The organism is Bradyrhizobium sp. LTSP885 (assembly GCF_000938305.1).
In the GTDB taxonomy this organism is placed as follows: Bacteria; Pseudomonadota; Alphaproteobacteria; order Rhizobiales; family Xanthobacteraceae; genus Bradyrhizobium.
In genome coordinates this window covers 134,263-191,096 of the sequence record NZ_JYMT01000021.1, presented here as the reverse complement: position 1 = coordinate 191,096, position 56,834 = coordinate 134,263, and the positions used below count along the sequence as shown (strand labels likewise).

Below are 56,834 nucleotides of genomic sequence, written 5' to 3'. Positions count from 1 at the left end.
CGCGCTGCGGCCGATCGCCGAAATCTTTACGCGGACCACGGTCCGCCCTGTCGCCGAAATCCTTGCGCGGACCACGATCTGGCGCACCGCGCGACGAGAATTTCCGCTCCCCGCCGAATTTCCGTTCCGGCCGGTCGCCATCGCGCGGCGGGCGCGGACTGTAAGGGCGATCACCCCGCGGCCGGTCGCCGTCCTTGCGAAAACCTTCGCCGCGCGGCGTATAGGGCCGCTTCTCGCCGTCACGATCACGCGGCGCGTAAGGCTTCTTGTCGCCGAACTTCCGATCAGAGGACCGTCCCGCCGGGCGAGCATCATCACGATCACGGCGCGGTGGGCGGTCGTCGCGGTTAAAATTCGGGCGGTCGCCACGCGGGGTGTAGGGGCGCTTTTCGCCGCCGCGATCTTCGCGCGGTCTGAACGAACGCTTCTCGCCATCGCCGTCGCGGGCCGGACGCGCGCTGAAGGGCCTATCGCCACGCGGCTTGAACGGGCGCTTCTCGCCATCGCCATCGCGCGGAGGACGAGCGCTGAATGGCCGATCGCCGCGCGGGCGATCCTCACGATTGAACTTCGGCTTGTCGCCGAACTCGCGGCGCGGCGGACGATCACCGCCGGACGCGCGCTTCTCGCCATCACCCTTGCTGGCCGAATCCTTGCCCCCAAAGCCGCGCTTGGCGAACTTCTTGTCCGGGCCGCGGACGGCGCCAGAGCGGCCTTTGCTGCCGCCGGGGCGGCCTTTTCCACCGCCAGGACGATCACGCCGGCCGCCGGAATCGTTGTTTTTATCGCTGTCGCGGGGCATGAATAATCTCGCTGGACGTTCAATTGAGGTGCAAGGGTGACCGGCCGTACGCGCCCTGTTGGCGGCGCGTTTGACGCAAAACCGGCATCCACTTTTGCTGAAGGCGAGCTAGTAGCAGGTTTCTTCCGATGATACGAGGCATGACAGCCCCCTCTTTTATGGATTTGGCGCTGAAAACGGCCAAAAATGCCGGAAAATCGGGCGAGGTTCCGATCGGATGCGTGATTGTGCGGGGTTATGAGGTGATCGCCACCGCCAGCAACCGCACGCTGACCGACCGCGACCCCACCGCCCATGCCGAGATTCTGGCGCTCCGGCAGGCCGCTGAAACCATCGGCACCGAGCGGCTGGTCGATTGCGACCTCTACGTCACCCTCGAGCCCTGCACGATGTGCGCCGGTGCAATCTCGCTGGCCCGCATCCGCCGGCTCTATTACGGCGCCGCCGACCCCAAGGGCGGCGCGGTTGAATCAGGCGTGCGGTTCTTCGCGCAGCCGACGTGCCACCACGTGCCCGAGGTCTACGGCGCGGTCGGCGAACGCGAGGCCGCAACGCTGCTGAAGGATTTTTTCAGGGTGCGAAGGTAGCTCTTCGCTGGGATGCAGCGAATCTCTCCCCTCGTCGTCCCGGCGAAAGCCGGGACCCATAACCACAGGGTTGAGTTGTTAAAGAGGGCTGTGGCCCCGGCGTCGCGCAACAATGACCTTCGGTGGTTATGGGTCCCGGCTCCCGTGCGCAATTGCGCACTAGGCCGGGACGACATCGAGTGTTGGTACACGAGCGACGTCACCCCGCCAGGAAAAACTCCCGCAGCAGCTTGGCCGTCACGTCCGGATTCTCCTCGGTGAGGAAATGTCCGGAATCCACCGGCGCGCCGCTCACATTGGTCGCCCATTTCTTCCAGGTATCGAGCGGCGTGGTCGCCGCACTCGCAACGCCGGCATCGCCCCACAAGGCCAGCATCGGGATCGTGATCTTGTTGCCGGCATCGACATCGGCCTTGTCGATTTCATAATCAGCATAGGCGCCGGCGCGGTAGTCCTCGCACATCGCGTGGATGCGCGCGGGATCGCGGAACGGCGCGAGATAATGCTGCAGCGCGCGCGGATCGATGGCAGCGAGCGTCTTGCTCTTGGTCTGGCTCGCCATCTTCTCCTTCAGGAAGAATTCCCCCTGCCCCGAAATCAGCGTTTCCGGCAGCGGATAAGGCTGCGCCAGGAACGCCCAATGGTAGATCTTCAGCGCGGACAGCCGGTTCAGCTTCTGCCAGTAATCATAGGTCGGCGCGATATCGAGCACCGCGAGCTTCGACAGCCGGCCGGGATGATCGAGCGCGAGCCGATACGACACGCGACCGCCGCGATCGTGGCCGGCGAGCGCGAAATGCACATGGCCGAGCTGCTCCATGGCCTCGATCATGGTCTTTGCCCACGCCCGCTTGGTGTAGGGCGTGTGGTTCTCGTCGCTATCGGGCATGTCGGACCAGCCATAGCCGGGCAGGTCGGGGATGATCAGCGTAAATCTGTCGTCGAGATCAGGCGCCACCTGATGCCACATCACATGGGTCGAGGAAAATCCGTGCAGCAGCAACAGCGGCGGCCCTTTGCCGCCGACGCGGGCGAAGATGCGGCCCTGCGAGGTATTGATCCATTCGGAGGCGTAGCCGGGAAAAAGATCTGCGAGATCAGGCATCGGTCGCTCCTTGGCTTCAGCGGCAGCTCTTGTTTCGAACAGGTCTTGCTTCAAACTTTGTTTGTCGTTGCCGCTGGCAGATCGCAGGTTTATGCCATTCCCAAGCCGCGCCAACAACAAACCGAAACGAGGAAGTGCCATGTCGATCGATTTCGAGATTCCGGCCGAAGCCAAGGCGATCCGCGAGAAGGTCCGCAAATTCGTGCACGACGAGTGCATCCCCGCCGAAAAGGAACTCGACACCAAGCCGCTCACCGAGGTGCTGGGCCCGCTGCGGAAGAAGGCCCGCGCGCAGGGCCTGTGGTGCCCGTTCGTGCCCAAGGAATACGGCGGCATGGGGCTCGGCCCGTTGGCCAACGCGCTGGTGCAGATGGAGCTCGGCGAAAGCATGCTCGGCGCGCTCTCGATGAACACGCAGGGGCCCGACGACGCCTCGATGATGACCATCCTGGCGCATGGCACGGAGTACCAAAAGGAGAAGTTCCTCAAGCCGCTTCTCAATGGCGAGAAGCGCATCTGCTTCTCGATGACCGAGAAGGCCGCCGGCGCCGACGCCACCGGCATGCAGACCACCGCCGTAAAGGACGGCAACGAGAATTACGTCCTCAACGGCGAAAAGTGGTTCTCCTCGTCTGCGAGCGTCGCCGACATGGCGCTGGTGATGGCCAAGACCGATCCGAATGCGCCGCGCCACAAGCAATACTCGACCTTTATCGTCGAGCTGCCGAATCCCGGATATCGCATCAAGCGCAACATCGCGAATATGGCGATCGAGGGCCCACATGACGACGTCATCCATGGCGGCCATTCCGAGATCGAAATCAAGGACCTGAAGGTATCAGCGGACAATCTGCTCGGCGGCGAGGGCAACGGCTTCAACATGGGCCAGCACCGCCTCGCCTACGGCCGGCTGCGCCATGGCATGCACAACGTCGCCAAGGCGCAGCGCGCGCTCGACATGGCCGTCGCCCACATCACCAAACGCTCGACCTTCGGCCAGTTGCTGGCCGACCGCCAGGGCGTCCAGTTCATGCTCGCCGATTGCGCGAGCGAACTCTATATCGGCCGGCTGATGCTGCTGCACATCGCCTACAAGGCGGAGAAGGGCCTCGACATCAGGCAGGAAAACTCGATCGCCAAGATCTTCCACGCCCACATGGTGCACAAGGTGATCGACACCGCGATCCAGCTCCACGGTGCGCTCGGCTTCAGCCAGGATACGCCGCTCGCGAAGTGGTACACCCAGGTGCGCTCGCAGCGGCTGGTCGACGGTCCCGACGAGGTGCACAAGTGGAAGATCGGCAAGAACGTCATCAAGGCGTTCCGCGAGCACGGGACGACGGCGAGCGCGGCGGGCGGGGATTTGCTCTGACCGACTGCGTAGGGTGGGCAAAGGCGCGTTTGCGCCGTGCCCACCTTCACGAGCAGTGCAAGCAGTGGTGGGCACGCTGCGCTTTGCCCACCCTACGGCACCGGGCTAGCCGTTCCGCTCCGCTTCCACCGCCTGCCACGCAATGTCGCGGCGGCAGAAGCCGTCGGGCCATTTGATTCGGTCGACCGCCTGATAGGCGCGTTCTTTCGCTTCAGTGACCGTCTTCCCCATCGCGGAGACATTCAACACGCGTCCGCCGTTGGCAAGGATCGCGCCGTCCTTGGCCACCGTGCCGGCATGGAAGATCTCGACGCCCTCGACTTTGGCAGCGTCATCCAACCCATCGATCCGCGTGCCCTTGGCGTAATCGCCGGGATAGCCCTTCGCCGCCATCACCACCGTCAGCGCTGGCTCCGGATACCAGCGCAGATCGAAATGCTTCAGTTGTCCGTCGCAGGCAGCGAGGAATGCCGGCACGATATCCGACATCATCCGCAGCATCAGCACCTGGCATTCGGGATCGCCGAAGCGGACGTTGTACTCGAACAGTTTTGGGCCCTGCTCCGTCAGCATCACGCCGGCATAAAGTACGCCCGCGAACGGCGTGCCGCGGCTCTTCATCCCGGCGACCGTCGGCAGGATGATCCGCGCCATGATCTGGTCGTGGATTTCTGGCGTCACGAACGGCGTCGGCGAATAGGCGCCCATGCCGCCGGTGTTCGGCCCCTCGTCGTGATCGAACACGCGCTTGTGGTCCTGGGCGGTCGCGAGTGGGATCGCGGTGTCGCCGTCGCAGAGCGCGAAGAAGGAGATCTCGCGGCCCGACAAGAACTCCTCGATCACCACCTCGGCGCCGGCCGAGCCGAACGCGCCGTCGAACATCATGGCGATCGCGGCCTCGGCTTCAGCCAGCGTCATCGCCACCACGACGCCCTTGCCGGCGGCAAGCCCGTCGGCCTTGACCACGATCGGCGCGCCCTGCGCACGGACATAGGCCAGCGCGCCGTCGGCATTGTCGAACCGGCGATAGGCGCCGGTCGGAATGTTGAATTCGTTGCAGAGGTCTTTTGTAAATCCCTTGGAGCCCTCGAGCTGGGCGGCCTGCTTGCGCGGCCCGAATGCCTTGATACCGACGGCCGTGAGATCGTCGACGATGCCGGCCGCCAGCGGCGTCTCAGGCCCGACCACGACCAGATCGACGGCGTTGCGCTTGCAGAATTCGATCACCGCCGGATGGTCGGCGACATCGAGCGCGACGCATTCGGCCTCGCGCGCGATCCCGGCGTTGCCCGGCGCGCACCACAGTTTCGTCAGCAGCGGAGACGCCGCGATCTTCCACGCGAGAGCGTGTTCGCGGCCGCCGGAACCGAGCAGGAGGATATTCATCGGATGCAGGCTCGAAAGGCTGTGGGACCCGTGTCGGTTCGCACGAATCCCCGCTGGGCCGCAAGGGCCGTTCCGCCCCATTCCCCGGCATTCCTAGGGCGATTTGCTTACGCCTGTGGCTTGCCCGCGATGATGATCTCCTGCAGCGTCGCGACATGGCGGGCGAACGCGCCGCGGCCGGCGGCGGTGGCCGTCACGGTGGTTTGCGGCTTCTTGCCGACAAAGGCTTTCTCAACCGAGACGTAGCCGGCCTTGGCCAGCGTCTCGATATGAGCGCCGAGATTGCCGTCGGTCGCGCCGGTCAGCTTCTTCAGCCGCGCGAATTCGAGCCCGGTCGTGGCCGGCAGGGCGTTGAGTGCTGCCATGATGCGCAGCCGCAGCGGCTGGTGGATGATCTCGTCGAGGTCGGCCATCGCGCTAGATCCGGCGCATCCAGAGACCGCCGGCGACGAGCCCGCCGCCGTGGGCGACCGCCATCCACAACAAGAATGCTGGCCCGATGCAGTAGTAGCCGATCAGCGTCAACGCCGTTGTGCACGCCGCGATCACGATGAACGCGTAGCCGAACCAAAGACCGGCAATCGCATAGAACATCATGCCATAGAGGGTCCAGAACACGATCATCTGGCGCGGGCCGAAATGGCCGAGGAGAATTGTGCAATAAAGACCGAACACGCCGATGATCACGAAGGAGATCGTGGAGCGGATTGGAAAATTGCCGGCCCCGGAGCGGCGGTTGACGAAGAAGCCGACTGAGCTCGATATCACGAGGCCGCCGAGATCGACGATCGTCCAGATCGTATAGCCCTGCTGCGGCCAGAGGTAATTGGCGATATAGCCGATGAAGACCAGCACGCCCCACAGCGTGATGATGAGGCTGGCAATCTCGTAAATCCGCGATTGGCGAACGCGCTGGACGACGTCGTTGATGTCGTCGAGCGCCGCGCTGGCCTGCTGGCTGTCGATCATGACGGCACTCCGCTCTGCTCGACCAGCCTCGTGGAAGCGGACTGCGCTTCCGGTGGCGGACGATATTTTCCGATCAGGACATAAGCGATCGCCATCGTCACGATCGACAGGACGAGTGCCGCGAGCCCGATCTGTCCGCGCGTCGTCAGCGGCACAAGGCGCACCACGATTTCGGTCGATGCCGCCGACATCAGCGACACATACGACCAGGCGATGAAGTAGTAGTGTTTTCTTCTCCAATTCGCGGGCCGCGGACTGCGCAGCAGCGGAACGATTGCCGCCACGATGCAGACGAAGTTCACGATCGCGCCGACGTGGAACAGGTTGAAGCTGCCGCTGAATTGATAGACCAGCATCGCCGTCCCGTCGGCGACCAGCATGGCGTAGACGAAGAGATAGCCGCGCGCCCGATGGCCGGCGCCTCGCTTCGGGCGCAGGAACTGGATCAGCCCGACGCCGATACACAGCACCGCCAGGATGGTGTGAATTGCGCCAGCCGCGGAATGGACGAGACCTGCCAGCGTCAGATGCGGCGTCATGGATATGCCCTCCAATCACTTCGCTCCGTTTATAGAGAACTCTGTATCATAGAGTATATGGACAAACAAGGCCTCGCATGGCGATGCGGCGCAAAAGCCCCTACGTTGCGCTGAAGCACACATCAGCCGAATCGCCTGGAAATGACTGCAGCGCCAAATCTCGTCAACGCGCCCGAATTCACCGTCTCGGAACTCTCCTCGGCCCTGAAGCGGACGGTGGAGGACCGCTTTGGCCATGTCCGCGTCCGCGGCGAGATCTCCGGCTTCCGCGGCCCGCATTCGTCCGGGCACTGCTACTTCGCGCTGAAGGACGAGAACGCCAAGATCGAGGCTGTGGTCTGGAAGTTCGCCCACGCCCGGATGCGCTTCAAGCCGCAGGAAGGGCTCGAGGTCATCGCGACCGGCAAGCTAACGACCTATCCGAACTCCTCGAAATACCAGATCGTCATCGACTCGCTGGAACCGGCCGGCGTCGGCGCGCTGATGGCGCTGATGGAGGAGCGCAAGAAGAAGCTCGCCGCCGAGGGCCTGTTCGACGAGGCCCGCAAGCAGCTTTTGCCGTGGCTGCCGGAGGTGATCGGGGTCGTCACCTCGCCGACTGGCGCCGTGATCCGCGACATCCTGCACCGGCTCGAGGACCGCTTCCCCCGCCACGTGCTGGTGTGGCCAGTCAAGGTTCAGGGCGAAGGCTCGGCCGAACAGGTCGCAGCCGCGATCCGCGGTTTCAACGCGCTCCCCGAGGGCGGCCGGATTCCGCGGCCAGATTTGCTGATCGTCGCGCGAGGCGGCGGCTCGCTGGAGGACCTCTGGTCGTTCAACGAGGAGATCGTGGTTCGCGCCGCCGCCGAGAGCCATATCCCGCTGATCTCGGCGGTCGGCCACGAGACCGATATCACGCTGATCGACTTCGTCGCCGACAAGCGTGCGCCGACGCCGACGGCCGCCGCCGAAATGGCCGTGCCGGTGCGCAGCGAGCTGATGGTCGAGGTCGCGGGGCTAGCCCGCCGCACCATGGTATGCTGGCAGCGCAGCCAGGAGGCGCGCCGCAACGAACTGCGCGCCGCGGCACGTGCGCTGCCTGCGGCGAGCGAGTTGCTCGCGATCCCGCGGCAACGGCTCGACCATCTCGGTGCGGCGCTGCCGCGCGGGCTGAAGGCCAACACGCACGCGCATTTCCGCCGCTTCGCCGCCAGCAGCGCGCGGCTGACCATTGGCGTGCTGCGCGGCCAGGTCGCGCATGCGCGGCAACGGCTGACCGTCTCCGGCGAACGCATCAATCTGTCGGCGCGCGCGCTGCTACACCGCCGGCGCGAACGCTTTGCCGGGCTCGAGATCCGGCTGAAGGCCTCGAAACTCGCCAATGCCAAGGCCCAGCGCAACGCGATCGCGCGCGATCTGGAGCGCACCCACCGCCTCGCCGAACGCGCACGCCGGGCACTGACGACCGCGATGCAGCGGCTCGAGGCCCGCGTCACGCATAGCGGACAGCTGCTGTCGGCGCTGTCCTATCGCGGCGTGCTGGCGCGCGGCTTTGCACTGGTGCGCGACGAGCGCGGCCATGCGGTCCACGCGGCTGTCGCCATTGGCCCCGGCGCCAGCCTCTCGATCGAATTCGCCGACGGCCGCGTGGCAGCTACCGCCGACGCCGATCGGCCGCCGCCTACGGCGACGCCCGCGAGCGAGCCCAGGTCGCAGCCGCCACGTGAGGCGAAGACTGCGGTCGCACCCAAGCGCATCGGAAAGCCGATCGATCAGGGCAGTCTCTTTTAGCGCGCCAGCCATTCGGAAACGCGCTTTTGCGCATCCTTGCGCGCGTCGGTGTCGGTGCCGACGTGACCGCGCTCATCGATCGCAACATCGGACGAGGCTGCGATCACATGGAGCGGCAGATTGGCGCGATCGAAGCCGTGATAGGCGTCGGGATAAACCACGATCCTGGCCAGCGCGCTGCGGCCACGGGCGCCGTCGACCATCTGGTGACAGGCCGAGGGTGACGCGACATCGTCGCGACCGCCGATCAGGACCAGCGTCGGCACCCGCGCACTCCAGCCGAGACCGGAGGACGAGCGGCAATCCGGATAGAACGCGATCGCCGAGCGGAAATCCGGCTCGTTATTACGCGACCACATTTGCGGCCGCACCGCCCACAGCAGGGCGGCGGCGCCGTTGCCCCAGCCGACCAGGCTGATGCGATCGTGCGCCACCCATTTCTGCTGCACCAGCCACTGCCGCGCGGCATTGATGTCGGCTACCCGCTCGCGCCGGATCTGGACCTGATGCTCCTTCGTGCGGCATTGCGGACCCAGCTCGCGCGAGCCGTAGCTGTCCGGCAGCAGCACCGCGTGACCCGTGGTCAGCAGCTGCTCGGCCCAGTCGCGATAACGCGGCAGCACCGGCTCGGAGCGGCTGGCGAGGCCGCCGCAGCCATGCAATGCGATAACAACCGGAAACGGTCCATCGCCGTCAGGCCGGAACAGCTGCGCGTGCAGGGTGACATTGCCGTCGGAGATCTCGACCTGTTGCGGGGCCGGCAGAGGTGCTGCGGCCGCAAGCGGCGCGGCGAGCATCGTCAGAAAAATCAACGCTGACTTGAGGCGCATCCGGTCCGGCCGTCTCGCTATGGTGCTGGATCCACCGCGAACCATTTCTGCAACGCTATCATGTGCTTCCGCCGCCAAATCATCACAAGTCGGTGGTTTAACGGGCGGACACGACATCCTATCTGTGATAGACGGTTTCATGAACATCCAGTAAGCCTCGCGCGAGGCAAGTGTCGTAAGAGGACAATCGGAGCTCAATCGTGCTGAACAAGTTCGGTCCCTCGGGCCATGGCGAAGCGCAGGTGCAATATCTCGACGGCGATTTCCGCGTGATCTCGCCCGGCACCTATGTGCGCTGTGCGATCACGGATGCGCGGATTCCGCTCGACGAACTGAAATACTGGAGCGTCGACCTGCAGGAGGCTTACGCCGTTCCAACCGCGGTGCTGCAGCGCCATTTTCCCGGCGCGCTCAAGCCGCAAGGTTAAACTCAGCTGCGCCATCTCCCGTCCCTCGCCTTGAACAGCTGATCGGTCACGAAACGCCGCAGTGCGGCGGTGTCTTCGAACTGCAATGTCACCGCGAACGGCACGATCGCCTGTGCCCAGGCCGGCACGCCGTCCGCGCCACGCAATCGTGCAAGATCCTTTTCCGTGGTCACCAGCGTCAACCCGTCACGCGCAGCCTCCGCGACGAGATCTTCGATCTCACCTTTCGTAAAGGCATGATGATCGGCGAAGGCCTTGCCGCGCACGACCTCGAGGCCGCTGGCCCGCAGCGTGTTGAAGAAGCGCGTGGGATCGCCGATGCCGGCAAACGCAAGTACGCGCTTGCCGTTCAGCGCGGCGAGCGAGGTCTCGTCGGGCTTCAGATGCGCCGACAGCACGGGCTTGCCGCGGGCCGCGATCTGGGCCGCGACCTTCTGAGCGGCCGGCCCCTCGCCGACGACGATCAGCGCGTCAGTGCGCTCGAGCTGCGGCCGCAACGGCGCGCGCAACGGCCCCGCCGGAATCACCCGGCCATTGCCGAGGCCGCCCGTGCCGTCGATCACGATCAGCGAGGCATCCTTGATGACAGCTGGATTCTGGAAGCCGTCATCCATCAGGATCACGCTTGCGCCTTGCGATCGCGCCAGCGCGACGCCCTCGGCGCGGTCGCGCGAAATCACGACCGGCAGCGTCGCCGCCATCATCAGGGGCTCGTCGCCGACATCTGATGCGGTGTGTCTGTCGGGATCGACCTTGACCGGCCCATGCAGTCTGCCGCCATAGCCGCGGCTGAGCACGACCGGCCGTTCCTCAAGCTCGCGCAACAGCTTTGTCAGCGCCAGCACCGTCGGCGTCTTGCCGGCGCCGCCGACGTGATAATTGCCGACGCAAAGCACGGGAATTCCGGCATCGACGCCGACGCGCTGCAGGCGCTGCGCGGCGACCGCGCCGTAAAGTGCGGCAAGTGGTCTCAACAGTTGCGATGTCCAAGACGACGGCCGGTGCCAGAAGGCCGGCTCACGCATTGGCGGCTCCCATCTCGAGCCGCAACTGCAACAGATAGGGCTCCAGTGCCGCAAGCGTGCGCTCCAGCGCACCGCCGAGCTGCTCGACGACACGTTCCGACGCCGCCAGCGATGCCGCACGCGCCGCAGGATCGGCGAGGAACTGGCCGAGCTGCTTGACCAGCGCTTCCTGGCCATCGGCGCGCCTGGCGCCGGCGGCCCGATCGAGCGCGTCATAGACGTCGGTGAAATTGAAGACATGCGGACCATGCACGATCGCGGCGCCGAGCTTCACCGCCTCGATCGGATTTTGTCCGCCATGCTCGACCAGCGAGCCGCCCATGAACACGATCGGGGCCAGCCGGTAAAACAGGCCGAGCTCACCCATGGTGTCGGCGACATAGATGTCTGTGGTCGCGACCGGCAGGTCCTCGTGCGAGCGCAGGCCGGGGCGCAACCCGGCGTCCGTCACCAGCCGCGCGACCGCTTCGCCGCGATCGGCATGGCGCGGCACGATCACGGTCAGCAATCCTGGGAAGAACCCCGAGAGCGTCTTGTGCGTCTCGATCAGGATCTCTTCCTCGCCCGGATGGGTGGACGCCGCAACCACGATCGGGCGGCCGCGCGTCACCGACATCAGCCGCCCCAGCTTGGCTGGATCCGCGGGCGGCGCCGCGACGTCAAGCTTGAGATTGCCCGTGGTGATAACGTTGCGGCCGCCGAGCGTGGCAAAGCGCTCGCCATCGGTATTCGACTGCGCGAGGCACAGCTCGAAGCGTCCGAGCAGCGCGGAGATCGTGTTGGAGACCCGGCGCCAGCGCGGGAACGAGCGCTGCGACATCCTCCCATTGATCAGCACCATCGGCAGCCGCCGCGCGGCACTCGACAGGATCAGGTTCGGCCACAAATCGGACTCGATGAACAGCGCCAGCGATGGCTGCCAGTGATCGAGGAACCGCGCGACATAGCGCGGCGAGTCGTACGGCACGTATTGATGGATGACGTCGGGCGGGAAACGTTTGGCAACGATCGCCGCCGAAGTCACCGTGCCGGAGGTGACGAGAATGCGCAAATTAAGCGCGCGCAAGCGTTCGATCAGCGCTGCGGCCGCCAGCACCTCGCCGACGCTCGCGCCGTGAATCCAGACCAGCGGACCATGCGGCCGGACATCGTCGCTCATGCCGCGCCGCTCGCCGACCCGTTCGGGATCTTCCTTGCCGAGCTTAAGCCGTCGCTTGATCAAGGCAGGCGCCAGCGGCACCATCGCGAACGACAGCTTGCGGTAGACGCGCAACGTCATCGGGAGCGAGCTAGTCAAGCGCTGCCTCCGGTCGCCCGACGGCTGCATAGGCACGCCGGGTCGCCTCGTTCAGAAGGAACTCAACGTGCTGCCGAAGCTTTTCCATGGTTTCGGCATCGGCATCGGCTGGCACGTGAACCGGCTCAATACCTACCACTGCGCCGCGTCCGAATGGCAAATTGATGGTCGTGGAGTCCCAGTTTTTCAACCGGACGAACCGGCTGGTGACCATCGCAAGCGCCAGGATCGGCCGGCCGGTCTCCCGCGCCAGCATGATGGCCCCAAGACCAGCCACCCGCGCTCGCTTCGGCACGTCGGCCGTGGTCGCGACGTTCCAGCCATCTTCCAGCGCCCGGCCCATCTCCATGAAGGCGCCGACGCCGCCCTTGCGATGGAACGCGCCGGAATGGTCGCCGGAACCGCGGATAGTGCCGATGCCGAGCCGCTCGGCCGCGATGGCGTTGAACTCACCGTCGCGGTGGCGGGAGATCAGCACCTTCGCGCGATAGCTCTCCTTGATCCTGATGAACGGCGTCATGAAGTGCTGGCCGTGCCAGAACACGAAGATCGCCGGCATCATCGGCTCGACCTGCGCGTAGACATCCGGCGGGTCGTAGACAAATCGGTTGGTGAGCCAGACCAGCCGCAAATACTCGGCCGCAAGCACACCCAGCGCGCGCTGCACGACGCGGCTGCGCAGCAAATCGCGAAACAGGCGTTTCAATGGGAGTGCTTTGCATCCTGCTCGGGGTCGAGCAACCGGTGGAGGTGGACGACGAAATAGCGCATCTGGGCGTTATCGACGGTCTGCTGCGCCTTCGCCTTCCAGGCCGCATAGGCGGTCGCATAATTCGGATACACACCGACGATCTCGACCTCGTCGAGATTCTTGAAGGTGTTGTGTTCCAGATCGGTCAACTCGCCGCCGATCACGAGGTGGAGCAATTGCGGCTGGGCATTGTCTGACATGATGGATCTTTCCTAACGAGATGCCCGGCAAGCAAATTGGGTCACGGTGTTCGCAGTTCTGGTCGCAAGAGTTCTGGTCGCAGCAGTCGGATGCGCGGCGCGGATCGGGGTGGCCTCATGGCAATGGACGGTTGCGAAAATGCTCGACAATGCGTGCATGACGATCGCGTCCCGCTGCCACCAGCACCCCATGCGTCACCTCCCGGCGATTGTACTCAATCGCATCCCCCGAGAGCGCAGTCATCTTACCATCCGCTTCCTGCACGATCAAATTCGCGGCGGCAAGGTCCCAGTCGCGGCTTTGCCCGCCGGCAAAGGCGGCGTCAAGGCTGCCTTGCGCGACCCGGCACAGCCGCAGCGCCAGCGATCCGATCCGCGGGAACAGCGTGATCTCGTCCGATGTGTCGCTTAGCCGCTGCACCAGCGGCTTCGGCCCCGCCATGCGCGGGAAATCGAAACCGGTCCCTGCGGTGGCGTGCACGGCGAGGTCGTTGCGGGTGGCGCCCTGCCCGCGCGCGGCGAAGAAGAACTCTTCGGTCGCGGGCGCATAAACCGCCGCGAGCACCGGCACTGCATTTTCAACCAGCGCCACACTAACGCACCAGTCCTCACGGCCCGCGAGATAGGCGCGGGTGCCATCGATCGGATCGACGATCCAGGTCAGCCGCTTGCGAAGCCGCGCCTCGTCATCCGCGCTCTCCTCCGACAACCAGCCGTAATCCGGCGTTGCGGAGCGCAGCCGCGCCTCGAGCAAATCGTTGACCGCGATATCGGCTTCGGAGACAGGCGACGACGCGCCCTTGATCCAGTTCTTCAGCTCGGTGCGGAACAGCGATAGCGCGAGGCGGCCCGCCTCCTGCACCGACCTGGTCAGCAAAGCGGCGTCGCGCGCCTTAGTCCAGTCGTCCGTATCAGCGTCCGCCAAGCGTCAGTCCCTCGATGCGCAACGTCGGCGCGTTGACGCCGTAGCGGAATTCCAGGTCATTGGCTGCGACCAGCGACTTGAACATCGGCAGCAAATGGCCCGCGATCGTCACCTCGCTGACCGGATAGGTGATCTCGCCGTTCTCGATCCAGAACCCCGACGCGCCGCGGCTGTAGTCGCCGGTCACACCGTTGACCCCGGATCCGATCAGATCGGTGACATAGAATCCCTGCTTGATGTCGGAGATCAATTCCTTCGGCGTCGCCGTGCCGGGCTCGAGATGCAGATTATAGGTTCCCGGCGACGGCGAAGAGGACACGCCGCGATGGGCATGCCCGGTCGTGACCAGGCCGAGCTCGCGTGCCGTCGCGGAGTCCAGAACCCACGTCGTCAGCACGCCCTCGTCGATCAGCGCAATCTTCTTCACCTTGACGCCCTCGGCGTCGAAGGTCTGCGAACGCAGGCCGCGCCGGCGCAACGGATCGTCGATGATGCGGATATCCTTCGAGAACAGCTGCTCGCCGAGCCGGTCCTTCAGGAAAGAGGTCTTGCGCGCGATCGAGGCGCCGTTGATGGCGCCGACCAGATGGCCGACGATCGATCCCGCAGCCCGCGGATCGAACACCACAGGCACCTTGCAGGTCTCGACCTTGCGCGGATTGGACCGCGCCACCGCGCGCTCGCCGGCACTGCGGCCGACGGACGAGGGTGAATCGAGATCGGAGGCATGCGGCGCGCTGGTGAAATCATAGTCGCGCTCCATGCCGGTCCCCTCACCGGAGATCGCGCTCGTCGAGATGCCGTGGCTAGACCGCAAATAAGAGCCGTGGAAGCCCGTCGATGTCACCAGCACCATGCCGCCTACCCCGGTCGAGGCCGATGCACCGCCGGATTTGCTGACGCCCTTGACCGCGAGCGCTGCGGCCTCCGCCTCCATGGCGCGCTGCTCCAGTTCGGCTGTGGTGGGAACCTTACGGTCGAGCAGATCGAGATCGGGAAAATCACGCGCATGGAGCGCCGGATCAGCGAGGCCGACATATTTGTCGTCGGGCGCCACGCGCGCCATCGCGACCGCCCGCTCGGCGAGCTTGGCGACCCCGTCGCCGCTGACGTCATTGGTCGAGACCACCGCCTGGCGCTGGCCGACGAACACGCGCAATCCGACATCGTCGCCTTCCGACCGCTCGGTCTCCTCGACGCGGCCGTCGCGCACCTCGACGCCCTGCGAGACACCGCGCACCGCGACCGCGTCAGCCGCATCGGCACCGGCGCGCCTGGCGGCTTCGACCAGGCGCTGCGCGAGCTCGCTTAAGGCGGATTGGTCGAACAGATCGGAGGGATCGCCGTGTCGCGACGACGATGCAGATGGTGAAGGGTTCACGAACAAATTCCTGCGGATTGGACGGGGGAGCGGAATGAGGCCGACAGACCCACCAGATGTGCCGGATTCACAAGGATTTCAAGCGCTTTACTCGGGCAATTGGCAAACATTCTCGGCATCACGTCAAGGCTTCGTCAATCATGCGGGCCAACGTCTTGTCAATCATGCCTGCAGACACAGCTCCGGTGAGATCGGGTTAACCAGGCTTTTTAAGCCGAAACGGAAATCGCTCGGCTAAGGTCTCACGCATCGACCGGGAACATAATCCCGGCGGGGAGATAAATCGGTGAGGCGTCAAACACCAACAAGCGGAATCAATTCCGCCGGGTCGAGCTGCGCATTGCGGCTCGACCCTCTTTCCCTTCCGCTCAGCTTCCATGCGCAGGATTTGCGCGCGGATGGCGGGACGCGGCAGATCGAGCTTCATCGCGAACGCGTCGTGCTGCGCCGTGCCATCAAGGGCATGCGGATGGCCGTCAATGTTCGCGTCAGCGATTTCCTCGGCATCGCAGTGCGCGGCATCGACGATGCGCAGATGCTGGTGCTGGTTCACCGCGATCCCTCGCTCGCCATTCCACTCGGCACCAGCTCCGACGCCGAGGAGCTCGCGCAGGCCTGGCAGATGTGGAGCGACATCTTCCGTCTTCCGCAACTGACCGAGCAAGCGCCACGCGAACCGGCCCCGCGCCGCCGCCGCCGCAACGCCATCCGTGCCCGCCGCCCGAAATTCCTGGTCCGCCGCCGCGCCGGCTTTCGCCTCAATGAGGCAAGCGTGCATCAGGGCGAGCGCGAGATCATCGCGCGGGATTGAGCTGCGCCGGTTCGTCGCGCATTGCGACCCAACAACCGCCGTCGTCCCTGCGAAAGCAGGGACCCATAACCACAGGGTTGTGTTGTTGAAGTGAGCTGTGGCCCCAGCGCTGCAAACCAATCCGCATTCGTGGCTATGGGTCCCTGCTTTCGCAGGGACGACATAGAATTTGTTGCACGGTTCGTGAGCCGGGTGCCGATCGCACCCACGAGCCCGGTACAACAAGGAGCCTGAGCTGCGTGCTCACCTGACGCACGATCTTCACGCGGCGCGCAGCAGCGCGTCGACCACAAGGCCTGCAAACAAGATCAACCCTGCCACGCGATTGGACCAGAAGATGCGCCCGCAGAGCGCGGGATCGCTGATGTCGAGCCGCCTGATCTGCCAGGCCAGTTGAACGGCGAACGCCGCGAGGCCGGTCCAGGCCGGCCAGCGCACGCCGGCGAGCGCGAACGCCACGCCGATCAGCAGCACCGCAAGGCCGTAGAACACCACGAGCGCGCGATGGGTGCGGGCACCGAACAGACGCGCGGTGGATTTGACGCCGATCAGCGCATCGTCCTCGGTGTCCTGATGGGCATAGATGGTGTCATAGCCGATCACCCAGGCGATCGATCCGGCATAGAGCGCAAGCGCGGTTACATCGATCCGTTCGAGCGTCACCGCAAATCCCATCAGGGCGCCATAGGAAAAGGCGAGGCCGAGCACGACCTGCGGCCACCAGGTGATGCGCTTCATGAACGGATAGATCGCGACGATCACCAGCGATGCGATGCCGGTCAGGACAGCAAAGCGGTTGAACTGCAGCAGCACCACGAGACCGAGCAATGCCTGCAGGACCATGAAGGCCAACGCCTGCATCACGGTCACCTGCCCGGCCGGGATCGGCCGCGACCGGGTGCGCTCGACCTTGGCATCGAGATCGCGATCGGTGATGTCGTTCCAGGTGCAGCCGGCACCGCGCATCACGAAGGCACCGATGAAGAACAACAGGACGACCAGCGGCAACGACCTGACGTCATGCGCGACACCGGCGGCGAGTGCCGCCGACCACCAGCATGGCATCAGCAACAGCCACGATCCGATCGAGCGATCGAACCGCGCGAGCCGCAGATAGGGCCGCGACCATGCCGGCGCGTGCGTATCGACCCAGTTGCCTGTGGAATCGGCAACGCGGGTGGAGACGTCGCTCACAGCAGACAGATCATCAGGTAACGGGTCATCGGGTGAGAACGTTGCCGTTCAGCGTATCGAAGGTGCTGCCGCCCTTCTTCGTCGCCGTCGCCTCGGGCAACGCGGCGGACGACCCCAGCACGTCGCTCAGCGACGGACCTGCCGGCCCGCGCGGCTGCGACGCCGCCTGCTGCGCGACGGTGCAAACCTTCTTCTGCAGAGCTTCCGTATTCTTGTGACCGGCCTTGAGCTGGTCGCCGATCTGCGGCGGGATCCCGCATTTGCTCGAGTTGGTCTCGACATACTTGATCATCTTGACTTCGGCCTGGCTGTAATTGCCGATCAGCTTGCAGGCCTCGTCCGGACCGGCATGCCGATCGCTGGCGGCCTTGATCGCCTTGCCGCGCTTTTCAGTCTCCTCGCGCAGCGGAACGAAGTTTTTCATGCAGGCCTCGTCGGGGCCACCTGCCGCAGGTCCTGGCGGAGGCGGCGGCGACGAGAGGGCGCCGCCGGCGATGGGCGCGGCACCGTTGGTCGGAAACGCCGAGGGCGTCGTGCCGACTCTGGACGCAGGTGCACCGTTGACCGGCGGAAACGCGGGGTCGGCGGCAGCGGCGGTCGAGGCCTTGGCGGCCGGTGCGCCTTTGACCGGTGGAAACGCAGGATCGGCGGCGGTGCCGGCCTGACCGGGCAACGGGGCCGGAAATGCGCTCTGGGCGGCGGCCTGGCCTGCGGACAGGGCGGTCGCGGCAATGGTCAGCACAAGCAGGCGGCGGATCATCGAGGGTGGTTCTCCGGCAAAGGTCCAGGCAACCCCGGCGGCTTCCGTACGAAGCAACGAAATGAGAGGGGCGTTTTACGATTCCTGAGACGCCTTAACAACCCGTGGATTTGGGCGACAGCGCGGCGTAGAGCCACGTCGCCACATTAAATTGTTCCCGGATTGTAAGCCTTTAGGCTACGAACAACGGCAAAACGGATCATTATATGCCTGAATTCGACTTTCGCGCGCCACGGCTGTTCGTCGACGCGCCCTTGGGCGCCGGCCAGACGGTCGAGCTGGACCGTAACCAGAGCAACTATCTCGGCAACGTGCTGCGGCTGGCCGCAGGCGACACCGTGCTGGTGTTCAACGGCCGTGACGGCGAGTGGCGCGCGGAGATCGGCGGCCGCAAGCGGGCCGATACGCTCGCAATCACTGCGCAGACCCGCGCGCAGGATCTGCTCCCCGACATCGCCTATCTGTTCGCGCCGCTGAAGCATGCCCGGCTTGATTACATGGTGCAGAAGGCGGTCGAGATGGGGTGCGCGCGGCTACAGCCGGTGCTGACGCGGTTTACCCAGGTGTCGCGGGTCAATGGCGAGCGGATGCGCGCAAATGTGATCGAGGCGGCCGAGCAATGCGGCATCATCTCGCTCGCCGAGGTGGCCGATCCTGTGCCGCTCGACCGCTTGCTGGCGAGCCGGGACCCGGCGCGGCTGCTGGTGTTCTGCGACGAGGCCGCCGAGGTCGCCGATCCCGTGCAGGCCTTGCGGGCGGCAACGGCTGCCAATGCCGGGATCGATGTCCTGATCGGCCCGGAAGGCGGCTTTGCCGAGGAGGAGCGCGCACTGCTGACGCGCCAGCCGAACATCCTCCGGCTCGCGCTCGGACCGCGGATCCTGCGGGCGGACACGGCCGCGGTGGCGGCGCTGGCATTGGTGCAGGCAGCGCTGGGGGATTGGCGGAAGAGTCAGTAGCCCGGATGCAGCCAACGGGTCGCGTGAACGCGCGCCCGATGACAGGCTCCGCGAGATCCGGGACACTTCGTGCCGTCGACCGACCCGGATTGCGCTGCGCTCCATCCGGGCTACGGGTCCGGGGCGACATCTTGCCCTAGCCAAGCCGTCGTAAAATCGTTAACGAACACAATCATTAAGCCACTTGGCCGTTCCCTGTCGAAACCCCGGTTCGGCCGTGGTATTGGCTGCGCCAATTCAACTTGGAACTGGTGCCGGAACCCGAATTTCCGGCCGTTTTGGACCTTGAGATGACCGAAGCTGCCGCAACACGCACGCCTCAATCCGCCGGAGGGTCAGCCAACGGATCGGCCTCCTGGGCGGATGCGCTGCTGCTGTCGTTTGCACAGGCCGGTTACCTCCGCGCCGAGCCCGGCATCCTGCAGCCGGCGGAGCCGTTCCTCGACCTCTCCGGCGAGGACATCCGCAAGAGCCTGTACCTGACGACGGACGCCACCGGCGAGGAGCTCTGCTTGCGCCCGGACCTCACGATCCCCGTGGCGCGCGACTACCTCGCCTCCATCAGGGCCGGCCAGCCGGCCGGCTTCAGCTATCTCGGTCCGGTGTTCCGCTATCGCGGCGGCGCCGCGAGCGAGTTCCTGCAGGCCGGCGTCGAATCGTTCGGCCGGCAGGATCGCGCCGCGGCCGATGCCGAGATGCTGGCGCTGGCGCTGGAGGCGACCACGGCGTTCGGGGTGACCGATGTCGAGATTCGCACCGGCGACGTCGCGCTGTTCAATGCGCTGATCGATGCGCTCGAGCTTTATCCGGTGTGGCGGCGGCGGCTGATCAAGGATTTCAACCGCAAGGTCTCGCTGACCGACGACATCGAGCGGCTGACGCTCAAAACCGCGCCGGGCCGCAACGAATATGAGGGCGTGCTTGCCGCGCTCGCCGGCTCCGACCGCAAGGCGGCGCTGGCGCTGGTCACCGACCTGATGTCGATCGCCGGCACCACCAACGTCGGCGGACGTTCGGTTGCCGAGATCGCCGATCGCTTCCTCGAACAATCCACCCTTAAGGCCGGCGCGCTGCCGCGTGACGCGGTCGAGATCATCAAGCGCTTCCTTGCGATCGCAGGTGACCCTGACGATGCGATCGCGCAGCTGCGCGCGCTCGCCGGGGACGCCAAGCTCAATCTCGGCGCCGCGATCGACCAGTTCGAAAGCCGCGTCGGCTTCATGGCCGCGCGCGGCATCGACACCCACCGGACGCGGTTCTCGACCTCGTTCGGCCGTGGCCTCGACTATTACACCGGCTTCGAGTTCGAGCTGCACGCCAAGGGCAACGGCGCCGAGCCGTTGGTCGCGGGCGGCCGCTATGATGGATTGATGACCCAGCTCGGCTCGGCAACCCCGATCCCCGCGGTCGGCTTCTCGGTCTGGATCGAAGCCTTGACGCAACATGGCAAGCCCGCGACCAAGGGAGGCGCGGCATGAGCGCGCCCTTCGTCGTCGCCGTTCCCTCCAAGGGGCGGCTGCAGGAAAATGCCGAAGCCTTCTTTGCCCGCGCCGGGCTGACGCTGGCAAAGCCGGGCGGCGCGCGAGACTATCGCGGCACCATCGCCGGGCTCGACAATGTCGAGATCGCCTATCTCTCGGCGAGCGAGATCGCGGCCAATCTGGCGCGCGGCGCCGTGCATCTCGGCGTCACCGGCGAGGATCTGGTGCGCGAGAGCATCGCGGATGCCGACAAGCGCGTGCTGCTGATCGAGAGCCTCGGCTTCGGCAGCGCCAATGTCGTGGTCGCGGTGCCGCAGGCCTGGATCGACGTCCGCACCATGGCCGATCTCGACGACGTCGCCTCCGGCTTCCGCGAGCAGCATAATCACCGCATGCGGGTCGCGACCAAATACATCAATCTGACGCGCGGCTTCTTCGCCAAGCACGGCGTCGGCGACTACCGCATTGTCGAGAGCACCGGCGCGACCGAAGGCGCGCCCGCGGCCGGCACCGCCGAATTGATCGTCGACATCACCACGACCGGCGCCACACTGGCGGCGAACGGGCTGAAGGTGCTCGACGACGGCGTGATCCTGCGCAGCCAGGCCAATCTCGTGGCATCGAAGGATGCCGACTGGTCGAACGGCGCGCGCGAGACCGCACGCGTCATCCTCGACCACATCGCCGCGCGCGCCCGCGCCAGCAAGCATCGCGAGGTCCGCACCCGCTTTGCCGGCTGCAACGATGCACTCCTGACCGAGGCGCATAATCGCTTCGGCGTGGTCGCGCCGTTCGGCGGGCCGACCTCGTCGGGCATGCTCACGCTGCACTGCCCACCCGGCAAGCTCTACGCGCTCGGCAGCTTCCTGCGCGACCACGGCGCCGACACGGTGTCGGTGGTGTCGCTCGACTACGTGTTCGACCGCGAGAACCCGCTGTTCGCCAGGCTCGAGACGTTCCTGCGACAATGAGTCGTCAGTGTCGTTCATCCTGGCGACAGATGGCGCCCGGTACCATATTCTGTCCCGAAGCGTTTTCGAGCGAAGTGGACACCGGTTCGCGTGAAGAAAACGCGTTAAAACAAGAATCGAGCACTTTTGGTTCTGATTCAATCAGAACCGAAAGTGCTCTAGAGTACTGATGAGACCTGACCGATGACGCTCGGCTCCGATGTTTCCGGCCTGACCACGACCGCGGCCAATGCTGCGGTGCGAGGGCTGTCGATTGTCGTGCCCGTCTACAATGAGGCCGCCGGGCTTGTCGCGCTGCACCAGCGGCTGGTCGAGCTCGCCAAAACTCTGCGTAACCGCTACGGCCTTGCCTGCGAAGTGGTCTATGTCGACGACGGCAGCCAGGACTCGACGCTTTCGATCGCGCGCAGCCTGCCTGCAGAAGCGCTCGACGTCCAGGTGGTGTCGCTGTCGCGCAATTTCGGCAAGGAGGCGGCGCTGATGGCCGGCCTCGACCACGCCCACCGCGGCGCGGTGCTGTTCATGGACGGCGACGGCCAGCATCCGCCTGATCTGGTGGAGCGGCTGGTCGCGCACTGGATCGATGACGGCTACGACGTGGTCTACACCGCGAAGGCCAACCGCGACAATGAATCGGCGACACGGCGGCTTGCGGTGCGCGGCTTCTATTCGCTGATCAATTGGGGCGCACGGCAGAAGATCCCCGCGGATGCCGGCGACTTCCGCCTGCTGTCGCCGCGCGCGGCCGCAGCCTTGCGGCAATTGCCGGAGCGCAACCGCTTCTTCAAGGGCCTGGCAAGTTGGATCGGCTTCAAGCAAATCCGCGTCGACTACGAGCCGGCGGCGCGCGCGCATGGCGTCACCACCTTCAATGCCGGCCGGCTGATCGGCCTCTCGATCGAGGGCCTGACCTCGTTCTCGGTGGCGCCGCTGCGCTTCGCCAGCCTGCTCGGCGCGCTGCTCGCGGGCGCGGCGTTCCTGTTCGGTCTCTCGATCCTCTGGGAGGTCTGGACCACCGGCAAGCAGGTCCCTGGTTATCCGTCGCTGATGATCGGCGTGATGACGATAGGCGGTGTGCAGCTGATCATGATCGGCATCGTCGGCGAATATATCGGCAAGATCCTCTCCGAATTGAAGGCGCGGCCGATCTACTTCGTCGCCGAACATAGCGAGAAGCGCGCCGGCGAGGAAACCGCCGCAACCGCGACCGAGCGGACCGCGGCCGAATGAACGGCGCAGCACCGCCATGCCGGATCTGGCTGTGTGCTGACGACTACGGCTTAAGTGACGGCGTCAACCGCGCGATCCGCGACCTGATCGAACGCGGCCGGCTCAATGCGACGTCGGTGATGATGGTGACGCCTGCGATCGGCCGCGATGCCGCGGCCGCGCTGCAGGCCTCAGTCGCAAAGAGCCCACATTGCGCGATCGGCCTGCATGTGACGCTGACCGCGCCGTTCCGGCCACTGACGCTGCATTTCCGCCCGCTCGACGGCGATATGTTCCTGCCCTTCCCGAAGCTTTTGCGCAGCGGGCTGTTGCGGCGGCTCGATGCCGAGCGTGTGCATGTCGAGGTGCTGGCGCAGCTCGACACCTTCAAGGAGCTGTTCGGGCGCGCGCCCGATTTCGTCGACGGCCATCAGCACGCACAACTCTTCCCGCAGGTGTGCGACGGATTTCTGCGCGCGGTGAAGCAGCGCGCACCGGAGGCGTGGGTGCGCCAGGGCGGGCTCAATTTGCCGCTCACGCAGCGGATCACCGGGCTCAAGACGCTGCTGCTGGATGTGCTCAGCACGCAATTCCGCAACAAGGCGAGAAGGCTCGGCTTGCGGTTCAATCCGACCTTTGCGGGCGCCTATGACTTCACCAGGGAGCCCGATTTCGGCCCGCTGATGCGCGGCTTTCTGAAGGGCCTGCCGGAGGACGGGCTGGTGATGTGTCACCCCGGATTCGTCGACGAGACGCTCCGAAGTCTCGATCCGCTGACGACGCAGCGCGAGAAGGAATATGCCTATCTCGCAAGCGACGATTTCGCCGCGCTGCTCGCCCTGAACAATGTTACACTGGCCTGAATTCGTTCATAAAAATCATCCGGTCGTTTTGTCGCATACATAAATTTAATTCGCCCGCCCACTCCTTGCGCCACAAAGCGGCCCTACATGTGCGGCGCGCCGATGAGATCGACGCGATGGAGAACGTCATGACACCGCAAGAACGCCAACTGATCGACGATCTGTTCGACCGGCTCGCCAAGCTGGAGAATGCCCCGCGCGACAACGAGGCCATGTCCGCGATCATGCAGGGCCTGCGCACCGCGCCGAATGCGGTCTACGCGCTGGTGCAGACGGCGCTGGTGCAGGACGAGGCGCTGAAGCGAGCTCACGATCACATCCAGGAGCTGGAAGCGGAGCTCGGCCCGCAGCAGGGCGGGCAACAGCAATCCGGCGGCTTCCTCGATTCGATGCGCGACGCGATCTTCGGGCAGGGCCAGCCGCAAGGACAGTCACACGGCTCGGTGCCGCCGGTGCGCGCCCCTGACGTCGGCGGCCGCCCGGTCTGGAACTCGGGCCAGACGCTGCAGCAGGGGCAAGGCGGCGGCTATGGCCAGCCTTACGGGCAGTCGCAGGGTTACGGTCAGTCCCAACCTTACGGCCAGTCCTATGGCGGGCCGCAGCAGCCGGCGTTCGGCGGCGGCGGTTCGTTCCTCGGCACGGCGGCAGCAGCGGCAGCAGGTGTCGTCGGCGGCTCAATGCTGTTGAGCAGCATCCGCGGCATGATGGGCGGCGGCAGCCATCAGTCGCTTGCCGATGCGGGCGGCCTTGGCGGCGGTTCGCGCCCATGGGGCGGCGACCAGTCGTCAAGCAACCTTGCCCGTGACGCCGGGATCAACGACGTCAGCTCGTCCGGCCGTGACAATGATTCCGGCTCGCGCGCCGGCGCGTTCGACCAGGCGCAGGCCGACCAGGACCAAGACGATGATCAGGACGCCGACGATCTCGATGATAACGGCGGCGGCGACAACAGCGACTACGCCTGATCGCAGATGAAAAGAAAACGGCCGCTCGATCGAGCGGCCGTTTTGATTCCGGCGTGAAGGATCTCACATCACCACGACCTTGGCGCCGACATTGACGCGGCCGTAGAGGTCGATCACGTCCTCGTTGCGCATCCGGATGCAGCCGGAGGAGACGTTGGTGCCGATCGTCCAGGGCTCGTTGGAGCCGTGGATGCGGTAGAGCGAGGAGCCGAGATACATCGCGCGCGCGCCGAGCGGATTTTCCGGCCCACCCACCATGTGCCGCGGCAAATCGGGACGGCGCACCAGCATTTCTGCCGGCGGGGTCCAGTCCGGCCATTCCTTCTTGGCCGAGACCGTCTTAACGCCCGCCCAGGTGAAGCCGGGCTTGCCGACGCCGATGCCGTAGCGCAGCGCGCGGCCGTCGCCCTGCACCAGATAGAGGAACTTGTTCGGGGTATCGACGACGATGGTGCCGACCCCTTCCCTGCCGTGATACTCGACCTGCTGCTTTTCATATTTCGGGTCGAACTGACGCTGCGTCGGATCGGCCGCCGACTCCTGCTGCTGATAGATCATCTGCTGCTGCGGATCCATCGGCGGCATCCCGTGGCGGTTGCCGTAATAGTCCGGCTGCTGATACATCGGCTGCTGGGTGCCCTGCGACGACGGGCCGTCGCCGAACAGGAATTCGATGAAGCCGCCGCCCATGTTGGAGCGCTGCGGCTGCACATAGGCGGTGCGCATCGGCGGTTGCGGCGCCGGCTGGCCGGCGTAGATCACGGTCGGCTCGGCTGATGCCGCGTCGATCGCCAGGGCGTGATGAGGGAACGCAATCAGGGACGCGCCGGCGAGCAGCGCAAGCGTGGTTTTCTGGAACATCGACGTACTCTGTACTGTTTCGTCGTGACGTGTTTCGCAGCCGGCACGGACTGCGCCGCTGCACGTGGTCAATAAGCAATGAAAACCGCATCGGTTTGGTAAACAGATCAGGCGTTTCGATTCACCACGTCGGAAACGCTGCGCGCTTTTGCCGGACAGCGTTTATTTTGGATGAACGCGCGACCGACATGGTTAACCGCGATTTGACGGCGCGTTGCATCATGTGCGCCAAAATGTTCCCGCGTGAACCTCACGTTAAATCGCCGCCGTCTAGATGTGGCTGATGTGAAGGGGTGGGAATGAAATCATGTCGGTTAGTCGCAAGCGTTTTCGTGTCGAGCAGGCCTTGATGGGCGATGTGCCGGTGCCGGAGTCCGTAGCTGCGGACGGCGTCGACATCGGTCCGATGCATCGCGAGATCATGGCGGAGCTTCGCGCCCTCCGCGCTCAGATGGCCGGCGGCTCCGCGCCGCGCGCCGCCGTCATCGAATCCGCCGAAGCCTCGGTCGCACGCGAAGTCGCCGATGCCAATGCGCTGCTCGAAACCTACCGCGCCCAGATCGAACAGTGCGAGAAGCTCAAGGTCGAGCTCGACCTGATCCACGATGCGATCAACCGCACCAAGCGCGAGATCGCCGTGCTGCACGGCACGAGCTTCAATGGCGACGAGATGGCCAAGGTCAATGGCGAGCTCGGTGCCGTGGTCGGCGGCACCGAACATGCCACCCAGCAGATCCTCGAGGCGGTGGAGGCGATCGACCAGGCCGCCAGTGCGCTGTCGAAGAATGTTTCGGCGGACCAGCAGAAGCTGCTCAGCGAAGAGATCCAGGAGCGCGTGATCGCGATCTTCGAGGCCTGCAACTTCCAGGACCTCACCGGCCAGCGCATCAGCAAGGTAATGCAGACGATGAAATTCATCGAGCAGCACATCAACGAGATGATGAACATCTGGGGCGGCGTCGACGCCATCAAGTCGCATGCGCCGCCGATCATCGACACCCGCGAGGGCGACGACCGCCTGCTCAATGGCCCGAAGCTCGACGGCGACGCCGGCCACGCCTCGCAGGACGACATCGACGCGCTGTTCGACTGAGAGCAGTCAGAGACAAACGGAAACGCCGGCCTCAAGGGCCGGCGTTTTTGTTTGAGGGACATTCTTCCCTTCTCCCCTTGTGGGAGAAGGTGGCGCGAAGCGCCGGATGAGGGGTATGTCTCCGCGGGCTCGAAATCCGAGAGAGGGTCGCTCGCGGAGAGATACCCCTCACCCGGATTGCATCTTCGATGCAATCCGACCTCTCCCACAAGGGGAGAGGTGACCGCCGATGTGGCCTTAGGAGAAGCTAAGCGTCTCCGCCGTCACGCCCTTGGCGCGCAGCGGACGTAGACCATGTTGCCGTAGCGGGTGGCGGCGTCCTTGTCGACGAAGCGGGTGATCATGACGCGGCCGTCGAAGGAGACGATCTCGCGGTCCTGCTCGCCGGGGGTCGGGCCGGGCGGGCCGATATAGTTCTTGCCGCTCGGGGACCCCTTCAGCCGCAGTTCCTGCGGGGTGGCCTGGTCGGCCAGATGCATGATGACGCCGCCGGACTGGCCGGCGCCGATCACGTAGGGCTGCTTGCACTGGCCGCGCGCGGCATCTTCGGTGCGCTTGCGGTCGGGCGGGTTCTGGAACGAGGCGAGGCCCCAGCGGCCGACGATCTCGTCGGCGCGGATGGTCGCCGGCATTTCCGGAGCCACGCCAGGCTCGGCGGCGGGCTCGGTATTCGATGACAGCGACGGCAGGCTGAAGCTGCTGCACGCCCCCAGGAATATGGTCAGCGCCGAGACAGCCGCGAGCCGTGCGACCATTCGCGCGTTGAGTGACCTGATCATTCATATCCCCCGACAATGGCCCGGCCGCACCCACCTGCAGCCAAGCGTAAAACGTAAGGCGGAGCAATGACGTCCAACAGAATTACGTCATGGCTACGATTCGGTTTCCCTACCACCATGCTATATTGGCCTCACCAAGGCCTTAACCCCGGTTTGCTTGACAGAAACCGCGCCAAGCCATATTTCCCGGCGCACAATTAGCACTCTCACATCACGATTGCTAAATGCGTCGGGCGTCCTGCCCGGCGCCGACCGCATTCAACCCCGGTCCAGATGAACCGGACCTGAAACCAAGCCTGCAAGAGGGAACCTGATGGCTAAATCCAAATTCCGCCCGCTGCATGACCGTGTCGTGGTCAAGCGTATCGACGCCGAGGCAAAGACCAAGGGCGGCATCATCATTCCGGACAGTGCCAAGGAAAAGCCCTCCCAGGGCGAGATCGTCGCCGTCGGCCCGGGTGGCCGCGACGAGGCCGGCAAGCTGATCCCGATCGACCTCAAGGTCGGCGACCGCGTGCTGTTCGGCAAGTGGTCGGGCACCGAGATCAAGCTCGACAGCGAGGAGCTCCTGATCATGAAGGAGTCCGACATCATGGGCGTGCTGGCCTAAGCCGCGAGCCCGAGAGCCGCTGCATACCGGCCTCTTCCCTTCTCCCCTTGTGGGAGAAGGTGGCGCGAAGCGCCGGATGAGGGGTCTCCATCCGCGGAGACAGACCCCTCACCCGTCCGCGATGCTCACGCATCGCGTCCACCCTCTCCCACAAGGGGAGAGGGGAAGACGACCCGGCGACGACAAGCGGCAAGATCATATCCAATTCAATCAGGAGCAATTCAAAATGGCTGCCAAGGACGTAAAATTCGCCGGAGACGCCCGCGACCGCATGCTGCGCGGCGTCGACGTGCTCGCCAATGCCGTCAAGGTGACGCTCGGCCCCAAGGGCCGCAACGTCGTCATCGACAAGAGCTTCGGCGCCCCGCGCATCACCAAGGACGGCGTCACCGTCGCCAAGGAGATCGTGCTCGAGGACAAGTTCGAGAACATGGGCGCGCAGATGCTGCGCGAGGTCGCCTCCAAGACCAACGACACCGCCGGTGACGGCACCACCACCGCGACCGTGCTGGCGCAGGCGATCGTGCGCGAGGGCGCCAAGTCGGTTGCCGCCGGCATGAACCCGATGGATCTGAAGCGCGGCATCAACATTGCGGTCGCGGCCGTGGTCAAGGATATCGAGAAGCGCGCCAAGCCGGTGGCTTCCTCGGCTGAAGTCGCCCAGGTCGGCACCATCTCGGCCAATGGCGACGCCGCGATCGGCAAGATGATCGCGCAGGCGATGCAGAAGGTCGGCAATGAAGGCGTGATCACGGTCGAGGAGAACAAGTCGCTCGTGACCGAGGTCGACATCGTCGAGGGCATGAAGTTCGACCGCGGCTACCTCAGCCCCTACTTCGTCACCAACGCCGAGAAGATGACCGCCGAGCTCGAGGATGCCTACATCCTGCTGCATGAGAAGAAGGTGTCCGGCCTGCAGGCGATGCTGCCGGTGCTGGAAGCCGTGGTGCAGTCCGGCAAGCCGCTCCTGATCCTCGCCGAGGACGTCGAGGGCGAGGCGCTGGCAACCCTGGTGGTCAACCGCCTGCGCGGCGGGTTGAAGGTCGCCGCCGTCAAGGCGCCGGGCTTCGGCGATCGCCGCAAGGCAATGCTCGAGGACATCGCGATCCTGACCGGTGGTCAGCTGATCTCCGACGACCTCGGCATGAAGCTCGAAAGCGTCACCATCAACATGCTGGGACGTGCCGGCAAGATCGTGATCGACAAGGAGAACACCACGATCGTCAAGGGCGCCGGCAAGAAGAAGGACATCGACGCCCGCGTTGGCCAGATCAAGGCGCAGATCGAGGAAACCACCTCGGACTACGACCGTGAGAAGCTGCAGGAGCGCCTCGCCAAGCTCGCTGGCGGCGTTGCGGTAATCAAGGTCGGCGGCGCGACCGAGATCGAGGTCAAGGAGAAGAAGGACCGTGTCGAGGACGCGCTGAACGCGACCCGCGCCGCGGTGCAGGAAGGCATCGTGCCCGGCGGCGGCGTGGCGCTGCTGCGTGCCAAGAAGGCGGTCGGCCGCATCGCCAACGCCAATGCCGACGTCCAGGCCGGCATCAACATCGTGCTGAAGGCGCTGGAAGCTCCGATCCGCCAGATCGCGGAGAATGCCGGCGTCGAGGGCTCGATCGTGGTCGGCAAGATCCTCGAGAACAAGTCGGAGACCTTCGGCTTCGACGCCCAGACCGAGGAGTATGTCGACATGGTCGAGAAGGGCATCATCGACCCCGCCAAGGTGGTGCGCACCGCGCTGCAGGACGCCTCCTCCGTGGCCGGCCTCCTGGTGACCACCGAAGCCATGGTCGCCGAACTGCCCAAGGACGCGGCACCGGCAATGCCCGGTGGCGGCGGCATGGGTGGAATGGGCGGCATGGGCGGCATGGGCGGGTTCTGAGCCCTTACCCCCATCAGTATCGAGATCGAAGGCCGCCTCCGGGCGGCCTTCTTTTTGGCCAATGACACAGAGGTTTGCTACTTACGGATACCGATTCGGCCCTCCGAGGACCCCTCAATGCGCGCGCTCCCGCTGCTCCTGCTCGGTCTTGTTGCTGCCTCAGCCCCTGCCTTTGCCCAGATCAAGCTCCAGCAGAAGGCTGGAACCGGTGGTCCCGAGACGCGCTATTTCACCGCGATGGACGGGCTGATGGACGGCAATGCCGACGTCATCCTGAAGGAGACCCGGCAGGGCAAGACCGTCACCGCGGCGGTGCTCGACGTCTGCTATCCCGTCGACAAGAGCTCCGACCGCAAGGACCGCTTCGTCGCCAATCTCACCGTCAACGGCCAGACCCTCTCCGGCTCGACCCAGAGCATCGCCGACAAGCAGCCGGTCGCCGTCAAGCTGACCCGCAAGCCGACCGGCGACACGTTCGAATTCCGCGGCCAGATCACGGTCGGCCAGACCGTGACCGAGGTCGCCTCGTCTGACAATTCCGACCTCAGCGAGAAGGAATTCCAGGACAACCAGACCTCGGACGACGGCATCACGCCACAGCCGAAGGATTTCACCGACGTCTCGCCGGAATCGGTCGGGGTGCGGGTGAAGCTCGAGCAGGCCGCCGACTTCCTCAAGAGCCTGAAGGGCGAGGCGGTCGAGATCGGCACCAGCAGCCTTGCTGTGACCTGCGACGCGATGCGCGCCGGCGAGCAGACCATCAACCTCACCGTCGATCCCGAGCATTCGGCGGCGCTGCTTGCCAAGGCGAAATCGACCCAAGGCGTGACGGCGGCGGGCTGGACCAGCGGCGTGGTCGAGATGGACCGCACCATCCGCTTTGCCGCCGCCGACTGGCGTGACGGCGACAAGATCAACAAGGACAAGATCGCAACCGCTGTCGCAGGCGTGCTGGCGAAAACCCTGTCGGCCAAGCCGGCCTCCGCAATCTGGAACGCCAACACCGGCAAGCTCAAGCTGATTCTGAAGCGGCCGAGCGGGGTCTATCCGGCCCTCGGTCTCACCCAGAATCTCGAAGTCACCGCGTTGATCTCGCCCGACAAGCCAGGCAGCACCGACCGGCTGATGCTGTGGGTCTCGAGCCCGGCGACCTCGACCACGGATGACAGCGCCGGCGCGAAGCTGAACCTGTCCGACGACTCCGCGAGCGACGAGGAAGGCAACGAGCCGAAGAACGACAACGGCTCAATCGACGCGCTGACCAGGGAGTTCAAGGGCCAGCGCTGGGACGCCGACAAGTCGGTGTGGAAGTAGACTCGTCATCCATCGTCCTGACGTTCGACTCCATCACGCACTTCTTTTCCTCAGTGGCTCGACGTTGCCAACCGCCGTCTCAGACGCGGGATCGGGACCGGCCTGCGCCATGCCGTCGGCTCTGACGAAGAGCTCAGAACGTGGGTCGATGGCAAGGTGCTCGAACAACGCTTGCAGCTCGGGCCGAAGTCCGTCGCCGCGCAACGCAGCGATCGAGTGGAATTTGCGCATGGTGCACTCCTGTTGTGTTTGAAGCACGGTAGGAGTTCTGCAACAGCCAACCACCCGATTACCGAGCAACACCAAGATTCGCGCGAAACGATTCCGCAATGTCCTGTGGTGGCCGACAACGCTCGTACGTCTAGTCGGGAATCGGGTGGTGCGACGCGTGTCTCGAAGCGCTTACTGCACGCATCGAAACAACGCACGAATGGAGACGGCCCGATGTCAGAAGATAACAAGAGCATCGTAGGGCGATGGTTCAAGGAGTTTTGGGGCAACCCCTGGAATCCACGTATCATCAACGAACTCGCGACAGCAGACATTGTCGTGCACTACCCGATGCACGAGCCGAAGCGAGGACGTGCGGCGGTCCTCAACTTCATGACCGAGTTTCGCGACGCCTTTCCCGATCTGAATTTCTGGGGCGTCGGCGATCTCATCGCCGAAGGCGACTACGTCGTCGGCCGATGGGAAGGCGGCGGCACCCACACCGGTCCCGCGTTCAGCGATTTTCGTCTTGGTTCGATTCCCGCAGCCTCAGGCCGCAAGATGAAGTTCGCCGGCACCACCGTGCTGCGTCTGCAGCAGGGACGGATCGCCGAGGAGTTGGGGCAGGAAGACGCGCTGAGTGCGATGCTTCAGCTCGGCCTGATCCGCCTGCCCGAAGCGATCGAAGCTCAGGGACGGCCCGGGGGTCCGCTGCCGTCTGGATGGAACAACATGCCGGGATCTCCGGAAGTCGGTCGCTGAAGTTTTTCCTGACACCGGTTTCAGCCGAGCCGCGAAACGCTTGCGATTGGAACTTGGGACACTGGTCCTGACGGTAGTTGTCCGGAATCCACAGGCGGTCGGAATTCTCTTAAGGTGGCTTCATCCAGCGCGGGGCTGCAGTTTTCATACCGTAGCAATTTGCCGCGAAGGGCCGTTGATGATTATCAGCGGCCCTTTTCGTTTGGCGGGACGGATCTCATCGTTGCGATGCGCGCGGTCGCGTGATAGCCAACGCCTGCCGAAAATAGGAATGGCCGGATTGGTAAGCCCGGCCGGTTCCCGAATCACGGGAATTCTAGCCCCGCTTGCGGATGGACCCACGGCCGGACGGAGTGACGAGATCGTCACGCTGCCGGTTGGGTCGTGCACATTCGGTTATGCGCAGTGGATTTTTGGCTCTTCCGTCAGCGTCGGCATCGTTTCCGTCCGTTCCTCAAACCGAACGGATGAGAACCATGAAACTGAAACATCTCAATCTCGCGACGTCGGACGTCGGCGCTCTCGCCGCGTTTTTCCAGCGCTTCTTCGCCTTCAAATGCCTGCTCGAGCGCGGCGCGGGCGCATTCGTGATCCTCGGCAATGACGACGATTTCGTGCTGACCTTGATGAAGCGGAAGAAAAGCGATCCGGACGTCTATCCGGAAACCTTCCATGTCGGCTTTTATGTCGAGGACCGGACGGCCGTGCAAGCCAAGCGCGACGAGCTGATGGCCGCAGGGCTGTCGCCGCGGGAGATCCAGGAGGCCGGACGCTCCGGACGTGGCGCGCATTTCTACTGCACCGCGCCCGGCGATATCCTCATCGAGATCGCCACGCCGCCGGAGCTTCACGACGCGTAAGCCAGACTCCGCCCATCATGCCCGGCCTTGCGCCGGGCATGACGTCTTGATCGCGTCTTGCAAGACAGACCGCGCTGACAACCTCCGGCGCCGCACGTCCGTCAATACACGGCCTGCGACAGACAGACACGCGCTTGCCGCAGTTCGGTCACCGAAAATTAAGCCTCGATTCAGTTTCGGGGATCATCATCGCGCAGCCGAACACGGGTCAGGCCATGCAAAACCGAGAGCCGAGTATTCTGGGAATACCCTGGGCGGGAGACGCCGCTGGCGGTCGGTCGCCGGAGCAGCCGGCGGACCTGTGGGAGCTCTCGAGCGCCGATCGCGACGCGGCCCTGCTGTTGCGCGAGCCCTATATCGATCGGATCCGCACCGTTGGCCTGGCGGCAACGGCGCTGGCCTTAACGTTCGCACTTGGATGGGCCGGAGGGCTGAACTGGCATCTGGTCGACGGCGCGTCCAACCCCGGCCTGGTCGCCCAGAAGGAAGCGCCTGCCCCGCGCATTGCAGAGACGAGGCCGAGCCTCAAGAGCGAAGGCCCGCGACGGACCGCGTCCAACACCGATCCTCTCGTCACCGGCAGCATTCCCAGAACCATTGCAAGTCCGCGCCTGCCTGCATTGGGAGCGGCGCCCACGACCCTGAACGCGCAAGCTGCCGCGCTGCCGCCGAAGCAGTTCCTGGCGGCGGCGCCGGAGACGCGGCCGAGCACCATCCCCGGATGGTCGGTCGTCGAAGTCCGCGACGGCACGGCCGTGCTCGAGGGCCCGGAGGGTGTCAAGATGGCCGCACGCGGCGACGTTGTCGCCGGCTTGGGCCGGGTCGACTCCATCGTGCGCTGGGGCAATCGCTGGATCGTCGCCACCGCAAGCGGATTGATCGCGACGCCATAGTCGCCGTTCCCGGCGATCAGTTCGTGTTGATCTGGAAGCGCAGCGACTTGCTGCCGGTGAATGTCACCAGATCGCCCTGCCGCCGCCACGTCGTCGCTTCGCCGAGAGCTGCGAGCAGATCGCTGTCGGCTTGTGCCCTGTCAGGCGGGCAGTTGCGGTTCTCCATCGCACCGGGGACGAAGATGATGGTGTTGCCGGCCACCGAAAACTGGCCCTTGCCGCCATTGCACCAGAGCTCGAGCACCACTTCGCCATTGTCGCCGACCTCGAGCGAGGGAATCCGCTTGGAGCCCGGCATCCGCGCGGCGTCCAGCGTCATCAGGAAGCCGAACGGAAATTCCTCCTGGGCCTGAGCCGGGATCGCTCCCAACACCACGCTCACCATCAGCACCGGCGCCGCAACGGCGTTCAAAATACGTCCAATCGAAATCATGCCATTCCTCGAAACCGCGATCTCACCTTGGGCCGCTTTGTATTGGACGAGGCTGCGCTTGGCCAGATTGGCGGCGGCAGAAAATGCGCCTGAAACGCAAGTCCCCGCGAGCGCTTGCCCGCGGGGATCGCCTCGCCGATTGCTAAGGCTATTTCAGCACCATCTCGGTGAACGGATACACATAGGCCTGCAGGGTCACGAACAGACCGACCAGGCACGCCAGCACGATCGAGTGCTTGAACACGTAGCGCAGGATCGTGCCTTCGTGCCCGTACCAGTTGGTCGCGGTCGAGGCGACCACGATCGATTGCGCGTCGATCATCTTGCCCATCACGCCGCCCGAGGAGTTCGCCGCCGCCATCAGGATCGGCGACAGGCCGAGCTGTTGCGAGGTGATCTTCTGCAGATTGCCGAACAGGATGTTCGAGGCCGTATCCGATCCGGTCAGCGCCACGCCCAACCAGCCGAGCAGCGTGCCGAAGAAGGGATAGAGCACACCGGTGGCGGCGAAGGCGAGGCCGAGGGTGGCGTCGACGCCGGAGAGCCGGGTCAGCGTGCCGATCGCCAGCATCGCCGAGATCGTGATCAGCGAGATCGCGCACAGCTTGATGGTGCTGCCGTACGTCGAGACCATCTTCCCCGGCGAAAAGCCGGCCAGGAAGCCGGAAATGATCGCGGCGATCAGCATGCCTGTTCCGGTGAACGACAGATAGAAGAAGTCAAACGATGCGCCCTGCGGCGTCGGCTTCGCTGCCACCGGCGGCATCGTATTGATCATGTTGTGCAGTTCGGGAACCGGATACTTATAGAGGAAGATCGAGTTCGCCCAGTTCTTGAACCACCCGCTGCCCCAGATCAGCATCACGATGCAGACGATGATCCACGGCAGCAGCGCAATCCAAAGCTCCTTTTGCGTGAGCGAGGTCTTGTCCATCGGCTTCGGTGTGGTCATCGTCGCCGCGGACTCGTCGCGACCGCGCAGCGCCGGCGACAGCCAGAGCTTCTTCGGCTGCCAGACCTTCAGGAACAGGATCAGGCACCCCATCGAGATCAGCGACGCCCCGATGTCGACGATCCAGGGATTGATGTAGTTCGAGATCACGAATTGCGGAATCGCGAACGACAGACCGGTGACCAGGATGGCCGGCCAGACCTCCTTCATGCCGCGCCAGCCGGCAAACGCCCACACCACCCAGAACGGCACGATCAGCGAGAACAGCGGCAATTGCCGGCCGACCATCGCGCCGAGGATGTAGGGATCGAGCCCGGTCACCGACGCGAGCCCCTGGATCGGCGTGCCGAGCGCGCCGAAGGCGACCGGCGCGGTGTTAGCGATCAGCGACAGGCCGGAAGCCGCAAGCGGCGAGAAGCCGAGACCGATCAGCACCGAACCTGTGATCGCGACCGGCGTGCCGAATCCCGAGGCGCCTTCGAAGAAGGCACCGAACGAGAACGCGATCAGCAGCAGCTGCAGGCGGCGGTCTTCGGTGACGCCGCCGACGGCGCGCTTCAACAGCTCGAACTGGCCGGTTGCGACCGTGAGCTGATAGAGAAAGATGACGTTGAGAACGATCCATCCGATCGGGAAGAAGCCGGAGACGATACCGAGCACCGACGCGCGGATCGACATGTTCGCCGGCATGGTGAAGATGAAGATCGCGATCAGATTGGTCAGAATCACCGCGATGATGGCGGCGATATGCGCCTTCACCTTGCCGCTCGCGATCAGCACCAGCAGTGTGACAACGGGAATCGCGGCAGCGATGGTCGAGAGCGCGGCGCTTCCGAGCGGATTGTAGACTTGATTCCACGTATTCATGGTCCGGCACCTCCCCACGCATTATGCAGCGCGCTGGCCGGCGTGAACGGCCGTGCGCGCCTGGCGTGATCGCGGGAGTGCGTCTGGTGTGCTTGAGCCCCTGATGTGCTTGAGCCCGGCTCGCGAGATGGACGATCGTTAAGGGATCGCTCACATCCTCGCGACAAACCGAAGGTCCCCCGCCCCTCGCCGTTATCAGCATGCTAGGATTGACTCGAACGCCGGGACAAGCCAACGCTTGCATGCCAGTGCTACGACTTTAGTCTAGACGCATCCCGATTGTCCCGATTCGTCAGGCCTTTGCGGGCCATTCCCCGGAGACGATAATCTGTGAACAACATTCGCTCGACGCTCGCCACCGTGTGGCGCATCGCGACCCCCTATTTCAAATCCGAGGACAAATGGGCGGGCCTCGGGCTGCTTGCAGCTGTCATCGCGATCGAGCTGTTGTCGGTCGTCATGGACGTGCTGATCAACCAGTGGCGCAACCGCTTCTACACCTCGATGCAGAACAAGGACTGGGACACCTTCAAGCGCGAGGTGCTGGTGTTCAGCGCAATCGCGGCGGCCTCGGTGGCGCTTGGGGTCTACCAGCTTTATCTGAACCAGTGGTTGCAGATCCGCTGGCGTAACTGGATGACCAGCAAATATCTCCGCGAGTGGTTGCATGGCGCCAATCACTATCGCATGCAGCTCGCCGGCGACGCCGCCGACAACCCCGACCAGCGCATCACCGACGACGTCAAGCTGTTCGTCGGCCAGACGCTTGGGATCGGCCTCGGACTGTTGAACTCGATCGTCTCGCTCGCCTCCTTTGTGGTCATCCTCTGGGGGCTGTCGGAAATCCTGCCGCTGCTGCTGTTCGGCATCGATTTTTCGATTCCGGGCTACCTGGTCTGGGCTGCGGTGATCTACGCCGTGTTCGGCACCCTGCTGACGCAGTGGATCGGTTCGCCGCTGGTCAATCTCGACTTCAACCAGCAGCGCCTGGAGGCGGATTTCCGCTTCAACCTGATGCGAGTCCGCGAGAACTCGGAACAGATCGCGCTGCTCAAGGGCGAGGGCGCCGAACGCGAGCGATTGTCGGAGCGTTTCGGCCGCGTCGTCGGCAATTGGTACGACATCATGAGCCGGACCAAGCGGCTGACCGCCTTCACCCAGGCCTATGCCCAGACGTCCGTGGTGTTTCCGATCGTGCTGGCGGGGCCGGCTTATTTCGCCAGCAAGACGGTCCAGCTCGGCTCATTGATCCAGATCTTCGAAGCCTTCAACAAGGTGCAGGACGCGCTCTCGTTCTTCGTTTCGGCCTACCGCAGCCTGGCCGAGTGGCGCGCGGTGATCGCCCGTCTCGACGGTTTCGAGAGCTCGATTGCGAAAGCCGAGTATCTGGCCGATGACCCCGCCTCGATTCACACCAGGCCCGCCGCCGGCGGCGAGATCGCCCTGCCGCAGCTGCTGGTCAAGCTGCCGAACGGCGCGCCGCTGGTCTCGGCCGACCATTTCAGCCTGCGTCCCGGCGAACGGACGCTGGTCACCGGTCCCTCCGGCGCCGGCAAGTCAACGCTGTTCCGCGCGGTGGCCGGCATCTGGCCCTACGGCAGCGGCGCGATCGAGATTCCCGCCGGCACGACGCTGATGATGCTGCCGCAACGCCCCTATCTGCCGATCGGGTCGCTGCAGGCCGCGATCGTCTATCCGGGCGAGGCCGCGCAATACGATGCCGGCCGTATCAGCGACGTGCTCACCGCCGTTGGCCTGCCGCAGCTCGCCGCGCGGCTCGACGAGGAGGCGCACTGGAACCGGATGCTCTCGCTCGGCGAGCAGCAACGGCTCGGCATTGCGCGGGCACTGCTGCACGCGCCGCAATTCCTGTTCCTCGACGAGGCGACCGCCTCGCTCGACGAGCCCTCGGAGGCCGCGCTGTACGCGCTCATCGCCGAGAAGCTGCCCGCGACCACGGTCGTCTCGATCGGCCACCGTTCGACGCTGGAGGCCTTCCACCAGCGCAACGTCGCACTGGTCCGCGACGGCGACCGCTTCACGCTGCGTGACGCGACCAAGGCCGCCACGTCGTAGACGGCTGCACCGCCGCTCCGCCTCGAGGTCGAACGGCACCCCGAAGGCAGTCGACTCCCTCTCCCGCTTGCGGGGGAGGGCTGGGGTGGNCGCATTGTGGAGAGAGCCCCCACCCGCATCGCATCTCCGATGCGATGCGACCTCCCCCGCAAGCGGGAGAGGTGCAGCCAGTCTGCCGCGAGACTGATTCAACCTGATCCAATCTCATCGCTAGGCGCGCATCGCCCAAACGCAAAGGGGCGGCAGATTGCTCTGCCGCCCCTTGGTCTCCAGAAGGAGAGATTACTTCAGGTTGGACATCGCCGTCAGGTCGACCGAGAGCTTGGCGATACCGGCCGCGCCGCACCAGTTGGAGCCCGTGCCGCCCGGATTGATCGGGGTGACGTTGGTGGTTCCACCCGCGGTATAGTCGCTGGTGAAGGCGCTGCAGTTACCCTTCGACATATCGGTGTCGGAGTAGCGCAGATCGAGCGTGAACACCTTGTAGGTGAAGCCGATGCCGATATTCCAGGTGTTGTAATCGGCATATTTGATGCCGGTCGGGAACGCCGGAACGCCGTAGAAGCTGTCGGAGGTGCCAAGCCACTGCCGGCCGAACTCGCCCGAGACATACATGCCGACGCCGCTGGTGCCGAACACGGTGCTGGGCGCGGTGTACTTGCCGATGATCGAGGAGTAGTTGCCCCAGGCGCCGGTGTTGAGGAAGTTCGGCGAGTAGTACTCGTTCAGGCTGAACGCCCAGTTGTCGTTAACGGTGTAGGTGACCTTGCCGTAGACTTCGAAGAAGCTGACGTCCTTCTTCATCACGTTGCCGTTCGGCAGGAAGTTGGCGGCGCACTGCGCGCTGAGCGGGTTGCCGGCGGTGTCAACGGGGGCGCCGTAGTAGCAAGTTCCGCCCGGATACAGGTAGCCCCAGACACCGATGTCGAAGGCGAAGGCGCCGAAGGTCGGGCGGATACCGCCGTAGACGTCGACTTCAGCCGCGGCGCGGTTGGCGAAGGAGATGCTTTCGGTCGAGGTGCCGATATAGAGCTGCAGGTCCTTATTGACGTTGTAGCGCGGCTCGAAATAGGCGGTGACCGACGGATTGTGGTTGGACTGGGTCACGCCGCGGAAGACGTAGTCGTTCATGACGGCGGCGCCGAAGGCGATATCCCAGGGATCGAACGGGGCCGGCGGCGGGGCCTTGACGGCCTTCACGGCCATATCCGCTGCCATCGCCGAGCTTGAGATCATTGCTAGCGCCGTTGCTAACAAGGCCAGTTTCTTCATGACGATCCCCATTTACTGTCCTGACAGCCCAGCTCCGGTGGCCCCCCTGGGCACGCGACAACCGACTGCATCCACGTCGTGTGTGTCCACACTGAAACGCAGGCACGATGTGGTGAAGCTAAAAAGTGATGCATCTGCCGACTTTTTAGGCGTTGCGGCAGTTTCGTCGTACGTTGGTTTGCGGGTGTTGCATTGACACAACAACTTTGATCCGTCCCGTCCCGGTTGAGTGGGAAGGCCGAGCGGGGAGTCGGCATGGAACTCCAGCTCCGTCCGGCGGACGTTGCGCTCACCCTGCGACCAGCCGAATCGGCTGGCCCCGCAGGCCACGGCTAAAGCGCAATGAGATCAGGTGAATCGTCATCGCGCTTTAGCTCCTTGTTTGAGCATGATCTTTTCGGAAAACCGCTTCACACTTTTCCGGATCATGCTCTAGGTGGTCGGCGGCACGGAAAAAGCCGCAGCGGGATCCGCTGCGGCTTTGCAATCAGTCCGGCTCGCCCCTGGGGGCGCTGTAATCCGGTTAGTGGTGCTCGCCTCCCTCGGGGGAGCCGTAGCTCGGAGCCGGCTCGTGGCTCGGGGTGGCCCAGCTCGTCGCCGGCTGCGGCGCGGGCTCGGCTGCCGGAGCGGCAGCTGGCGCGGCCGGCTTCGCCTTCTTCGGCGCGCTTTTCTTGGCGACTGGCTTGGGTGCAGCTACCACGGGAGCAGCGGCTTTGGGTGCAGCAGCCTTCTTGGGAGCGGTTTTCTTCGGCGCAGCTTTCTTCGCGGCTTTCTTTGCAGCCTTCTTCGGCGCCTTCTTGGCCTTCTTCGCCGACTTCTTGGCGACCTTCTTCACCGATTTCTTGGCTGACTTCTTCGCGGACTTCTTCTTCGCCGCTACCGCCTTCTTGGCCTTTTTGGCCTTCTTGCTTTTTTTCGCCTTCTTCGCTTTCGCCATCATAGTCCTCCTGTTGCCGCTGATGTGAGTCCGCCGCGCACAGTGAAGTGGCCGCTTGCCGGAACGGGAACGCGCCTCGCGAGAAACGCCGTCCCCCTCGCTCGTCGGGCATCATCCTGTCGGAGCGCCGGTCCCCACGTTATGCCAACGCAAAGCTCCAGGTCCGGATCATGCTCGAGTGGCAGACGATCAATTCAATCCTGGCCGCGGACCTCCTGTCGCCCAATCGAGAAGCTCAATCGTGTGCACCACAGGAACTGACGTACCGCCGGCAATCTGAACCATGCATCCAATATTGCCCGCAGCGATCATGTCCGGTTCGACCATCGCGATGTTGGCGACCTTGCGATCGCGCAATCTGATCGCAATGTCGGGCTGGAGAATGTTGTATGTCCCCGCCGAACCGCAACACAAATGGCTCTCAGGTACATCTTTCACCACGAATCCATTCTTGGAAAGCAATTCTTTCGGAAGTTGAGAGATTTTCTGTCCGTGCTGCAGCGAACATGCAGAGTGATAGGCGATGGTGACGTCGCCTTTTTGCGTTGATGGCACGAGCTCGAGGCGAGCGAGATACTCGGTGATATCCTTTGTCAGCGCAGAGATTCGCTGCGCCGGCTCCGCGAACGTTTTGTCCTCGCGCAGCAGGTAGCCATAGTCTTTGACAACTGTCCCACAGCCCGAGGCCGTCACCAGAATGGCGTCCAGCCCTTCTCCATCCGCTTCCCTTTGCCACACCGTGACGTTGGCTCGCGCGCGCTCGAGCGCGTCGCCGTCCTGCCCCATATGGTGAGTCAACGCGCCGCAGCATTGCTCATCCTTGACCAGCACCACCTCGATGCCGTGCCGGGTCAGGACGTTGATGGCGGCCTGGTTGATGCGTGGCGCCAGCACCTGCTGGGCGCAGCCCTGCAACAGCGCAACCCGGCCGCGGCGCCGGCCGAGCGGCGCAAACACGGTTCCCGCAGCCGGTCCCGGCCGCGGCAGGCCGCGCGGCGCCAGCGCCAGCATCGCCTTGATCCGGCGCAGCAGGCCGGGGGTCGAGGCGCCGACCGAAGGGGTCGGCAACAGCGCGGCCAGCGGGCGGGCAAGCCGCGCCAATATCATGCTGATCCGGAACAGGCCCGGCCGCGGCAGCACGAAAGCCAGTACCGACCGCAGCAGCCGCTCGGTCAATGGCCGTGAATAATCCCGCTCGATCCGGACCCGGGCCTGGTCGACGAGATGCATGTAGTTCACGCCGGACGGACAGGTGGTCATGCAGGCGAGGCACGACAGGCAGCGGTCGATATGCTTGACCACATCGGCTGTCGGCGGCTTGTCCTTCTCCAGCATCTCCTTGATCAAATAGATCCGGCCGCGCGGGCTATCGAGCTCGTCGCCGAGCAGGACATAGGTCGGGCAGGTCGCGGTGCAGAAGCCGCAATGCACGCAGGCGCGCAGGATCTTGTCGGCTTCCTTGATGTCGGGATCGGCGAGCTGGGCCAGCGAGAATTCGGTCTTCATGCGGCCCCACCCCTGCTCATCCGGCCACGATTGAGGATGGTCCGGGGATCGAAGCTGTTGCGGACCCGGTCGCCGAGCGCGGCAAGCCCGGCCGGCTGCGGCTGGAACACATCGACGTTGCGGCGCACCTCCTCAGTGGCGCGGATCAGGGTGGCGTGTCCGCCGACGGCCTCGACCCGGCTGCGCACCAAGGCTGCCTGCGCGTCGGCTTTGGGTGGCAGCGCGGCCCAGATCAGCCCGCCACCCCAGTCGTAGACGATGTCGCCGCCGGTGTCGCGCGCCAGCCCCTCTCCGAGCGCGCCGCCTGCCGCCGGCGGACAGACGATACGCCAGACCGGCCACGCCCCGAGCGCGCCATTGGCCGCGAACGGCTGAACATCGCGCAGCGCACTCCAAATCTCAGCCGAGGCGTGATCCTCGAGAACGTCCACCGTCCCAAACGTGGACAGCGCCTTGCTCAGCGAATCGGCCCGATGCACCGCCGACGCCGCGATGCCCTCGAGCCGCACCAGTGTCACCGACTGCCCGGGAGCTGACAGCCCGGCGAGCGCGCCCGCGCCGGTGCGGAATGCCTGATACGGCAGATGCGCCGCGCCCGAGACGTCAAAGGGCGACCCGAGCGCGGCTGTCATCACCTTGTTCGCTGTGAGGTCGTCGAGGGAGCGCAACACCAGCGTCCGCTCACTTTCCGGCTTCGGCATCACCTTCAGCGTCACCTCGGTCATGACCGCGAGCGTGCCCCAGGACCCGGTCAGCAGCTTGCAGAGGTCATAGCCGGTGACGTTCTTCACCACCCGCCCGCCGGTCTTGAAACTGTCGCCGAAGCCGGACACCGCATGCGCGCCGAGCAGGTGATCGCGGGCGCCGCCGGCCTTGATACGGCGGGGACCGGCCAGCCCCACACCGATCATGCCGCCGATCGTGCCGATCCCGGGCGTGCCGAGCAGAACTGACGTGTCCATCGGCTCGAAGGCGAATTGCTGGTTCTTGGCGTCGATCAGCGACTGCACGTCGGCAAGCGGCGCCCCCGCCTGCACTGTGATGATCAGCTCGTTCGGCTCATAGGAGGTGACGGCGTTCAAGCCTGAGAGGTCGAGCACCGCGTTGGTCGCCATCGGATGGCCGATCGCACGCTTCGATCCATGGCCGACAATCTCGAGCGGCTGCTCGCTGGCTATAGCCGCGCGCACCACCTCTTCGACGTCTTTGGCGTCTCTTACCTTGAGCGTATCCACGCGTTAGGCGGTAACCAAATTCGGCGCCGAAATCAAATGGCGCACCGCACAGAGTCCTGAACGCCGGAAGGCGAGGTCGGCGAGCGCGGCCCCTGCCCATCCGGCCATGCCAAATCGCGGTCTGCGGCGTGACGGCGGCGACCAGCGCCAGCTCGCTCGCGGTCTGGGAACGCGCCCGTTCCATCAGCCGCGTCAGCATGCCGGCGCGCCCGGGATCGCGTCGATCGAACCCATGACGTTTGTCACACGACGCTTCACCACAACGCTTCGGCCATGATCGAACCGTTCACGACATCGACACTTCGATCGCTGACGAAGTGAATCCGCAGAACGATCGACTATCTCCCGCGTTGTGGTTCGGCCCGGCAAGACAGCCGGCGCCAATCATCTGGAGACGATCATGCAGCATTCGGAAGTCACGACAACGACGACGATGCTCACCCGACGGTCGGCCATCGGCACATTCGCGGCGATCATGGCGATCGCCGGCGTCTCGCCCTTGACCGCATCGCAAGCTCGATCAGAGCAAAACAACGGAGGAATGGGAATGAAGCACTATGCAATGAGCACAAGAACCATCAGCGACGCCGTCAATACCGGCGGCCTTCTGGTTGTGGCGCAGTGGGAAGCAAAGGACGGACAGGGCGACAGGATCGCGGAAATCCTCGATGGCTTCCTGCCCGAGGCGCAGAAAGATCCCGGCGCGAAGCTGTTTCTGATCAGCCGCGGCAAGGACAATCCGGCGCAATTCCTGTTCTACGAATTGTTCCAGGATGAGGCGGCCCTGAAGGCGCATCAGGAAAGCGCGTACTTCAAAACCCACATCGCCGAGCAAGCGCTGCCTCTGCTCGCGAAACGCGAGCGTGCCCAATACGTTCTGATCTGAACGGGATCGGCACGTCGAGGCTCGGGACACTTCGACCGCGGTCGAAATGTTCTTCGGAACCCGATGCCTCCGAAATCGGTTGTCGGAATGGCCCGTCCCGACAACCGAAATGCTCAGGGACCCGCAAACCAGCATTGGTCTTCACATGACAGATTATTCGGCGGCGACAAAGCTCGATCCCCGCGAACAGCATTTTCGCATTCCGGGACCGCGCGACGGCCTGTCCCTGTTTCTTCGCTTGCTGGACGGGAAAGCCGGGCATGACACGCCGCGCCGAGCCGTTCTCTACGTGCACGGCGCGACCTTTCCGTCGGCGCTTTCGATCGCGCACCGCTTCGACGGCAAGGGCTCCGATAGCAAATCTTGGCGCGATGCCCTGGTCGAGGCCGGCTTCGACGTCTGGGGTCTGGACTTCTATGGCTTCGGTCATTCGGACCGTTATCCCGAAATGTCGCAACCGGCGAAGGACAACCCGCCGCTCTGCGTTGCGGAGGATGCTGCGGCGCAAGTCGAGGCGGCATCGCGCTTTATTCTCGGTCACCAGAACATCGAGAAGCTTTCGCTGATCTCCCACTCCTGGGGCTCGATGCCCATGGCAAGATTTGCGGGGGCGCACCCCGCGCTGGTCGACCGTCTCGTCATGTTCGGCCCGATCGGCCGTCGCGGACCGCGGCGCTACGAGACGGCACCGACGTTCCCCGCCTGGCGCGTCGTGACCGTCGAAGACCAATGGAAGCGCTTCATCGAGGACGTGCCGCCGAACGAACCGCCGGTGCTGTCCCGTGCTCATTTCGAGCAATGGAGCCGGCCCTATCTCGACAGCGATCCGGAGAGCCGCTCCCGCGACCCTGCCGGAGTCAAGGTGCCGCTTGGCCCGTTCAGCGAGATCCTGCAGGCGTGGCACGGCAAGCTTGCCTACGATCCGGCACGGGTCCGCTCGCCGGTGGCGATCATCCGGGGCGAATGGGACGGGCTGATGCTCGACGACGACGCCAAATGGCTGTTCGACGCATTCTGCAACGCTCCCGAAAAGCGCGACATCAAGATATCGCGCGCCACCCACCTGATGCATCTCGAGACGATGCGCCACGCGCTCTGGCGCGAAAGCATCAACTTTCTTCAAGCCGACAATATCGCGCCAATACCCACCTGAACCCAGGAAAGGATCAATCATGTTCTCCGTGATCTTCGAAGTTCATCCGAACGATGGCCGCAAGGACGACTATCTCGCGCAGGCCAAGCACCTGAAGCCGATCCTTGAGACGGTCGACGGCTTTGTCGACAATGAGCGGTTCGAAAGCATGTTGCGGCCCGGCTGGGTTCTGTCGCACTCGACATGGCGCGACGAGAAGTCTGTTGTCCGCTGGCGTACCGAGAGCGAGCATCATGCCGTGCAGGAAAAGGGACGCTTTGAGATCTTCAGGGATTATCACCTGCGCATCGGCGACGTCACCGCCGACACCGCCCCGCCGAAGCAGGCGCCGGTTCTGGAACGGCGTTTCGACGAGACCGAGGTCGGCAAGGCGAAACTAGTGACCTTTACCGAGATCACGCCGGTCAAGGGTGCGGCGTTCGCAAACCAGGCCGAATTGTTGCCGGCGCATCTCGGTCTCGACGTCAACAACGGCGTGGTCACCGACCACGACATCTGGACCAGCATCTACAATCCCGGGAAGCTGGCGCTGCTGGTCGGATGGAAAGACGCGAAGTCCGCGGACAGCTGGTTGCCGAAGCAGATCGAGGGCATTCGAGGCCTGCGCCATCGCAAGGTGCGCGTGGTCCGTGACTACGGCCGCTTCGATCGCCGCGAGGCGCCGCAATACTATCCCGACGTCAAGGGCCGGGAGACCAGACATCCCGAACTGGTCTCCAAGGCGGCGGCGAGTTAGTGTGTTCTGCCGCGGCGAGCGTCTTATCAGACCGATGTCCCGCCACCGCCAAGCGCAGCGCCCAGCGCGACCGACTCGCGCGATCTGCGCGAGAACCCGAGGAGCGAAATCCTCGAGAGAACCGCAGCCTCAAGCGTTTCGACAGGGCCTCTGAGCCGAAGCGCGCGTTTCTCAACGAGGTGCCAGGACACAAAGGCGACAGCAAAGGAGATCGGCAGGCTGATCAGGATGTTCAGACTCCAGTGCTGATCAAACGTCGCGACACATTGCTGCACGACAAAGCCATAGAGAAACACACCGTAGGAGTAATCGCCGGATGACACGATCCAGCTGCGCCTCGGGTTCAACAGGCCCAGATAGCAGACGACGTAGGCTGCCGGGACCGGAGCAAGCATGTCACCGTAGGGTGTGATCAAGAACACCGCGCAAAGCACCAGCGCCGATAGAAACGCTGACCGGTTGAACGGCGTCTTGTCGCGCCAAAGGTAGAAACCGACACCGGAAAGAAAGCAGAAAACCAGAAGATGCGGCCGAAGCAGCATGTCCGCCGAATCGCCCCAATGCTGGATCGCATAGATGATGAGCCCGACCTGTGCGGCCGCCAGAAACCCAAGATACAACACCCTGCTGAAGCAGATGGTCATCGCGGCAAGAAGCGCGAGGATGATGTAACACCACAGCTCGTATGGCACCGTCCAGAGCTGGCCATTCACCATGTCGGGCAACGAGCTGTGAAGGAATACACCCGGGAGCTGAAAGTGGATGTCGCCGACCATATTGAGAAAGTAGGAGTGGAATTTAGGGTTTGCGAAATATTGCGCCAAAGGCATTTCGGTGAAAATCGGACCGATGACGATGGCCGAAAGCGCGACCTCAACCGCGAGTGCAGGTCCAATTCGGAGTATGCGCAGGCCAAGAAACGAAATCAGGCTCTTGCACCTCAGCAAGCTGCCCGTCACCAGGAAGCCGCTCAAGGCGAAGAAGAGCGCCAGGATCATCGCGACGCCGATGCGGGCGGGGCGCAATATCTCGAGCGTTTCGTCGAGCCCAACCGTCACGTCCAGGCTGTGCTGGCAGACGACCGCGGCCGCCAGCGCAATCCTCATGTAATCAAAACCTGCGGGACGATTGCGCGAAAGAGCCAGCTGGTCAGCTAGGCTGAACATGGTTTCGTTCCCTGAAACACCTTGCAGTTCCAGGAATATGCAGAAAAACAATCTAAGGCCGTGTAAATGCTGGCGTTGCAATTTCGGCCACATGGGCCTGCCGGGAACCAACGCGATGAAGGCCTGCGATCGCGGCAAGCGGCGGTTAAGGATATTCGCTGATCGAGACGATCCGTCGAATTGCGACGGCCAGCCGTACCGGAGCAGAACTCAGGGACCGTTGCTCTGGATTCTTGTTTTGACGCGTTTTCTTCACGCGAACCGGTGTCCACTTCGCTCGAAAACGCTCTAGAACCGCGGAATCTCCGGAAACGCCAGTCTGCCGGCGTGGACATGGACGCGGCCGAGTTCGGCGCAGCGATGCAGGGTTGGAAACACCTTGCCGGGATTGAGCAGGCCCTGGGCGTCGAAGGCGCATTTCAGCCGCTGCTGCTGGTTCAGGTCGATCTCCGTGAACATCTCCGGCATCAGGTCGCGCTTCTCGATGCCGACGCCGTGCTCGCCGGTGAGCACGCCGCCAAGCTCGACGCAGCAGCGCAGGATATCGGCACCGAACGCCTCGGCGCGCTCGATCTCGCCGGGCTTGTTGGCATCGTAGAGGATCAGGGGGTGCAGATTGCCGTCGCCGGCATGGAACACATTGGCGACACCGAGGCTGTATTTCTCCGAGAGTTCACGGATGCGGGCCAAAGCCTTCGGCAGCGCGCCGCGCGGAATGGTGCCGTCCATGCAGAGATAGTCCGGCGAGATGCGCCCGACCGCGGGAAACGCCGCCTTGCGGCCGGCCCAGAACAGATTGCGCTCGGCCTCGGAGGTCGATATCTGGCAAGAGGTCGAACCGCACGCTTGCGCGATCGCCTCGACCCGCTTGATCAATTCGTCGACCTCGACCGACGGGCCGTCGAGCTCGATGATCAGGAGCGCCTCGACGTCGAGCGGATAGCCGGCATGGACGAAGGCCTCCGCGGCGTGGATCGCCGGCTTGTCCATCATCTCCATGCCGCCCGGGATGATGCCGGCGCCGATGATGGCAGCCACGCATTCGCCGGCGGCCTCGACCTGCGCGAAGCCGACCATTAGCGCGCGCGCCGTCTCCGGCTTCTGCAGGATGCGCACCGTGACCTCGGTGATGACGCCGAGCAGGCCCTCCGAGCCGGTGATGATCCCCATCAGATCGTAGCCGGAATTCTCCGCCGACTTGCCGCCGATGCGCAGGATCTCGCCGCTCATCAGCACGATCTCGCAGCCCAGCACGTTGTTGGTGGTCATGCCGTATTTCAGGCAGTGCACGCCGCCGGAATTCTCCGCGACATTGCCGCCGATCGAGCAGGCGATCTGCGACGACGGGTCGGGCGCGTAGTAGAAGCCGGCATGGGCCACCGCCTGGCTGATCGCCAGATTGGTGACGCCGGGCTCGGTGACGACGACGCGGTTGTCGAAATCGATCTCGCGGATGCGCTTGAACTTGCTTAAGCCGAGCAGAACGCCGTCGGCGAGCGGCAGCGCACCGCCCGACAGCGAGGTGCCGGAGCCGCGCGGCACCACCTTGATGCCCTGCGCGTGGCAATATTTGAGGACCTTTGCGACCTGCTCCGACGTGTCGGGCAGCACCACCACCATCGGCGGCTGCCGGTAGGCGGTCAGCCCGTCGGACTCATAGACCAGCATCTCGGCAGCACTGTCGATCACGCCCTCGCCCGGGACGATCGCGCGCAAGGCCGCGACGATTTCGTCGCGACGAGCGAGGACAGCCTGATCGGCCGCCGGCATCATGATGGACATATTTGCTTCCCTCGGGGTCTCGGCCGTTTGCCGATTTGTTACGACAAATCAAGCACGTCTGCACCAGTTTCGGTAGGCCGGCCGAAGGTCAGATTGCCTTCTTCGCGCCGGGTGAGTTCTCTCTCGGACAAGCGGGCGACCATGAAACCTGTCAACGTTTCGTGGCTTGTCCGGTGTAAGCGGACCATGCCACAAACGATTCACACCTCCCGGGACGAAACGAAGAGCACCCCATGAAGATACTGACCTTGAGCGCGCTGGCGGTCGTCACATCGCTGGCTTTCGCGTCCTCCGCGCTGGCGCAGGATGCCGCTGCCGGCAAGACCTCGTTCAACAAGTGCCTGGCCTGCCATGCGATCGGCGAAGGCGCCAAGAACAAGGTCGGCCCCGAGCTCAACGGCCTCGACGGCCGCCATTCCGGCAGCGCTCCCGACTACAATTATTCGGACGCCAACAAGAATTCCGGCATCACCTGGAACAAGGACCAGTTCCTCGACTACATCAAGGACCCCAAGGCCAAGATCCCCGGCACCAAGATGGCCTTCGCCGGCATCAAGAACGAGACCGAGGCCAACAACATCTGGGCCTACATTTCGTCGTTCGACAAGGACGGTAAGCAGAAGTAGTTGCCTCCCGGTCCGCGTGTGGCGCTACCACGTGTAGCGCACCACGCCCTTGCCGGCGTAGCTCTGCGTGACACTGGAGAACCCGCCTTCAAACGTCGCCGCCGCGGACCAGCCGTTGATCCATTTGAACTCGGCGGCCGCGGTGGTGAGCGCGGAATCCGATGCCTGCGCCGCGCCGTTGACGACAAACGACGCTCCGGGCAGCGTCTGGAAGGTGGCGCCGATCGAGCGGTCGGGATTGTCGTCATGCGCCCAGGCCAGGCGCCCGCGCAGCGTGAAAATGCCGTTGTCCATCGCAAATGATTTGTCGGTGCGCAGACCAAGCTCGCTGCGGCTGTCGGTCACGCTCTTCGCGCCATAGGCCAGCGCGAAGGTGCCGGCGCCCGACACCACGCCTTCGGCATAGGCCGGCAGGTCGAATGTCGTGAATTGCCCCGCGGCGTAAGGCGTGAGGCCGACGCCACCGGCCCACGGCGCCACGAAGCGATAGCCGCCTTCGAGCCGGCCGGACCAGGCATTGGCATTGAACTCGGCGCGCAACCGATCGACGCCGGCAATGGAGACGGTGCGATCGGTGGTGATGTCCTGCCAGCCATAGGCAAGCGCGGCAGAGATATAGGCGGGGCCGGCGGAATGGCGGATGAAGGCGCCGGCCTGAAACAGGTCGGAGCGCCCGCTGCCGCTGTTGACGACGCTGAAATTGGTGCCGCCGCCGGCCAGCGCAAAGCCGGCAATGGTGCGCGGCGAGAAGACATAGTCGACGCCGACCGCGGTGCCGAACACGCTGCTGGCCGTGTTGTTGGAGCCGAGCACCGCGTTGCCGCCAGTGGTCTGCGATCCGCCGTAGCCGGCGGCCCACACCTGCCATCGCGGATCATAGGCCGCTAGCGGCGGCGCCTTCGTGAACATGCCGTAGGCATCGCGGACTCGGCCGGACGCCGCATAGGCACTCGCAGCGCCTTCTGCAGCGAACGGGGTCGCGCCGGCCGGGCCGCCGATCCGCCCCGAGCCGCCGGGATCGGTCAGCAGGCTGAGAAACAGCGACATCGCATCAAAGGTCGTCTGCTGCGAGCCGGTCCCGAGTTCGCCCGACGCCAGGGTCAGGCCTGCCGGGGTCAGCGCGGCGAAGGCCATCGGGATGCCGCCATTGGCGGTGAAGTAATTGATCAGTGCGTTGGCGACGTTCTGCTGATTGACGTTGAGCCCGCCCGGCACCGAGAAGTTGAGCTTAAGGTCGAGGAAGGCGTCGTTGGCGTCGTAGCTCAGGCTTGAGGTGACCGTCGACGGCAGATTGTCGTTGACCAGCGAACCGAAGGTGCCGACCCGTCCGCCGTCGGCGCTGAGGATGGTGTAGCGATTCGACAGATAGACGCCCGGCGCAAACAGCGCGGTGACGGTAGCACCGTTCAGCGTCGCCTTGCCTGTTACGGTCGTGCGGCTCGCGGCCGTCGGCGACACCCCGATCAGGTAGCTGGCCGCCGCGGTGAGCACCAGATTGCCCTGCACGGTCAGCGTGCCGATCGAATGGCCGGGCGCCAGCGTGCCGCCATTGATCGTGGTGTCGCCAACGGTGCCGATGCCGGTCAGCGTCGCGCCTGCGTTCACCGTCGTCAGTACCGACGCCGCGATCGAGCCGTCGACGCTCAGGGTCCCTGCGTTCACCGTGGTGGCGCCGGTGTAGGTGTTGACGCCCGACAGGGTCAGGACTCCGGTGCCGACCTTGACCAGCGAGCCGGCGGTGCCACCGCCGAGACCGCCATCGGCAATCACGCCGCTGACCGTGGTCGACAGGTTGTTGTTACCGACTGTCAGCTCGTTCTGCCCGAGACTGAAGGTGCCGCCGCCGGCGATCGAACCGGCGCTGAGCTTGTGGTTGCCGCCTGGGCCGCTCGACAGGCTGAAATCCGTTGACGCAAAGTAGGGGTCGCCGTTGAGAAATATGGGCCCGCTGGAATTAGTGATGGCAGCGTTGCCGGCCGTGCTGGTATCGCGGAACACCAGGCTGAAGTTGTTTGCGATGCTGGCGCTGCCGGCCGTGCTCGAATTGCTGAAGAGCACGCCGCGGTTGTTGGTGATGCCAGCGTTGGCGGCCGTGCTCGTACCGCTGAAGGCCAGGTTGAAATTGTTGACGATGTTGGAGCTGCCGGCCGTGCTCGAATTGGTGAAGGCCAAGCTGCTGCCGTTGTAAATGCTGGCACTGCCCGCCGTACTCGCATTCTCGAATACCAAGCCGTTTACAATGCCAAGGCCCGGACCTTGGCTCTCGTACATGACGCTACCGCCGTTCACGACGATCCCGGCTCCGGTAAACGTGACAAAGCTGGAAGTGTTGGTGAAGGTGTAGGCCGAGGCTCCGGCGTTGAACGTCCAACTGCCGACGGTTACTTCGTTGCTCAGCTTCACCGTGGTGGTCGACGATACGCCGAAGAAGGCGGTGCCGGTCGGAACCGTCGCTGGTGTCCAGTTTGCCGGGAGGCCGTATTCGTTGGTGATACCTGTACCCACCCAGGTGCCATCCGCCGCCGACGCCCCTCCGGCGGAGAGCAAAGCGGCGCAGGTGAACGCCACCACCCCCACCACAGGCACAGGGCGTCGAGACCCGATCAATGATCGAACCACGGTCGACATGTCCGCGCAGCCCCCAACAGCCGGCTGGAATCACAACCCTCCGGGCAACCATAGGCTGTTCGCGGAAGGGCCGCGCGGCAAAAGGGTAGGCCGACGAGAGAAGTGGGGCGATGTTGCTCCCGAGACACATTCCAAGGCCGCATCACGCCCTGTCCGGATCGGTCACCGCGGCAGCAGATTGGTCTTTGCCAGGTCGACCACCTCATTGCCGCGGCCGCTCATCACGGCGCGCAGCATCCACAGGCTGAAGCCCTTGACCTGCTCCAGCGTGATGGTCGGCGGCATCGACAATTCCTGCGTCGCGGTCACGACGTCGAGCACGGCCGGACCGTTATGCGCGAGCACGTCGCGGATCGCGCCCTCGAGCTCCCCGGGGTCCTCGACCCGGACGCCATGAATGCCCATGGCACGGGCCATCGCCGCAAAATCGGGATTTTGCAGATCGACCCCGGTCTCGATGAAGCCGGCGGCCTTCATCTCCAGCGCGACGAAGCCGAGCACGCTGTTGTTGAAGATCACGATCTTCACCGGCAGCTTCATCTGGGTCAGCGTGATCAAATCGCCCATCAGCATGGCGAACCCGCCATCGCCGGACATCGACACCACCTGCCGGCCGGGCTGCGCCGCCTGCGCGCCGATCGCATGCGCCATCGCATTGGCCATCGAGCCGTGGACCCAGGAGCCGATCAGGCGCCGGCGGCCGTTCATCTTGAGATAGCGCGCGGCCCAGATCGTCGGCGTGCCGACATCGGCCGTGAACACGGCATCCTCAGTGGCCTGCTCGCTGAGCAGGCGCGCGAGATATTGCGGATGGATCGGCTTTTGGCCCGGCTTGCCGCGGGCGAGATCGTCGAGGCCCGCGCGGGCATCCTTGTAATGGGCGATGCTGGCGTCGAGGTGCTTGCGGTCGGTCTTCGCAGCGAGCTTCGGCAGCAGCGCGGCGATGGTGTCGCCGACATCGCCGACCAGGCCGAGATCGAGCTTGCAGCGGCGGCCGAGATTCTCGGGACGGATATCGACCTGCGCAATGCGGATGCCGGTTGGGAAGAACTGCTTGTAGGGAAAATCGGTGCCCAGCATCAAGAGCACGTCGCAGGCGTGCATCGCGGCATAGCCCGAGGAGAAGCCGATGAAGCCGGTCATACCGACGTCATAGGGATTGTCGTATTCGACGTGATCCTTGCCACCAAGCGCGTGCACGATCGGGCTCTTGAGCGCCTCGGCGAGCTTCATCAGTTCGTCATGCGCGCCGGCGCAGCCGCGCCCGCAGAACAGCGTTACGCGCTTGGCGCCGTTGAGCAGATCGGCCAGCGCCGTCAACTCGGCCTCGGCCGGCCGGACGACCGGCGCCGGAGGCAGCAGCCCGGCGTTGGGTGAAATCTCGCGTTTCGGCGCGGGCTTGAGCGCGACGTCGCCGGGGATCACCAGCACGGCGACACCTCGTTTGCCGACGGCGGCGCGGATCGCGTTTTCCAGCATGTAGGGAAGCTGCGCCGGATCGGAGACCAGCTCACAATAATGACTGCATTCGCGGAACAGGTCCTGCGGATGGGTCTCCTGGAAGTAGCCGCCGCCGATCTCCGCGGACGGAATCTGCGCCGCAATCGCCAGCACCGGCGTACGGCTGCGATGCGCATCGAACAGGCCATTGATGAGATGGAGGTTGCCGGGGCCGCACGAGCCTGCGCAAACCGCAAGGCCGCCGGTGATCTGGGCTTCCGCGGCGGCGGCGAAGGCGGCCACTTCCTCGTGCCGCACATGGATCCAGTCGATCGTCTGGCGCTTGCGCAACGCCTCGGTCAGGCCATTGAGGCTATCGCCGACGACGCCGAAAATGCGCTTCACACCGGCCTGGGTCAGCGTCTCTGCGATGAGGTCGGCGACATTGTCGATCCGCATGGGGCTTGTCCTTGTGTGAGATCCGAACCGCGCGTCCGCATGATGTTCGGCGCCACGCGACCACGCAAGGCTCGCGGGATCACATTCGCGCGGTGCTTCCAGTCCAACAACTTGGTCGGATCGATGACGTCCAGCTATTGCGCCGCCGCGGGCTGCGCCATGCGGGCGGCCATCGCCTCGATTTCGGACATCACGAGATCGGGCGCGGCGTCGGCCACCATGTGGCCGACGCCAGGCAACACGATGAGCTTCGCATTCGGCGCGGTGGCGGCGAGCGGACGCGAGTGGATATTGGTCGAAACCGTCTTGTCGGCCTCGTCGCCGGAAATGATCGTGATCGGCGCCATGATCTCCGCGTAGCGCGGCGCCTGCGCTGTCACGGCGGCCTTCAATGTCACGAGGTCCTGCGCATTGGCGATGAACTCGCGCGGACGCAGCAACAGCGGCGTGGCGGTGTCCTGGATAAAATGATCGGGCATCGCCTGCGGCGCAAACACGCCGCGCGCACCTGACGCAGCGACGAGGCAGCCGAGCGGCAGCGTGACCGTGTAGGCGAGCAGCCGCCCGATCAACGGCGTCGCGATCACCTCGTTGTAGCGTCCGACGCCGCCGGGCCAAGGATAGGCGACGGGGGCGAGCAGCACCAGACCCGCGACACGGTCCGCGTCATCCAGCGCCATGCGCAGGGCGAGCGCGCCGGCCCAGGAATGCGCGACCACGATCGCCTTGTCGACACCGAGCTTGGTCAGCACCTCCATGATCATCCGGCCCTGGATGGCCGGCGTCGAATAGTCCTCGCGATCGCGCGTGCTCCAGCCGTGGCCGGGGCGGTCGATCAGGATCACGCGACGGGTTTTTGCCAGCCTGTCGCCGAGCGGATGCTGCATCACGCGGAGGTTGGAGCTTGCGCCGTGCAGCATCACGATCGGCGGGCCGGCGGCATCGCGCGGGCCGAGTTCGACCACGTGCAAGGTCGCGCCCGAAACATCGATCATGCGGCCCTGAGGCGGAAAGCTGCGCTGGATCAGCCAAACTCCGGCTTGCGTCGCCAGCGCCAGCCCTGCCAGCGCCAGAACGATGATCACAGTCAGCATCGAGACGATCCGGGGCACCAGGGAACTACGGCGGGGACGAAAGCAGGTTTCGCGCCGGGGCGGGTTTCATCTTGTCCGGACATGACCTTGTTCGAAAAGCCGATTGCGCCTTTTTCCGGGCCATCCCGACGCAAGGTTTTCCACACTGCGCCCAGCCTGTGGATAGCGGGTTCATACCAGCGTCATTAGCAATTTCATATGTTGTCGGTGGCAATTTCGCCATCAGACGCCATGTTTCATCGAAGCCGGAACAGTACCTGGCCTCTCCACGATATTCACAGGAACCAGGATCCACACGACGAGTTCAACGGGAATATTCGGAGGAGTACCATGATGTCCGACCCAAGCGATGCAGCCATCGACCAGATCGTGGAAAGCTGCAATGGCGACCTGCGCGGAGCCCTGAGGGCACTATTGCTGGTCAACGAGCATTTGGAAGCCGAGTTGCAGCAATTTTATGCCGCTGCAGCCCAGGACAGTCCGCCACGCGGCAGGTTGCTTCATTAGTGTCTTGAGCGCTTCGGCGTTCAGTGCCTCTCGCGTCTTCGTTGGCGATCGTCACCCCCGCGATCGCGGCGAACGGTACGCCATCAGATATCGCGGCCTTCGACCTTTTCGGAGAGCTGCTTGACCATCTCCGGCACCTTCTCGAGATACGGGTCGATCGCGAGCGCCTTGCGGAAGGCCTCAAGCGCACGTTTGTCGTCGCCGGCCTCCTGCATGATCATGCCGAGACCCGCGAGCGCGCCGAAATGGCGGGGCTCACGGATCAAGACCTGATGAATGTCTTCCAGCGAACGGCCGTAGTCGTTCTTCAAATAATACAGCGTCGCGCGCCGGTTCCAGGCCTCGATGTAATCGGGCCGCAGCTTGATCACGGCGTCCAGCAACTTCAACGCGACGTCGAGATTCTGGCCGTCGATCGCCGCCTTGGCGCGCACCATCAAGAGCGCCGCGGTGTCGCTCGGCGTCTGTAGCCACAGCGCCCAGATCCGCGCCTCGACATGGCGGGCGCTGGTTTCATCGGGTGCGGCTTTCAGTGCGCCGAACAGGAAATCCAGCCCGCGGATGCGATCGGCCGGGACTGTCGGCAGCTTGCCCGGAGCTTCCGGCAGCTTCTTCTGCGCTTTCGGTGGTGGGATGACCCGGGGATCGTCTTGTGCCGCGGCCGCGACCGGCATAGCCAGCAGCGCCGCGATCAGGATTGCCAGCCGGTTGAGCCCTAGGAGTCGTAATCCCATGCCGGAAGTCTAAACGCAGAAAGCCGCGCTGCAAAGCAGCACGGCGTCAAAGAGCTGTGAAAGAGTGCAGTTCCCGGATCGGAAGAGGCCGACCGGCCTCCAATCAATCCTGGATCAAGCCTGAATCAACCTTGGCGCGCCTTGAAACGGCGCTGGACCTTGTTGATCACATAGACCCGGCCCTTGCGGCGGACCAGACGGTTGTTGCGGTGGCGGCCACGCAGCGATTTCAGCGAGTTACGGACCTTCATGGGACAATCCTGTTACTTCGAAAGGCCCGTGTTGGAGGCCGTGCCTGATCATTGCCCAAAGGCAAAATGGGATTTATCCCGACAAGCGGCCTGCCGCCCGGGACGGGGCGGTTTCTAAGCCATCGCACCGCCAAATGTCAACCGAAACGGGCCGGTTTTCGGACCATCCAGCCGAGCGGGAGCTAGGCCAAAGCACCGGCGCGTCATTGAAATCGCTCGGAAAACAGGCGGCCGGGAGGCTGACCAGCCC

Annotated in this window: 55 protein-coding genes (1 of these 55 running past the window's edge); 25 read left to right on the top strand and 30 right to left on the bottom strand. The window is 64.5% G+C overall.

All coding sequences use genetic code 11. The features are described from left to right. Positions 1-802, bottom strand: partial view of a pseudouridine synthase gene (locus UP09_RS14810; protein WP_044538923.1) — the start only. The gene continues 1,382 nt to the left of window position 1, outside the view; only the first 802 of its 2,184 coding nucleotides appear in the window; it begins with the start codon at positions 800-802; its stop codon lies off the left edge, out of view. Positions 803-930: 128 nt separating this feature from the next. Here UP09_RS14810 and UP09_RS14805 point away from each other — a divergent pair, with 128 nt between their 5' ends. Continuing rightward, positions 931-1,389: a nucleoside deaminase gene (locus UP09_RS14805; RefSeq protein WP_044538922.1), complete on the top strand. Its 459-nt coding sequence runs from the start codon at positions 931-933 to the stop codon at positions 1,387-1,389. A gap of 199 nt (positions 1,390-1,588) precedes the next feature. Here the strand turns inward: UP09_RS14805 and UP09_RS14800 are convergent, their stop codons facing one another. Then, positions 1,589-2,494: an alpha/beta fold hydrolase gene (locus UP09_RS14800; protein ID WP_044538921.1), complete on the bottom strand. Its 906-nt coding sequence runs from the start codon at positions 2,492-2,494 to the stop codon at positions 1,589-1,591. Between the two features lie 139 nt (positions 2,495-2,633). On the opposite strand from UP09_RS14800, the gene UP09_RS14795 reads away from it, so the two are divergent. Next, entirely contained in the window at positions 2,634-3,866 is a 1,233-nt protein-coding gene (locus UP09_RS14795) for an acyl-CoA dehydrogenase family protein (protein WP_044538920.1), read from the top strand. A 105-nt stretch (positions 3,867-3,971) separates the two neighbouring features. Here UP09_RS14795 and purD read toward each other — a convergent pair whose 3' ends face one another. The 4 genes from purD to UP09_RS14775 all read right to left on the bottom strand — a co-directional run bounded on the left by purD (position 3,972) and on the right by UP09_RS14775 (position 6,760). Then, on the bottom strand, positions 3,972-5,252 hold the full coding sequence (purD, locus tag UP09_RS14790) for a phosphoribosylamine--glycine ligase (protein ID WP_044538919.1): 1,281 nt from the start codon (positions 5,250-5,252) through the stop codon (positions 3,972-3,974). A 107-nt stretch (positions 5,253-5,359) separates the two neighbouring features. Next, entirely contained in the window at positions 5,360-5,665 is a 306-nt protein-coding gene (locus UP09_RS14785; RefSeq protein WP_044538918.1) for a winged helix-turn-helix domain-containing protein, read from the bottom strand. Between the two features lie 4 nt (positions 5,666-5,669). After that, a complete protein-coding gene (locus UP09_RS14780) occupies positions 5,670-6,221 on the bottom strand; it encodes a hypothetical protein (RefSeq protein ID WP_044538917.1) in 552 nt (183 codons plus the stop codon). Further along, entirely contained in the window at positions 6,218-6,760 is a 543-nt protein-coding gene (locus UP09_RS14775; RefSeq protein WP_044538916.1) for a DUF2306 domain-containing protein, read from the bottom strand. The genes UP09_RS14780 and UP09_RS14775 overlap by 4 nt, the downstream gene beginning before the upstream one ends. Positions 6,761-6,901: 141 nt before the next feature. Here UP09_RS14775 and xseA point away from each other — a divergent pair, with 141 nt between their 5' ends. Beyond that, a complete protein-coding gene (gene xseA, locus UP09_RS14770; protein ID WP_044538915.1) occupies positions 6,902-8,530 on the top strand; it encodes an exodeoxyribonuclease VII large subunit in 1,629 nt (542 codons plus the stop codon). On the opposite strand, the gene UP09_RS14765 is transcribed toward xseA, so the two are convergent. Next, positions 8,527-9,360 (bottom strand): dienelactone hydrolase family protein, encoded by an 834-nt coding sequence (locus UP09_RS14765; protein ID WP_044538914.1) that lies wholly within the window; start codon positions 9,358-9,360, stop codon positions 8,527-8,529. The genes xseA and UP09_RS14765 overlap by 4 nt on opposite strands. Positions 9,361-9,560: 200 nt before the next feature. Between UP09_RS14765 and UP09_RS14760 the strand changes: the two genes are divergently transcribed. Beyond that, a complete protein-coding gene (locus UP09_RS14760) occupies positions 9,561-9,788 on the top strand; it encodes a DUF2093 domain-containing protein (RefSeq protein WP_044538913.1) in 228 nt (75 codons plus the stop codon). A gap of 2 nt (positions 9,789-9,790) precedes the next feature. Here UP09_RS14760 and lpxK read toward each other — a convergent pair whose 3' ends face one another. The 6 genes from lpxK to UP09_RS14730 form a co-directional block, all read right to left on the bottom strand. Further along, positions 9,791-10,813, bottom strand: coding sequence for a tetraacyldisaccharide 4'-kinase (gene lpxK / locus UP09_RS14755; RefSeq protein ID WP_044538912.1), 1,023 nt, complete (start codon positions 10,811-10,813; stop codon positions 9,791-9,793). Further along, positions 10,806-12,140, bottom strand: coding sequence for a 3-deoxy-D-manno-octulosonic acid transferase (locus tag UP09_RS14750; protein ID WP_044538911.1), 1,335 nt, complete (start codon positions 12,138-12,140; stop codon positions 10,806-10,808). Before UP09_RS14750 ends, lpxK begins: the two co-directional genes overlap by 8 nt. After that, a complete protein-coding gene (locus UP09_RS14745; protein WP_044538910.1) occupies positions 12,103-12,816 on the bottom strand; it encodes a lysophospholipid acyltransferase family protein in 714 nt (237 codons plus the stop codon). Before UP09_RS14745 ends, UP09_RS14750 begins: the two co-directional genes overlap by 38 nt. Further along, positions 12,813-13,061, bottom strand: coding sequence for a DUF4170 domain-containing protein (locus UP09_RS14740; protein ID WP_044538909.1), 249 nt, complete (start codon positions 13,059-13,061; stop codon positions 12,813-12,815). Before UP09_RS14740 ends, UP09_RS14745 begins: the two co-directional genes overlap by 4 nt. Before the next feature lie 115 nt (positions 13,062-13,176). Further along, positions 13,177-13,986, bottom strand: coding sequence for a 3'(2'),5'-bisphosphate nucleotidase CysQ (locus tag UP09_RS14735; RefSeq protein WP_044538908.1), 810 nt, complete (start codon positions 13,984-13,986; stop codon positions 13,177-13,179). Continuing rightward, entirely contained in the window at positions 13,973-15,367 is a 1,395-nt protein-coding gene (locus tag UP09_RS14730; RefSeq protein ID WP_044539181.1) for a TldD/PmbA family protein, read from the bottom strand. Before UP09_RS14730 ends, UP09_RS14735 begins: the two co-directional genes overlap by 14 nt. A gap of 286 nt (positions 15,368-15,653) precedes the next feature. On the opposite strand from UP09_RS14730, the gene UP09_RS14725 reads away from it, so the two are divergent. Further along, positions 15,654-16,178: a DUF6101 family protein gene (locus tag UP09_RS14725; protein WP_044538907.1), complete on the top strand. Its 525-nt coding sequence runs from the start codon at positions 15,654-15,656 to the stop codon at positions 16,176-16,178. A 261-nt stretch (positions 16,179-16,439) separates the two neighbouring features. On the opposite strand, the gene ubiA is transcribed toward UP09_RS14725, so the two are convergent. Further along, positions 16,440-17,372, bottom strand: a complete 933-nt coding sequence (gene ubiA / locus UP09_RS14720; RefSeq protein WP_044538906.1) for a 4-hydroxybenzoate octaprenyltransferase — start codon at positions 17,370-17,372, stop codon at positions 16,440-16,442. Positions 17,373-17,397: 25 nt separating this feature from the next. Further along, the gene (locus tag UP09_RS14715; protein WP_044538905.1) at positions 17,398-18,132 is read right to left on the bottom strand and encodes a hypothetical protein; all 735 of its coding nucleotides are present in this window, start codon (positions 18,130-18,132) and stop codon (positions 17,398-17,400) included. 206 nt (positions 18,133-18,338) lie between these two features. Here UP09_RS14715 and UP09_RS14710 point away from each other — a divergent pair, with 206 nt between their 5' ends. The 6 genes from UP09_RS14710 (at position 18,339) to UP09_RS14685 (ending at position 24,580) form a co-directional block, all read left to right on the top strand. Next, positions 18,339-19,091, top strand: a complete 753-nt coding sequence (locus UP09_RS14710; protein WP_044538904.1) for a 16S rRNA (uracil(1498)-N(3))-methyltransferase — start codon at positions 18,339-18,341, stop codon at positions 19,089-19,091. 290 nt (positions 19,092-19,381) lie between these two features. Then, positions 19,382-20,569 carry an ATP phosphoribosyltransferase regulatory subunit gene (locus UP09_RS14705; RefSeq protein WP_044539180.1) on the top strand — a complete coding sequence of 396 codons (1,188 nt, stop codon included), beginning with the start codon at positions 19,382-19,384 and terminating at the stop codon, positions 20,567-20,569. After that, positions 20,566-21,543: an ATP phosphoribosyltransferase gene (gene hisG / locus UP09_RS14700; protein WP_044538903.1), complete on the top strand. Its 978-nt coding sequence runs from the start codon at positions 20,566-20,568 to the stop codon at positions 21,541-21,543. The genes UP09_RS14705 and hisG overlap by 4 nt, the downstream gene beginning before the upstream one ends. Before the next feature lie 183 nt (positions 21,544-21,726). Beyond that, the gene (locus UP09_RS14695) at positions 21,727-22,773 is read left to right on the top strand and encodes a glycosyltransferase family 2 protein (protein WP_044538902.1); all 1,047 of its coding nucleotides are present in this window, start codon (positions 21,727-21,729) and stop codon (positions 22,771-22,773) included. After that, positions 22,770-23,615 (top strand): ChbG/HpnK family deacetylase, encoded by an 846-nt coding sequence (locus tag UP09_RS14690; RefSeq protein WP_044538901.1) that lies wholly within the window; start codon positions 22,770-22,772, stop codon positions 23,613-23,615. The genes UP09_RS14695 and UP09_RS14690 overlap by 4 nt, the downstream gene beginning before the upstream one ends. A 128-nt stretch (positions 23,616-23,743) precedes the next feature. Next, the gene (locus UP09_RS14685; protein ID WP_044539179.1) at positions 23,744-24,580 is read left to right on the top strand and encodes a DUF2076 domain-containing protein; all 837 of its coding nucleotides are present in this window, start codon (positions 23,744-23,746) and stop codon (positions 24,578-24,580) included. Between the two features lie 63 nt (positions 24,581-24,643). On the opposite strand, the gene UP09_RS14680 is transcribed toward UP09_RS14685, so the two are convergent. Next, a complete protein-coding gene (locus UP09_RS14680) occupies positions 24,644-25,441 on the bottom strand; it encodes a L,D-transpeptidase (RefSeq protein WP_044538900.1) in 798 nt (265 codons plus the stop codon). Positions 25,442-25,748: 307 nt separating this feature from the next. On the opposite strand from UP09_RS14680, the gene UP09_RS14675 reads away from it, so the two are divergent. Next, positions 25,749-26,534, top strand: coding sequence for a protein phosphatase CheZ (locus UP09_RS14675; protein ID WP_044538899.1), 786 nt, complete (start codon positions 25,749-25,751; stop codon positions 26,532-26,534). A gap of 263 nt (positions 26,535-26,797) precedes the next feature. On the opposite strand, the gene UP09_RS14670 is transcribed toward UP09_RS14675, so the two are convergent. Then, on the bottom strand, positions 26,798-27,313 hold the full coding sequence (locus UP09_RS14670) for a hypothetical protein (protein WP_044538898.1): 516 nt from the start codon (positions 27,311-27,313) through the stop codon (positions 26,798-26,800). A 313-nt stretch (positions 27,314-27,626) separates the two neighbouring features. On the opposite strand from UP09_RS14670, the gene UP09_RS14665 reads away from it, so the two are divergent. From UP09_RS14665 to UP09_RS14655, 3 genes are all read left to right on the top strand, one after another. After that, positions 27,627-27,923 carry a co-chaperone GroES gene (locus tag UP09_RS14665; RefSeq protein ID WP_044538897.1) on the top strand — a complete coding sequence of 99 codons (297 nt, stop codon included), beginning with the start codon at positions 27,627-27,629 and terminating at the stop codon, positions 27,921-27,923. 226 nt (positions 27,924-28,149) lie between these two features. Beyond that, positions 28,150-29,805, top strand: a complete 1,656-nt coding sequence (gene groL / locus UP09_RS14660) for a chaperonin GroEL (protein ID WP_044538896.1) — start codon at positions 28,150-28,152, stop codon at positions 29,803-29,805. Positions 29,806-29,922: 117 nt separating this feature from the next. Further along, positions 29,923-31,119, top strand: coding sequence for a hypothetical protein (locus UP09_RS14655; RefSeq protein WP_044538895.1), 1,197 nt, complete (start codon positions 29,923-29,925; stop codon positions 31,117-31,119). Positions 31,120-31,152: 33 nt separating this feature from the next. Here UP09_RS14655 and UP09_RS14650 read toward each other — a convergent pair whose 3' ends face one another. Then, positions 31,153-31,350 carry a hypothetical protein gene (locus tag UP09_RS14650; protein WP_044538894.1) on the bottom strand — a complete coding sequence of 66 codons (198 nt, stop codon included), beginning with the start codon at positions 31,348-31,350 and terminating at the stop codon, positions 31,153-31,155. A gap of 213 nt (positions 31,351-31,563) precedes the next feature. On the opposite strand from UP09_RS14650, the gene UP09_RS14645 reads away from it, so the two are divergent. From UP09_RS14645 to UP09_RS14635, 3 genes are all read left to right on the top strand, one after another. Beyond that, on the top strand, positions 31,564-32,091 hold the full coding sequence (locus tag UP09_RS14645; RefSeq protein ID WP_044538893.1) for an ester cyclase: 528 nt from the start codon (positions 31,564-31,566) through the stop codon (positions 32,089-32,091). Between the two features lie 476 nt (positions 32,092-32,567). Next, entirely contained in the window at positions 32,568-32,951 is a 384-nt protein-coding gene (locus UP09_RS14640; protein WP_044538892.1) for a VOC family protein, read from the top strand. Positions 32,952-33,166: 215 nt separating this feature from the next. Further along, a complete protein-coding gene (locus UP09_RS14635; protein ID WP_044538891.1) occupies positions 33,167-33,844 on the top strand; it encodes a hypothetical protein in 678 nt (225 codons plus the stop codon). A 16-nt stretch (positions 33,845-33,860) separates the two neighbouring features. Here UP09_RS14635 and UP09_RS14630 read toward each other — a convergent pair whose 3' ends face one another. Further along, on the bottom strand, positions 33,861-34,229 hold the full coding sequence (locus UP09_RS14630) for an META domain-containing protein (RefSeq protein ID WP_156164627.1): 369 nt from the start codon (positions 34,227-34,229) through the stop codon (positions 33,861-33,863). 196 nt (positions 34,230-34,425) lie between these two features. Beyond that, on the bottom strand, positions 34,426-36,096 hold the full coding sequence (locus UP09_RS14625) for an L-lactate permease (protein WP_044538889.1): 1,671 nt from the start codon (positions 36,094-36,096) through the stop codon (positions 34,426-34,428). Between the two features lie 330 nt (positions 36,097-36,426). Here UP09_RS14625 and UP09_RS14620 point away from each other — a divergent pair, with 330 nt between their 5' ends. Continuing rightward, a complete protein-coding gene (locus UP09_RS14620; RefSeq protein WP_044538888.1) occupies positions 36,427-38,172 on the top strand; it encodes an ABC transporter ATP-binding protein/permease in 1,746 nt (581 codons plus the stop codon). A 282-nt stretch (positions 38,173-38,454) separates the two neighbouring features. On the opposite strand, the gene UP09_RS14615 is transcribed toward UP09_RS14620, so the two are convergent. Beyond that, positions 38,455-39,444, bottom strand: coding sequence for a TorF family putative porin (locus UP09_RS14615; RefSeq protein ID WP_044538887.1), 990 nt, complete (start codon positions 39,442-39,444; stop codon positions 38,455-38,457). A 581-nt stretch (positions 39,445-40,025) separates the two neighbouring features. On the opposite strand from UP09_RS14615, the gene UP09_RS38105 reads away from it, so the two are divergent. Beyond that, positions 40,026-40,409, top strand: coding sequence for a hypothetical protein (locus UP09_RS38105; RefSeq protein ID WP_052833100.1), 384 nt, complete (start codon positions 40,026-40,028; stop codon positions 40,407-40,409). Between the two features lie 161 nt (positions 40,410-40,570). Here the strand turns inward: UP09_RS38105 and glcF are convergent, their stop codons facing one another. Next, complete coding sequence (gene glcF, locus UP09_RS14605) at positions 40,571-41,887, bottom strand: glycolate oxidase subunit GlcF (protein ID WP_044538886.1); 1,317 nt, start codon at positions 41,885-41,887, stop codon at positions 40,571-40,573. After that, complete coding sequence (locus UP09_RS14600) at positions 41,884-43,122, bottom strand: FAD-binding protein (RefSeq protein WP_044538885.1); 1,239 nt, start codon at positions 43,120-43,122, stop codon at positions 41,884-41,886. Before UP09_RS14600 ends, glcF begins: the two co-directional genes overlap by 4 nt. Positions 43,123-43,474: 352 nt before the next feature. Between UP09_RS14600 and UP09_RS38520 the strand changes: the two genes are divergently transcribed. From UP09_RS38520 to UP09_RS14585, 3 genes are all read left to right on the top strand, one after another. Beyond that, positions 43,475-44,008: a putative quinol monooxygenase gene (locus UP09_RS38520; RefSeq protein ID WP_245301961.1), complete on the top strand. Its 534-nt coding sequence runs from the start codon at positions 43,475-43,477 to the stop codon at positions 44,006-44,008. Between the two features lie 145 nt (positions 44,009-44,153). Then, positions 44,154-45,161: an alpha/beta hydrolase gene (locus tag UP09_RS14590; protein WP_044538884.1), complete on the top strand. Its 1,008-nt coding sequence runs from the start codon at positions 44,154-44,156 to the stop codon at positions 45,159-45,161. 19 nt (positions 45,162-45,180) lie between these two features. Continuing rightward, complete coding sequence (locus UP09_RS14585; protein WP_044538883.1) at positions 45,181-45,897, top strand: antibiotic biosynthesis monooxygenase family protein; 717 nt, start codon at positions 45,181-45,183, stop codon at positions 45,895-45,897. Positions 45,898-45,923: 26 nt separating this feature from the next. Here the strand turns inward: UP09_RS14585 and UP09_RS14580 are convergent, their stop codons facing one another. Both UP09_RS14580 and UP09_RS14575 read right to left on the bottom strand, forming a co-directional pair. After that, on the bottom strand, positions 45,924-47,156 hold the full coding sequence (locus UP09_RS14580) for an acyltransferase family protein (protein WP_245301959.1): 1,233 nt from the start codon (positions 47,154-47,156) through the stop codon (positions 45,924-45,926). Positions 47,157-47,351: 195 nt separating this feature from the next. Continuing rightward, positions 47,352-48,845 (bottom strand): FAD-linked oxidase C-terminal domain-containing protein, encoded by a 1,494-nt coding sequence (locus tag UP09_RS14575; protein ID WP_044538880.1) that lies wholly within the window; start codon positions 48,843-48,845, stop codon positions 47,352-47,354. Between the two features lie 233 nt (positions 48,846-49,078). Here UP09_RS14575 and cycA point away from each other — a divergent pair, with 233 nt between their 5' ends. Further along, a complete protein-coding gene (cycA, locus tag UP09_RS14570) occupies positions 49,079-49,471 on the top strand; it encodes a cytochrome c-550 CycA (RefSeq protein WP_044538879.1) in 393 nt (130 codons plus the stop codon). Positions 49,472-49,495: 24 nt separating this feature from the next. Here the strand turns inward: cycA and UP09_RS14565 are convergent, their stop codons facing one another. From UP09_RS14565 to UP09_RS14555, 3 genes are all read right to left on the bottom strand, one after another. After that, positions 49,496-51,976, bottom strand: coding sequence for an autotransporter outer membrane beta-barrel domain-containing protein (locus UP09_RS14565; protein WP_245301957.1), 2,481 nt, complete (start codon positions 51,974-51,976; stop codon positions 49,496-49,498). A gap of 285 nt (positions 51,977-52,261) precedes the next feature. After that, on the bottom strand, positions 52,262-53,998 hold the full coding sequence (gene poxB, locus UP09_RS14560) for a ubiquinone-dependent pyruvate dehydrogenase (RefSeq protein WP_044538878.1): 1,737 nt from the start codon (positions 53,996-53,998) through the stop codon (positions 52,262-52,264). Positions 53,999-54,132: 134 nt separating this feature from the next. Further along, complete coding sequence (locus tag UP09_RS14555; RefSeq protein ID WP_044538877.1) at positions 54,133-55,092, bottom strand: alpha/beta fold hydrolase; 960 nt, start codon at positions 55,090-55,092, stop codon at positions 54,133-54,135. A 330-nt stretch (positions 55,093-55,422) separates the two neighbouring features. Between UP09_RS14555 and UP09_RS38100 the strand changes: the two genes are divergently transcribed. Further along, a complete protein-coding gene (locus UP09_RS38100) occupies positions 55,423-55,599 on the top strand; it encodes a hypothetical protein (RefSeq protein WP_210166768.1) in 177 nt (58 codons plus the stop codon). 83 nt (positions 55,600-55,682) lie between these two features. Here the strand turns inward: UP09_RS38100 and UP09_RS14545 are convergent, their stop codons facing one another. Beyond that, positions 55,683-56,333: a tetratricopeptide repeat protein gene (locus UP09_RS14545; protein ID WP_044538875.1), complete on the bottom strand. Its 651-nt coding sequence runs from the start codon at positions 56,331-56,333 to the stop codon at positions 55,683-55,685. A gap of 125 nt (positions 56,334-56,458) precedes the next feature. Beyond that, positions 56,459-56,584: a type B 50S ribosomal protein L36 gene (gene ykgO / locus UP09_RS14540; RefSeq protein ID WP_002718645.1), complete on the bottom strand. Its 126-nt coding sequence runs from the start codon at positions 56,582-56,584 to the stop codon at positions 56,459-56,461. Between the last annotated feature and the right edge of the window lie 250 nt (positions 56,585-56,834).

Coding starts and splice junctions, on each gene's coding strand:
- UP09_RS14710 (WP_044538904.1), top strand. CDS start 18,339: ATGCCTGAATTCGACTTTCGCGCGCCACGGCTGTTCGTCGACGCGCCC.
- hisG (WP_044538903.1), top strand. CDS start 20,566: ATGAGCGCGCCCTTCGTCGTCGCCGTTCCCTCCAAGGGGCGGCTGCAG.
- UP09_RS14625 (WP_044538889.1), bottom strand. CDS start 36,096: ATGAATACGTGGAATCAAGTCTACAATCCGCTCGGAAGCGCCGCGCTC.
- UP09_RS14785 (WP_044538918.1), bottom strand. CDS start 5,665: ATGGCCGACCTCGACGAGATCATCCACCAGCCGCTGCGGCTGCGCATC.
- UP09_RS14545 (WP_044538875.1), bottom strand. CDS start 56,333: ATGGGATTACGACTCCTAGGGCTCAACCGGCTGGCAATCCTGATCGCG.
- UP09_RS14805 (WP_044538922.1), top strand. CDS start 931: ATGATACGAGGCATGACAGCCCCCTCTTTTATGGATTTGGCGCTGAAA.
- UP09_RS14655 (WP_044538895.1), top strand. CDS start 29,923: ATGCGCGCGCTCCCGCTGCTCCTGCTCGGTCTTGTTGCTGCCTCAGCC.
- UP09_RS14575 (WP_044538880.1), bottom strand. CDS start 48,845: ATGTCCATCATGATGCCGGCGGCCGATCAGGCTGTCCTCGCTCGTCGC.
- UP09_RS14695 (WP_044538902.1), top strand. CDS start 21,727: ATGACGCTCGGCTCCGATGTTTCCGGCCTGACCACGACCGCGGCCAAT.
- UP09_RS14555 (WP_044538877.1), bottom strand. CDS start 55,092: ATGCTGACTGTGATCATCGTTCTGGCGCTGGCAGGGCTGGCGCTGGCG.
- UP09_RS14580 (WP_245301959.1), bottom strand. CDS start 47,156: ATGTGGCCGAAATTGCAACGCCAGCATTTACACGGCCTTAGATTGTTT.
- UP09_RS14780 (WP_044538917.1), bottom strand. CDS start 6,221: ATGATCGACAGCCAGCAGGCCAGCGCGGCGCTCGACGACATCAACGAC.
- UP09_RS14670 (WP_044538898.1), bottom strand. CDS start 27,313: ATGATCAGGTCACTCAACGCGCGAATGGTCGCACGGCTCGCGGCTGTC.
- UP09_RS14750 (WP_044538911.1), bottom strand. CDS start 12,140: ATGCAGCCGTCGGGCGACCGGAGGCAGCGCTTGACTAGCTCGCTCCCG.
- xseA (WP_044538915.1), top strand. CDS start 6,902: ATGACTGCAGCGCCAAATCTCGTCAACGCGCCCGAATTCACCGTCTCG.
- UP09_RS14630 (WP_156164627.1), bottom strand. CDS start 34,229: ATGGTGAGCGTGGTGTTGGGAGCGATCCCGGCTCAGGCCCAGGAGGAA.
- UP09_RS14705 (WP_044539180.1), top strand. CDS start 19,382: ATGACCGAAGCTGCCGCAACACGCACGCCTCAATCCGCCGGAGGGTCA.
- UP09_RS14715 (WP_044538905.1), bottom strand. CDS start 18,132: ATGATCCGCCGCCTGCTTGTGCTGACCATTGCCGCGACCGCCCTGTCC.
- lpxK (WP_044538912.1), bottom strand. CDS start 10,813: ATGCGTGAGCCGGCCTTCTGGCACCGGCCGTCGTCTTGGACATCGCAA.
- purD (WP_044538919.1), bottom strand. CDS start 5,252: ATGAATATCCTCCTGCTCGGTTCCGGCGGCCGCGAACACGCTCTCGCG.
- UP09_RS14615 (WP_044538887.1), bottom strand. CDS start 39,444: ATGAAGAAACTGGCCTTGTTAGCAACGGCGCTAGCAATGATCTCAAGC.
- UP09_RS14590 (WP_044538884.1), top strand. CDS start 44,154: ATGACAGATTATTCGGCGGCGACAAAGCTCGATCCCCGCGAACAGCAT.
- UP09_RS14690 (WP_044538901.1), top strand. CDS start 22,770: ATGAACGGCGCAGCACCGCCATGCCGGATCTGGCTGTGTGCTGACGAC.
- UP09_RS14740 (WP_044538909.1), bottom strand. CDS start 13,061: ATGTCAGACAATGCCCAGCCGCAATTGCTCCACCTCGTGATCGGCGGC.
- ykgO (WP_002718645.1), bottom strand. CDS start 56,584: ATGAAGGTCCGTAACTCGCTGAAATCGCTGCGTGGCCGCCACCGCAAC.
- UP09_RS14765 (WP_044538914.1), bottom strand. CDS start 9,360: ATGCGCCTCAAGTCAGCGTTGATTTTTCTGACGATGCTCGCCGCGCCG.
- UP09_RS14685 (WP_044539179.1), top strand. CDS start 23,744: ATGACACCGCAAGAACGCCAACTGATCGACGATCTGTTCGACCGGCTC.
- UP09_RS14665 (WP_044538897.1), top strand. CDS start 27,627: ATGGCTAAATCCAAATTCCGCCCGCTGCATGACCGTGTCGTGGTCAAG.
- UP09_RS14675 (WP_044538899.1), top strand. CDS start 25,749: ATGTCGGTTAGTCGCAAGCGTTTTCGTGTCGAGCAGGCCTTGATGGGC.
- poxB (WP_044538878.1), bottom strand. CDS start 53,998: ATGCGGATCGACAATGTCGCCGACCTCATCGCAGAGACGCTGACCCAG.
- UP09_RS14650 (WP_044538894.1), bottom strand. CDS start 31,350: ATGCGCAAATTCCACTCGATCGCTGCGTTGCGCGGCGACGGACTTCGG.
- UP09_RS14640 (WP_044538892.1), top strand. CDS start 32,568: ATGAAACTGAAACATCTCAATCTCGCGACGTCGGACGTCGGCGCTCTC.
- UP09_RS14645 (WP_044538893.1), top strand. CDS start 31,564: ATGTCAGAAGATAACAAGAGCATCGTAGGGCGATGGTTCAAGGAGTTT.
- groL (WP_044538896.1), top strand. CDS start 28,150: ATGGCTGCCAAGGACGTAAAATTCGCCGGAGACGCCCGCGACCGCATG.
- UP09_RS14585 (WP_044538883.1), top strand. CDS start 45,181: ATGTTCTCCGTGATCTTCGAAGTTCATCCGAACGATGGCCGCAAGGAC.
- UP09_RS14795 (WP_044538920.1), top strand. CDS start 2,634: ATGTCGATCGATTTCGAGATTCCGGCCGAAGCCAAGGCGATCCGCGAG.
- UP09_RS14775 (WP_044538916.1), bottom strand. CDS start 6,760: ATGACGCCGCATCTGACGCTGGCAGGTCTCGTCCATTCCGCGGCTGGC.
- UP09_RS38100 (WP_210166768.1), top strand. CDS start 55,423: ATGATGTCCGACCCAAGCGATGCAGCCATCGACCAGATCGTGGAAAGC.
- UP09_RS14635 (WP_044538891.1), top strand. CDS start 33,167: ATGCAAAACCGAGAGCCGAGTATTCTGGGAATACCCTGGGCGGGAGAC.
- glcF (WP_044538886.1), bottom strand. CDS start 41,887: ATGAAGACCGAATTCTCGCTGGCCCAGCTCGCCGATCCCGACATCAAG.
- UP09_RS14680 (WP_044538900.1), bottom strand. CDS start 25,441: ATGTTCCAGAAAACCACGCTTGCGCTGCTCGCCGGCGCGTCCCTGATT.
- UP09_RS14800 (WP_044538921.1), bottom strand. CDS start 2,494: ATGCCTGATCTCGCAGATCTTTTTCCCGGCTACGCCTCCGAATGGATC.
- cycA (WP_044538879.1), top strand. CDS start 49,079: ATGAAGATACTGACCTTGAGCGCGCTGGCGGTCGTCACATCGCTGGCT.